Here is a 57,671-nt window from a genome sequence, read left to right on the forward strand (position 1 = left end):
AGTACAAGAGTCGCTTGATGCCATCGGCGAAGCGATTAGCAAAAACGGTAAAGTCATCGTCACAGGTTGCTTGGGTAAAGAAGCAGATAAAATCCGTGAAATGCATCCCGCTGTATTGGCAGTAACTGGCGCTCATGCTTATGATGAAGTCATTAGAGCCGTTTCGCTGCATGTGCCCAAGCCTGACCGCAGTCAGGACGCTGGTTATGATCCAAAGATAGATTTGATTAATGAAGCGGGTATCAAATTGACGCCAAGCCATTATGCTTATCTAAAAATATCAGAAGGTTGCAACCATCGTTGTACTTTCTGCATCATTCCAAGCTTACGTGGAGACTTGGTTTCACGTCCGATTGACAGTGTGATGAATGAAGCGCTGGCACTGAAAAATGCTGGCGTGAAAGAATTGCTTATTATTTCGCAAGATACCTCTGCTTATGGACTGGATTTGAAATATAAGACCAGTTTTTGGAATGGCATGCCGCTGAAGTCGAAGTTTTATGACTTGTGCCAAGCCTTAAATGACTTAGGCATTTGGGTGCGCTTGCATTATGTCTATCCATATCCGCATGTCGATAAAGTCGTTGAGCTAATGGGCGAGAAAAAGCTACTGCCTTATCTCGATATTCCGTTTCAACATGCCAGCCATCGCATCCTAAAAGCGATGAAACGCCCAGCGCATAGCGAAAACACCTTGGCGCGTATCCATGCATGGCGTGAGATTTGCCCTGATATCGTCATTCGCTCAACCTTCGTTGTTGGCTTCCCTGGCGAGACAGAAGAAGATTTCCAATGCTTGCTTGATTGGTTAGTAGAAGCTCGCCTTGATCGTGTTGGCGCATTTACCTATTCAGAAGTCGAAGGCGCAGTGGCTAATGACCTGCCAAATCATGTGCCAGAAGAGATTAAGCAAGAGCGCTATGAGCGTTTGATGACGCTGCAACAAGACATCTCAGCGCAAAAGCTACAAGAGAAAGTCGGCAAAACCTTGATGGTATTGGTCGACGAAATTGATAGTGAAGAGGGCATTGCTATTTGTCGTAGCTATGCTGACGCACCAGAGATTGATGGTCACGTCTACGTTGATGAGATTACCGCTCAAGTTAAAGTCGGACAATTCCTAACGGTTACGATTGACGACGCTAGCGAATATGATTTGTTTGCCAATTATAAAGGCTAAGCAGTCACTGTAGCTGATTAGTCACTACAATATACGAGTGAAAATTGCCCAATCGCGGGCAGTTTTTGCTACAATTAGCGCAATTTAGCCTTTTTACACGTTTGTCATCAGTTGCGGTGCTTCCTATATAGTACCTCGGTGATGACACTTCGAGTAAATTCGAAGGCAAACTCTATTTGTGTTTTACCGCTCATTTTAATTATAATTTAATGCTAACAAGGTGACCTCATGTCTGACAAAAACCCGCGTTACTCTCGTATCTTGCTGAAACTCTCTGGTGAAGCCTTAGCTGGTGGCAAAGAGATGGGAATTGATAGCGAAGTGCTCGATAAGATGAGCTTGTCTATCGCCCATTTGCGTGGTCTTGGTGTTCAAGTCGGTATCGTGGTCGGCGGCGGTAACTTATATCGCGGCGCGCAGTTGCAACAAGAAGGCTTAGTCGGCCGTGTGACTGGTGATCAAATGGGTATGTTAGCAACCGTTATGAACGGTCTGGCGATGCGTGATGCGCTTGAGCGCCGCAATATTAAAACCCGCCTGATGTCAGCCTTGCCAATCGGTGAAGTGACCGAAAGCTATAGCAGCCGTAATGCCATTCGCTATCTCAAAAATGGCGAAGTATGTATCTTTGTTGCTGGTACGGGCAACCCTTTCTTTACCACTGATACTGCTGCTTGCTTACGTGGTATTGAAATTGAAGCGGGCTTAATTCTAAAAGCCACCAAAGTAGATGGCGTTTATGACAAAGACCCAAGCTTACATGACGATGCAGTTAAATATGATGGTTTAACTTTTGATGAAGTATTAGAGCAAAAGCTTGGCGTGATGGATTTAACTGCCATTGCCTTGTGCCGTGAGCACAACGTGCCGCTACAAGTGTTTGATATGACCAAGCCTAATGCGTTATTAAATGTCATTATGGGCGAAAATGAAGGCACACGCGTTTATCACTGATTTGCCTGAATACTCTAAACGCTCTGAACGCTCTAAATATTAATACGAGAATACCAGTTATTAAAATTAGACCAGTCGTTAATAACTACCAGCGCTAATAATTAGTAGTGAACACCCGTATATTTACTAACAAATGAATGATTTATCGACAGCGATAAATAAGGATATCTAATGATCAAAGAGATTAAGCAAGACGGCGAAGCGCGCATGCAAAAAACCTTGGAAGCGCTTGAGAGCACTTTTAGCAAAGTCCGTACAGGGCGCGCACATCCGGGTATGTTGTCAGGCGTGATGGTTAGCTACTACGGGTCGCCTACACCTTTGAATCAAGTAGCGAGTGTCAACGTTGAAGACTCACGTACGCTCATGGTTCAGCCGTTTGACCGTACCATGGTACAAGCAATCGACAAGGCCATTCGCGAAGCAGATTTGGGTCTCAACCCAGTGACCGCCGATGTGATTCGTGTGCCAATGCCTGCATTGACAGAAGAGACACGCCGCGACATGCAAAAGCTTGCGCGTGGAGAAGCAGAAAGTAGCCGTGTTTCTATCCGTAATATTCGCCGTGACATGATGAATGACATCAAAGAATTGGCCAAAGAAAAAGAGATCTCAGAAGACGACGAGCGCCGTGCCAGTGACGATATCCAAAAAATCACTGACAAGTATATCGAAACTATCGATAAACGTTTGAGCAAAAAAGAAACTGACTTGATGGACGTGTAAAGCACTGGTTTTTTGATCATGTAAGACAAAAAATCCGTTACATCATATCCTTATAATAAGCAGCCAATCTGTCAGTACTATTGGCTGCTTATTATTGTGTAGACTGTACCGATAATAGCGCCAATGTTATATCAATCGGATACGGCAATAGGCTTGCTCAGATTTGTAAACTGTATTTTATAAGCGCTATCTTGCAAACTAAATCACGCCCATAGATGGGTTTATGATAAGTTTGCGAATTATGGTTATGCCGCTTTCTAATCGTTATCGCAGCCGTTATTATTATTATTTTACCTTAACAATAAGCACTTTCGCCTATGTCCACTTCAGCCGTTTTGGCTCCTGATCTTCTTCCACGCCATATCGCTATCATCATGGATGGCAATAATCGTTATGGTAAAGCCAATGATTTGGGCAAAGGCCAAGGGCATGTGGCTGGCAAAGATGCACTCGATCCTATCGTCGAGTATTGCGTTAATACGGGTATCGAAGTATTAACGGTATTTGCATTTTCTAGTGAGAATTGGCAACGCCCGCCCAGTGAGGTGGCACTACTCATGCAACTGTTAGCCTCGACCATTCATGAGCAAATACCACGCATGAATGAGTATCGTATTCGTCTGCGTTTTATTGGTGACCGCAGTCAGCTGAGTGATGATTTGCAAGCACTAATGGCGGACGCTGAAGCAAAAACAGCAGACTTTAAAGCCATGACTCTAGTCATCGCTATCAGTTATGGTGGGCAATGGGATATTGCCCATGCGGCAAAACAGCTGGCGCAGCAAGTAGAGGCTGGTCAGTTACGTGCTGATGATATTAACAAAGAATTGCTCGGTAACTATGTGCAATTAGCTGATGCACCAGCAGTAGATATGCTGATACGCACAGGCGGTGAATACCGAATTTCTAACTTTTTATTGTGGCAGTCAGCCTATGCTGAGCTATTCTTTACCCAGACATTATGGCCGAATTTTGCAGCCGATGAGCTGTCAGCAATGGTAAAAGAGTTCGCTCAGCGGCAGCGCCGTTTTGGCAAAACCAGTGAGCAGATAGTGATAGAGCAAGCAAGTCGTTAATGGTGTTAAGCATTTGCCTGTTATTTTGTAAAGGAAAAAGCTCTTACAAAGCCGCTATCGTATAAGTAGTTAATATTGCTTGTTTGTGAAATAATAAACCGCGTCAATAAGCGTCAACTGCTATTAGTGGGCTATTGTAGATTAGCTGCTATAATGCACGTTTTGACCATGCGTTTTTCATTATTATAAGGCTCAATAAGTATGTGGCAACGAATTAAGACGGCAGTTGTTCTCGTTATTATCGTTGGTATTGCAATGTTTGCGAGCCAAACCCCTATTTTATTTGCACCGCTGTTAGCGATTGGCGTTATTATCGCCGCTCACGAATGGACTAAGCTGATGCCCAAGTGGCGTCATCCTGCGCTGTTTGTGCTATTGGTTTTGGTGTTGACCCTAGTATCACTCATGTTTAAAGTGACATGGCTGTTTTGGTGGGTGGCTTCATTGGCTATATGGCTAATGGCGCTGTCTTGGGTGCGAGTGTTCCCGACTCATACCAATTGGTATGGCAAAAAACTGGCATTGATGGGTGCGGTGATATTGACCGCATCGATTACGGCGATGTTTTATTTATGGCAACTGTCAGCATGGTGGTTACTCTATGTGTTCCTCTTAGTCTGGTGTGCAGATAGTGGCGCTTATTTTGTGGGGCGTAAGCTTGGTCGCCGAAAGATGGCACCGAACGTCTCACCCAATAAAAGTATGGAAGGGCTGGCTGGTGGTTTGGTTACCGGTCTGCTCGTGGTCATTGCCATCAGTGTATTTAAGTTGCAATTGACGGGCGCTGCGCTCATTGCCTTTGTGTCATTGTCGGCAATAACAATTTTAGCCTCGGTACTTGGCGATTTATTTGAGTCGATGCTTAAGCGCCGCGCTGATGTCAAAGATTCAGGAACGATTTTACCGGGGCATGGCGGCGTGCTTGACCGTATCGACTCACTGCTATCTGCCACACCGATATTTGCGCTTGGTTTTTGGGCGATACAGCAGTTAGGTTTGATAGTGGTTTAGGACTGAAAAAATAATTCATAGACGATGATACGCCCTAATCATAGTAGTTGAGATGAGTGACTAGTCAATACACTGGATATCGTCTATCTCTTATTTATCAGACGTTTTGTCGATTTCTTATTTAATTTTTTAGAGTATTATTTACAGGCACCGATGGTTATGACGCAACGCATCGCCGTACTAGGCGCGACAGGTTCGATTGGCGATAGCACGTTAGCAATATTAGCGGCGCAACCACAGCTTTACACGGTCTACGCTCTGTCAGGCTATCACCGTTTAGACAAGCTGTTCGCACTTTGCCAGCAGTTTTTGCCAAAGCGCGTTAGCGTACCGACCGCCGCAGTCGATGATTTTGCCCAGCGACTCCGTGCGGCAGGTCTTGACATCGATGTGGTAGGCGGCGAAGCAGGGCTGGTCGACATTGCCACTGATTCGCAGACGGATACCGTTGTCGCTGCGATCGTAGGCGCAGCTGGTCTGCCTTCTACTTTAGCTGCTGCTCGTGCAGGTAAGCGTATTTTACTGGCGAATAAAGAAGCGCTGGTGATGGCAGGGCAAGTGATGATTAATGCGGTCAAAATGCATAACGCTACTTTGCTGCCGCTTGACTCTGAGCACAACGCTATTTTTCAGTGTTTACCACTGGCTATTCAGCAGGACAATACCCAAATCCATCAGCTAAATCACGGCGTGCGCAAGTTATGGTTAACGGCCTCTGGTGGACCGTTTTTGCAAAAATCGTTTGCGCAGATGCAACAAGCGAGCGTCGCCGAAGCGGTCAAACATCCAAATTGGTCAATGGGTCAAAAGATATCTGTCGACTCAGCTACGATGATGAATAAAGGGCTTGAGTTGATCGAAGCCTGCCATTTGTTTGATTTGTCTGAAGATAAAATAAATGTGGTGATTCATCCACAAAGTATCATTCACTCAATGGTAGAATATAGCGATGGTAGCTTTTTGGCGCAGCTCGGCAGTCCCGATATGAAAACGCCCATTGCCCATGCGCTCAGTTACCCTGATCGTATTGAGAGCGGCTCGCAGCCGTTAGACTTATTTGCGCTCAATGGTTTAGAGTTTATTGAGCCTGACTTGCAAAAATTTGCCTGTTTGCGTTTGGCAAGACAGGCGATGCAAGCGGGCACACAAGCGACGATTGTCTTAAATGCAGCGAATGAAATTGCTGTGGCTGCGTTTTTGGCTGGAAAAATTCGCCTGACCGACATTGCTGATATCAATGAGCAGGCTTTGAATGATATACAGCTGCCACCGTTAAATGAAACGGCTGACATAGAAGATATACTAGCAATTGATAAAATAGCACGTCACCTTACAGAAAAACTTGTGGCAAAGTTGGTGTAACTGTATCAATAACTGCGTCGTTAAAAAACGATGTTAATAAAAGATGCTAAGAAAGAATGCTGAGAAACCATACTGAGAAAAGATCATGACGTTTTTATTAACGCTCCTTGCGGCAATATTTGTCTTAGGTCCGCTTATTGCCTTACATGAGTGGGGACACTATATCGTCGCTCGTCTTTGCGGCGTTAAAGTCTTGACCTATTCTATCGGGTTTGGTCCCAAACTCTTTGGCTGGACGAGCAAAAAAAGCGGTATTGATTATCGTATTTCCGCTTTGCCACTTGGTGGTTATGTCAAAATGCTCGATGAGCGCGAAGGCGAGGTAGCAAAAGCTGAGCAACATTTGGCGTTTAATCGTCAGCATCCACTAAAAAAGATTGCGATTGTTGCCGCTGGTCCTATCATGAACTTTATCATTGCTATTGCGCTGTTTTGGGTGTTATTTATGACACCATCAGAGCAGTTAGCGACGAAGATTGGGCAGGTATTACCTGATACGCCTGCTGCTATGGCACAGTTGCCAGTTGGCGACAAAATCGTTGCGATTGATGGGCATGAGGTACAAACGTGGGAAGGCATCAACTATCGGCTTGCCGGACGGATGGGTGAGACGGACAACGTCAGTATTACTCTGCAATCAGAGGCACAAGCTGATAATGCGATCAAAACTTATCAAGCGCCCGTAACTCAGTTTATGCAAGGCAGCGCGCAAGGTAAAGATGCGTTGACCAGCTTTGGCATGCTGCCATGGCAACCAGATATTGCACCGATAGTAGGTGACTTGACCGCTGATGGTGCCGCCAGTCGCCAAGGACTAAAAGTAGGCGATCGTATTATTGCTATCAATGATCAACCAATTAAAGATTGGCTCAGTGCTACTCGTATCATCCGCGACAGTCCTGAAACTTTGCTTAACTTCACAGTATTGCGTGATGGTAAAACCGTACAGCTTCAGATTATGCCGCAAGGTAAAAAAGACAATTTGGGTAACGATTATGGGCAAATTGGTGCTATGGTGGCACAGTCCGAAATTATTATTCCTGACGCTTACAAGACCACTGTAGTCTATGGCCCTGGTGAGTCATTGGTGAAATCATTTGAGAAAACTGAACAGCTTGCAGTGATGACCGTCAGCTCAATGGGGAAAATGCTATCAGGCATGATTGGTTTGGATAATTTGTCAGGTCCGATTACCATCGCTAAAGTGGCCAAACAGAGTTTTGATATCAGTTGGCAGATGGTGTTATCGACGGCGGCTTTGATTAGTTTGAGCCTTGCTGTACTCAATCTTTTGCCCATTCCTGTGTTGGATGGCGGTCATATTGTGTATTATCTTATTGAATTGATTCGCGGTAAGCCACTCTCGGAAGGGGTGCAAATGATTGGACTAAATATCGGCTTACTCTTGCTGGCAGGTTTCATGGTGTTAGCAATTGGTAATGATATCAGTCGGCTGTTTTGACCAGCGAATCGCTAATATGATCGATAAGGCACGAGATACTAATGGTTTTACGCCTATTATGGGATGATTATGACCATGATAGGTAGCATGCTTTGTATCATGGCCTCTGTACTAATCGTAATTTTTAGTTTATTTTGTGATGCATTTTATATAAAGTGTTCTGAGTCTGCTGCGTATGCGCTTAAATTTCATGCGAAATGCGCTAGACAATATGGGCTTTTTAACTTAACTTAAGCAAGTTTTTTATTGACGGATAGTGTTTATGCGTACGCCTTTATTTATGAGCGCGGCAGGGTTGCCGTTAGTTGTAGCGATGATGAGTATGCCAGTACAGGCTGCAGAATTTGTAGTCACTGACATCGGTTTCAATGGTTTGCAACGTTTAACCCCCGATAGCCTCTATCCGGTTCTACCTATTTCGGTAGGGGATACGGTAAATGACAGTAGTTTAGCAGCCAGTATTAAGGCGCTTTATGCGACCGAAAATTTTGCTGATATTCAAAGCCGTATCGAAGGTGGACAGCTACGGTTTGATGTCGTTGAGCGCCCAACGATTGCTGAAGTCAATTTTGAGGGCAATAAGCTCATTCCAAAAGAAGGGCTAGAGCAAGGTCTAGACAATGCTGGTCTGTCTGCCGGTAATGTGCTGAAACAAGCCACGCTACAAGGCGTCGCCAATGAGCTACAGCAGCAATATATCAGCCAAGGCTATTACAACAGCAATATTGAGGTTGATCAAACGTTACTTGATGGCAATCGCGTCAAGCTCGACGTGCGTTTTGTCGAAGGCAAACCTGCCAAAGTGGTCGATATTAATATCATTGGCAATAAACATTTTAGTGATGAAGAAATCAAAGACGTTTTTGCGGTAAAAGAGTCTTCGTGGACACGTCTGCTGTCAAAGTCTGATCGTTATGCCAAAGAAAAGTTGGCTGCCAGTTTAGAGAATCTAAAAGCGCTTTATCAAAATGATGGTTATGTGCGTTTTGCAGTAGATAATGCGGTGCTCAATATCAGTGAAGATAAGAGCAGCGTGTTTATCGAAGTGAGTCTAAGCGAAGGCGAACAATATCAGTTTGGCGAAGTGAATTTCTTAGGTAAGCCGACTTTTGAGAACAATGAACTAACAGAGTTGGTGACTTTTGCACCCAATGAAAAATACTCGCAAGCCAAGCTCGATGAAACCACTGCGGCACTTAAGAGTCGTTACGGTAATGAAGGCTATTATTTGGCGCAGGTGAGACCAGTACCACGTATCAATGACGAGACCAAAGTAGTGGATATCGATTATTTCATCGACCCTGCACGTCCCATTTACGTTCGTCGTATTAATTTTACTGGTAACATCAAAACTCAAGACGAAGTACTGCGCCGTGAAATGCGTCAATTAGAAGGCGCATTGGCAACTAGTGACAAAATCCAGTTGTCACGGACACGTCTAATGCGTACTGGCTTCTTTAAAGCAGTCAACGTTGATGTAAAACCAGTACCGAACCAACCAGACCAAGTAGATATCAATTATACGGTTGAAGAGCAGCCTTCTGGTAGCTCAACGATTGCCGCGGGTTACTCACAAAGCGGCGGTGTGACTTTCCAGTTAGATCTAACACAAAACAACTTTATGGGTACAGGTAACCGTGTGAAAGCGGCACTATCACGCTCAGAAACCCGTGATTCTTATAGCTTGGGTTATACCGATCCGTACTTTACCGAAAACGGCGTCTCACAAGGTCTTAGTGCCTATTATCGTGAAACGAAATACGATGATAGAAACGTCAGTAACTATGTCACCGATTCTTATGGTGCTACGCTGAACTATAGCTATCCTGTTGATGAAACCAAACGCGTTAGTGCCGGTTTGAACGTTGATAACACTTCAGTACGTGGTGGTCGCTTCTTAGGTGTATCAAACGTTCAGCAAATTATTGATGATGGCGGCACGTTTGAGAACTTTGTCAATGATGAAAATGAGGCTTCTGGACGCACAGGCTTCAAAAATGACTACAATACTTATAACCTACTATTTGGCTGGGACTATAGCACCTTAGATCGTCCAGTGTTCCCGACCAAAGGTATGAGCCATACGGTCGATGCCACCATTGGCTTGGGTGATACCAACTATCAAAAACTTGTTTATAGCGGCAACATCTATTATCCCTTCTACAAAGACTGGGTAGCACGCGGTTATACTAAGCTTGGCTATGGTAATGATTTGCCATTTTATGAAAACTTTTATGCTGGGGGTTATGGCTCTGTACGTGGTTATGAAGCCTCAACCCTTGGGCCAAAATCACAAACGTATTATGATGCCATAAATGATGATGTGCGTTACAAAGACGAAGACATCGGTGGTAATGCGCTAGTCAGCTTCGGTAGTGAGCTAATTTTGCCAATGCCGTTTAAGGGCGATTGGGCAGATCAAGTGCGTCCGGTATTGTTCGCTGAAGGTGGTCAAGTATTTGATACGACTGATAAGGAAGATCGCACTTTTATCAATCCTAATGACGGTACTGATACGGGCGTACCACTGTTGACGCAAGACAATAGTATGCGCTTTAGTGCGGGTGCAGGTATAACCTGGTATACGCCAATTGGTCCAATTTCATTAAGTTATGCTGTACCTATTGGTGATAAAGAAGGCGATGAAACTGAAAAAGTTCAGTTCCAGATTGGTAATACGTTCTAACGTAGCATGATTGTTTGCGTTCATGTCGTTAACCATAGCAGTTACTTAAATGAACGCAGCATCTGTTAGATATTAGTAGATCGCCAAGGTGATTGTTCAGCTTGGCGATTGTCTTATTCATAATAATATTTATATTAATAGTCACTATGATAACGATTGAGCAACTTATCACTCGGATTGAGCAGCGTCAGCCCATCACCAATAAGGCTGAAATCAGCGCTGAACAGCTACGTCAAAAATTCAGCAGTATTGGTAGTTTGACCACGGCTGGTCATAATCAGTTAAGCTTTTTGGCCGATCCTCATTATATTTCTAGTCTGGCTATCAGCGAGGCAGGGGCTGTATTGGTTACTGCAGAATATCGCGACCAAGTGCCCGCCACAGCGATAGCGTTAGTCGTCGCAAGCCCATACTTAGCTTATGCTGGTGCTAGCCAGTTGTTTGCTCGTGAGTCACTGTCTGGTGGTATTCATCCTAGCGCTGTGATTGCTGATAGTGCGGTCATTGGTGAGCAGGTGAATATCGGACCTTTTTGTGTGATTGCCGATTATGTGCAAATTGGTGCGCGTAGCTCACTTGCGTCGCATGTGGTGATCGAAGAAAATACGACTATTGGTACTGATGGTGTTATTAAATCACAAGTGGTGATTGGGCATGATTGTGTCATTGGTGATCATGTGAGGTTACACGCGGGTGTCAGTGTGGGTGCAGAAGGTTTTGGTTTTGCACCAACCAAAGATCCTAGTACCACTGGCTGGGAGCGTATTGCTCAGTTAGGACGGGTCGTAATTGGCAACCATGTACGAATTGGTAGTCAAACTTGCATTGACCGAGGTGCCATTGATGATACAGTCATTGGCAATCACGTTATTATTGATAATTTGGTACAAGTTGCTCATAACGTGCGTATCGGTGATGGCACAGCCATCGCGGCTCAAACGGGTATCGCAGGCAGCACTAGTATCGGCAAGCGCTGTATTATTGGCGGTGCCGTCGGTATCACAGGTCATATCGAGATTACAGATGATGTCACTTTATCTGGGATGACCATGGTAACCAAATCTATCAAAACCGCTGGTTCATACTCCTCTGGAACGGCTGCTATGCCGACAGCTAACTGGCGACGGGCAGCTGTACGCTTCCGTCAGCTTGGGCGTGATTAGCGCAAATATCAATGCATATATACAAACACAGTAAAGTCATAGCGATTTAAAACATAGCAAGGAAGCACCATTATGAGCAGCACCGATATCGATATTTTAAATGATAAAGAAATGAAAAGCTTAGCTGAGCAAGGTCTTACGCTGCCATTAACTTATCATACGTTAAAGCATTATTTGCCACACCGTTATCCTTTTCTTTTAGTAGATAAGATTATTGATTGCACACCTGGTGAGTGCATTACAGGTATTAAGAATGTGACTATCAATGAAGAGTTTTTCAATGGTCATTTTCCTGATGAGCCGATTATGCCAGGGGTACTTATGGTTGAGTGCATGGCTCAGGTCTCAGGCGTGCTCGGATTTATCAGTGCTGGTCTAACCGCAGAAGATGGTTATTTATATCTATTTGCAGGTGTTGATAAAGTCCGTTTTAAGCGTCGAGTGATTCCTGGTGATCAGCTGACTATTCGTGCTAAAACAGTGATGCAGAAGCGCGGTATTTATAAATTTGACTGTACTGTACATGTTGACGATGAGTTAGCTGCCAGTGCGCAAATAATGATTGCTCGCCAAGAACAATAACGTTTACCAATAGCCATTGTGCCTCGTAGCCGACCTAATTCTTTAAACAAAGCATCTAAAAAATTAGGTCAAAGCGGGTTACAAGCATTATAATTGACACTCGCATTTAACAGCAGAGCCATGCTTAGGTTTTCTCATAAAACTAAATTGGCTGTATTTGTTTTACCATTTACTCGCATCAGATCATACAAAGGCCCACATTATGAGTCAGATCCATCCAACAGCACTCATCTCACCGTCCGCCCAAATTGATGAGACTGCTATCATTGGTCCGTATTGTATCGTCGGTGATGAGGTCACTATTGGTGCTCACACGGTTCTGCATCGCCATGTAGTTGTTACCAAATTGACTCGTATTGGTCAACACAATGAGTTTTATCAATTTGCGAGCATTGGCGAAGATCCTCAGGATTTGAAGTATGCTGGTGAGCGTACTTGGCTTGAGATTGGCGATTATAATACCATTCGAGAAGCCTGTAGTTTACACCGCGGTACCGCACAAGATAGTGAGCTAACTAAAATAGGCAGCCATAATCTACTGATGGTGAACACTCATGTGGCTCATGATTGTGTGATTGGCGATCATAATGTATTGGCCAACAATGTTGGCGTTGCAGGGCATGTGACTATTGGTAATCACACGATCATTGGCGGTAATTCAGGTATTCATCAGTTTTGTACGGTTGATGACTATAGCTTGATTGGGGGCGCAAGTCTGATTCTAAAAGATGTAGCCGCCTTTACCATGGTATCTGGTAATCCAGCAACGACTCATGGTCTCAATGTGGAAGGCATGCGTCGTAAAGGATGGTCAAAAGAGACAATTGAGGTATTGCGTCAAGCTTACCGTATGATTTTTAGATCGGGTCTTACGACCGTGCAAGCGCTTGAGGTTTTGAATAATGAGCTGCTACCAAAAGAGCCGAAAATCCAGTTGCTCATTGATTCACTACAAAAAAGTCGTCGTGGTGTGGTGCGCTAGAACGGCGATTGGCTTTTACTGAAAATCATATATAGTATGCATTCATTAATCAGCCAAACTCTTGTCAGTTATAGATAAAATTACCAGAAGCCATAACCAATTGTTATGGCTTTTTATGTTTATGAGCGCTTGACTTTTTTGGTGGCTTAGCAGAAACTGAGCCTTTACGATATTGTAAACAATTCTTTCTTAATGTTGCTGGACGCCTCACATTGAGGTGTTTATTGAATAGCCTGATATTTCTCATGGCTATTTATGATAATCAAGGAAGATTATCAGTGATGTTAATTGAAGCACGAGGACGGAAAAAATGGCTATTAATAAACAAGAACATGCACAGTGGAGCTCAAGTTTTGGCTTCGTATTGGCAGCGGTTGGTTCAGCAGTTGGTTTGGGAAACATATGGAAGTTTCCTTATATGGTCGGTGAAAGCGGTGGTTCAGCTTTCGTTATCGCTTATTTATTCTGTATCGCGCTGGTAGGTTTTCCGATTCTAGTCGCTGAATGGCTGATTGGTCGCCGTGGACAAAAGAACCCAGTCAACACTTTTGCGGATGTTGCAGCAAGTGAAGGTAAGTCGCGCAGTTGGGGCATCATTGGCGCGTCAGGTATTTTAGGTGGTTTCTTAATTCTATCGTTTTATAGTGTGATTGGTGGTTGGGCACTCAACTATATTACTAAAGCAGGTACAGGCAGTTTTATTGGTCAAGACAGTGATTCTATTGCTGCGACCTTTGATGCTATGTTGGCTTCAGCAGGTACATTGACGATTTGGCATACCGTGTTTATGGCTATTACTGCTTTGATTGTTGGTATTGGTGTGACCAAAGGTATCGAAACTACGGCTAAAGTCTTAATGCCACTACTAGGCGTGATTTTGTTCGTCATCGTTGGTTATAACGTGATAAACGGTGGTTTTGGTGAAGCAGTGGCTTATTTATTCACACCAGATCTTAGCAAGTTGACTGGCGATGTGATGCTTGCAGCATTGGGTCATGCCTTCTTCACTCTATCTATTGGTATGGGTATTATGATTGCTTATGGCTCATATTTGGGTCGTGAAGTGAACTTACTAAAAACCGCCCGTACTGTTGTGATTTTAGATACGGTTATTGCTTTGGCTGCTGGTCTAGCAATCTTCCCAATCATCTTTAGCAATGGTTTAGACCCTGCTTCAGGTCCTGGTCTTATCTTTGTCAGCCTACCGATCGCTTTTGGTAGCATGGGCGCAGGGACGATCATTGGTACGTTGTTCTTCTTACTTATTACTTTTGCTGCTATTACCTCATCAATCTCATTGCTTGAGCCAACCGTTGAGTTTTTAGAAGAACGTACACCGATGAGTCGTACGGTATCAACCATCGTTGCCAGTACAGTGATTTGGCTATTAGGCGTTGCGGCATTACTATCATTTAACCTATGGTCTGACTTCACTATCATGGGGAACGGTATCTTTGATGCATTGGATAAAATTACCAGTAAATTCCTTCTCCCGCTAACTGGTCTTGCTGCAATTATTTTCGTTGGTTGGCAAATGGATCAACGCAGTATTCAACAAGAGCTTGGTCTGTCTAATAGTGCATGGCAATTATGGCAAATCGTTGCTAAGTTTGTAGCACCGATTGCCGTGATCGTGGTATTTGTAACCTCGTTAATGGGCTAGTACTGATTAACTAGAAATAATAAAAGCAACACACTAAAAAGGGCTTAAGATAATTCTTAAGCCCTTTTTATAGCTATGACAATGGCAAAAGTATGATTAGCGTAGATTTAACTCAGGTACTGTTTGTCCACGTTTGTTATAAAATTCGCTGACAAACTCATCAAATTTGTCTTGTTCAATGGCATCACGAATACCTTGCATCAAACGCTGATAATAGCGCAAGTTATGGATAGTCGCTAATTGAGCACCCAGCATCTCTTTACACTTATTAAGATGGTAGAGATAAGCACGGCTAAAATTTTGGCAAGTATAGCAGTCGCACTCAGGATCTAGTGGACCTTCGTCATTGCGATATTGGCTGTTACGGATACGTACCACACCAGCATTGTCTGCATCGCCTGTGACGAAGTAGTGACCATTACGCGCGTTACGCGTCGGCATCACACAGTCGAACATATCGACACCGCGACGTACGCCTTCAACTAAATCCTCAGGCTTACCAACGCCCATCAGATAGCGTGGCTTATCTGCTGGCATATCATCAGGGAGGTAATCTAGGACATCTATCATTTCATCTTTTGGTTCACCAACTGACAGACCACCAATGGCATAACCATCAAAGCCGATATCGAGCAGGCCTTCAAGTGATTGCTGACGCAAATCAGGATACATACTGCCTTGAATAATGCCAAATAATGCGTTGGTGCTGCCCAGTCTGTTGTGCTCATCAACACAGCGCTGTCCCCAACGTAAGGACAACTCTAACGATTTTTTTGCTTCGTCATGAGTTGCAGGATAGGGCGTACACTCATCAAATTGCATGACGATGTCTGAGTTCAAGCTGTACTGAATCTGCATCGATTTTTCTGGAGACAGAAAAACTTTCGCACCATCGATAGGAGACTTAAAGTCGACCCCTTCTTCGGTGATTTTACGCATGGCACCCAGACTGAATACTTGGAAGCCACCTGAATCGGTCAGGATAGGCTTATCCCAGTGCATGAACTTATGTAAGCCGCCAAACTTATCAATCACCTCGGTACCTGGACGTAACCATAGATGAAAGGTATTGCCCAAAATAATATCCGCACCAATGGCTTCAATATCACGTGGCAGCATGCCCTTGACTGTACCATAAGTGCCAACAGGCATAAACGCTGGCGTTTGTACGTCGCCATGATTGAGATGAACCGTACCACGGCGCGCACGCGTGTCACCGCTGGCCGTTTTATGTAAGACAAATTGCATATGATTATCGCTATTTACGCTATGAAAATGGTGATAATTATAGCATTGTTAGCAGTTTTTTTGGACATGGATGTTTATGAGGTATTGATATATCTGATAAATGTGTCTTTTGGTTAATAGTATTTTGTCATAACCAAAAGACACAGACAGTACTTATGAGTAGTTGGTAAAGTAGAAATCATAATGGCGAGACAGTAACCATTGCTAACCGATGTTTTAACTGCTGGAGACATACTATGAAAAAGGTAACCTACTTATTATTAAGTGGTTCATTATTAACCTCAGGAGCAGCTATGGCGACCGAAGAGCCGAATTATACAGTGTTGTCGCAAATGGATGACTTTGAGCTGCGTCGTTACGATAAGCAGCTAGTGGCACAAACGTTGGTAAGTGGTGACCAAGACTCAGCGAGTCGCGAAGGGTTTAAAGTGTTAGCCGACTATATATTTGGCAATAATACAGCGCCAACTGGCGGCAGTAGTAAAATTAGCATGACTGCGCCCGTTACAATGCAGCCTAATAACAAAAAGAGTGATAGCGAATCACAGAAAATTGCGATGACAGCACCAGTAAGCATGCAGCAAGACGATGGTAAGTGGCGTGTACAATTTACTATGCCCAGTCAATATACGATGCAAACACTGCCAAAGCCTAATAATCCAAACATCACGATTACCGAGGTGCCAGCACAGACGTACGGTGTGATTAAGTTTTCAGGGTTGGCAGGCAGTAAAAAAGTAGCGACTAAAACGGAAGAGCTACAATCTTGGATGCAAACCCAAAATTTGACTATAACGGGCGAGCCTGAACTGGCGCGTTATAATCCGCCTTGGACACTGCCTTTTTTGCGCCGTAATGAAGTGATGATTGCTTACAAGACAAAGTAATACTAGCCTCAAAGTATAAGATGAGCGTTGTCACATTTGCTGAGCTTGTTATAAGTAGGACTTGCATTTGTTTGCCGTGCTATTCAAATTTTTGGAAGTGGTACGCCCATAAAAAAAGACAGCATTTGCTGTCTTTTTTGTACTGACTTTTTAAGAAAATAAACTTAGTCTTTTTGCTCACGGATGATATTCAGCATACGACGTAGCGGCTCGGCTGCGCCCCATAATAATTGATCACCAACGGTAAATGCGCCTAGATACTCAGGGCCCATATTGAGCTTACGCAAGCGACCTAGTGCAACTGTCAATGTACCAGTCACTGCCACTGGCGTTAAACGATTCATAGTCGCTTCTTTGTCGTCTTCGACCAAGTCCAGCCATTCATTGCCGCTGTTTTTAAGTGCTGCTTCGATTTCTTCTAGCGGAATGTCTTTTTTGAGCTTGATGGTAAGGCCTTGCGCATGACAGCGCATCGCGCCAACGCGCACACACATGCCGTCGATAGCAATCTTATCGGCTTCAGAATTACCAAGGATTTTATTGGTCTCGACACCGCCTTTCCATTCTTCTTTTGACTGTTTGTTTTCTAACTGAACATCGATATAGGGGATCAAGCTACCTGCTAGTGGCACACCAAAGTATCGCTTAGGAAAATCATCTGAGCGCTGAGTCTGAGCGATTTTTTTATCAATCTCAAGGATGGCGCTGGCAGGATCAGCCAACTCGTCTTTGACCGCATTGTGTAGCACGCCCATGCCAGCGATTAATTCGCGCATGTTGTTAGCACCAGAGCCACTAGCGGCCTGATAAGTCATGGCGCTGACCCATTCTACCCAGCCTTTATTAAACAGCTCACCAATCGCCATGAGCATCAATGACACGGTACAGTTACCACCGATAAAGTCTTTTTTGCCATTGGCTAGGGCGCTGTCAATAACGGCGCGATTGACTGGATCGAGAATGATGATGCTGTCATCTTCCATTCGCAAGGTGCTTGCCGCATCAATCCAGTAGCCATTCCAGCCACTATCACGTAGCGGTTGATGGACTTGCGAGGTATAGTCGCCGCCTTGGCAGGTAATGATGACATCACAAGCTGCTAGCGCGTCAATATCATGAGCATCTTTTAATTGGCCGGTATGAATACCATCAAGGCTTGGGGCATCACCACCTGCGTTGCTGGTTGAGAAAAACACGGGTGTAATACCGTCAAAGTCTTTTTCCTCAGTCATACGTTGTATTAATACTGAACCGACCATGCCGCGCCAGCCTACCAAGCCTACTGTTAAATTACTCATGAAACTCAATCCTTTTTACCATAAATTGTTGCATTGTCAGCCGATAACAATGCCGTGAATAGCCATAAAAAGCAAGGCGTTTTGGCCGTTTTTAGTGGTTTTTCATACACTATTAATGATGTTCAGTATAACTTTAAGTTATTAACCTAATGGCGATAGTGGCGATGCCTCACTCGCCACAAGTAGATAGCCCTAAAAATAAGTTCGTCCGTAGTATTCGTTATGGTGGGCGAATTAAAAGTGTAATGTTTTATAGCGGTTAACGAATAATCCATGCTCATCAGTAGGCGATAACCTTCTGAAATGCTAAAGTAAACAGCTAACGTCAGTTCAGTTAAAACCATGGCGATATTCATCATTTAATAGACGGCTAATACATACTATGGATCTCTCACTATTATATTACAGCATACAGTGGCTAGCAGGATTCATCGCATTTGTGACGATTTGGGGCTGGATACCACTGGATAATTGGTGGGTGCGCGGTGTTGAATTTCCGCGTATTCAGATCATGGTGTTGGGTGTCATCGCTTGGATTGGTATGCTGATTTTTTGGTCAGAGTGGCAGCTGGGACAGTGGCTGTTATTTACCGTCTTAAGCATTACATTAGCCTTTCAGCTTAGGATGGTATTGCCTTATACCAAGCTATGGAAAAAAGAAGTTCAAAAGGCAAAAGACAAGCCAGAAGGGCAGGCGCATCAACTAAAAATAATGGTATCAAACGTACTAACGCCCAATGATGACACCCAAAAATTGGTGGATTTGGTGAAGCAAAGACAGCCTGATATTTTAATTACGCTAGAGAGTGATGAAAAATGGGAAAAAGCGCTGCATCAAATCGAGGCTGATTATCCTTACACCGTAAAAGTGCCACTAGACAATCTGTATGGGATGCATCTTTATTCTAAGCTTGAGTTGATTGATCCTGAAGTTAAGTACTTGATGATTGATGACATACCTTCTATTCATGCCCAACTGCGCCTGCAAAGTGGTCGCGTGATTTGGTTGTATTGCTTGCATCCCATGCCGCCGAGTCCGACGGAAGCGGATAAGTCTACTACCCGCGATGCTGAGCTATTGATGGTTGGCAAGCACATCAAAGAAAACAAGCAAACGGCGATATTGGCAGGCGACCTCAATGATGTAGCATGGTCAAAGACCACGCGACGCTTTCAACGTATCTCGGGATTGTTGGATCCGCGTATTGGTCGACATTTTATCAATACGTTTCATGTCAGCTATCCATTTTTACGTTGGGCGCTGGATCATATTTTCCATAGTGCTTGCTTTACGGTGGTAGATATTCGGCGTATGCCGTCGATAGGTTCGGATCACTTTCCTGTTATGACGACTTTACAATACGAACCAGAAGAGGAGAGCAATCAAGCGCAAAATGCCCCTACTGCAGAAGCGGAAGATATAAAAGAGACTGATAATAAAATAGTAGAAGGTAAAAAAGAAGGTGAAAAAGTCTCAAAGGAACATGCAGAAGAGCAGAGAAGTTAGGGTTGATAGCCTGCCAATACTATAGCCATCGTATGATGCAATGTTAAAAGAGGCTGTAAGCATATGCTTACGTTAAATAAGGTCTTTAGCCTCTAGTCGCATTAAACTGATTACCCTACAATACCTGCATCAACACAAGGATACGCATGGATGCAGTGTTGAGACAGTATCAATAAAACACAGGTCAGCCCGCTGTCTTATAGGATACTGTTTATGACTTAGGATGAGTCAGCATGGAAGAAATAATAACAACAATATGAAGCGCCATAGCCCCGAACCAATCGCCCTAGGTTCGGGGCTTTTCTTTGTGTGCGTAATGCTTACATTTATTTTATTCGATATTCTTGTGTTTGGATATGCTGCAATATATTTAAGATGACCTTCTGATTATTTTTAGCGCATAAATAAATGTCAATAAAGAAAGGGTACATGCATTAGCATATACCCTTTTTGACAAAGCATTATTAGATTTGACTTATCGATGCCTATATCAGTTAGCCAAGTACTTGGATGTAAGCACCTGCGCGTAGCTCTTGTAGCCAGTCTTCTTTGGCTTGCGGTGCTAAGCGCTGATAAAGCGCTTGACGTGCCATGTTGCGACGATATTGATCGCTAATATCTTGTTGGCGTTTGCCGTCTATTTTCAATATATGCCAGCCAAACTGGGTTTTGAAAGGAGCAGAGTAGTCACCAACCGCCGTATTTTTCATCATGGCTTCGAATGGACCAATCATATCTTCTTCGCTCACCCAATCAAGATCGCCACCGCGGCCAGCGGAACCGGGATCATCTGAATAGGTCGATGCTAAACCAGCAAAATCAGCGCCGCTGCGTAGCTGTTCATACAAATCATTAATCTTTTGCTCAGCAAGCGCGTCTGTCTGTAGCTCATCAACTTTTACCAATATGTGACGAGTACGCCACTGTGGTATCAGCATAGTGTCGCTGGCTTTTTTGTCAGCAAGTTTGATGATGTCGATGCCTTCAGGCGTTATTAGTGGTGCGCTGACCGCACCAACCTCAAGTTTGGTAATCTCACTTGATAGCTCTGTAGGTAGAGAAGCGGCTTTATGAAAGCCCATATCGCCACCTTGTAGCGGAATAGGATAGTTGCCTTGGCTGGCAGCGACCGCTTCAGCGACATCAACGTTTGGTGCAAGCAGGCGAGTACGCAGAGCTTCTGCTACCTTTAAAGCCTCATTGCGTTGGGCTTCTGAGAGTCGGCTGTAGTCATCCATGTAAGGCACTCGTACATGAATCGTTTGATACTCACTCTGGTTTAAGCGCTTGGCTTCAGGCGAGGCCAAAAATGCATCAATATCTTGTTCGCTAATGCGCACGCGGTTACCGATTTGGCGCTGTTGCAAGGCTTGAATGGCTGCGTCTTCGATTAATTGCGCACGTAGCGCCGCATAGCTACCAGGTTTTGCTGCGTCCAAACGCTGTTGCAAAGCTGAGATGCTCGTCAGCCCTTCTGCTTGCGCGATTTGACCAAGGCGTTGATTAATAGCCGCTTCATCAGGGTTTAAACCGACGCGCTTAACCATGGACAGTTGTAACTCACGCAATATGAGCGCATTTAACACCTCAGACTGTAGTTGTGCTGAGTTTGCTATTGGTTCACCAGCCGCTTGTGCACGTGCTTGTGCTTGGGTAGTAGCATCGATCAAATCGCTCTTTAAGATAGCATTTTCATTGACTAAAGCAATAATGCCATCGGTGCTATTGGCTGGCGTCAAACGATTGACGTTATTCTGCGCGGTCACGGCATTTGCTTGAGTCGCTTGTGATTTTGCAGGTTTAACGGTGGCAGCTTGGGCGCTCAATGTAAGCGCAAGGCTGGCACTCATAGCTAGCAATACAGCACGGCTGGTTTGACGTAAAGAAAAAAATCTCATGATGCTCCTCATCAATGTCATCGCATCGGATGGTAGTTGGTCAACGCTGTTTAATACTTTTAACAGTCAAATATCAGACAGGGTTGACCATAATAGGGTTACAAACTGGGTTATGAAATATATAGTAAAAATATTTATACAAGCACGGTCTTAATCTTTCCAAGCAGTCTGGACAGGTTCAAAGCCCAAGATTTTATCAGAGAGTAAGCGAGTCAGGCGGCTGCTACCACTACCCAAACCATTCAATCTAATCTCTGCCATAATGGCTTGCGTTGGTTTGTCTTTGACATTTAAGTCATTATAGTAACGACGACCATAAACTGCAAAACCAAAGCAGCAATCTTCGTAATCAACGCCGACCAACGAATCAAGGACTTTATCACGATTGTAATCGTATTGACCTTGAGCCAAGATTCGCCAACTGTTATTGATTGGAAAGACAGCCGATGCGGTAAAAGCAGAGAGTGGCAGCTGATCGGTGTTTTCATCACGTTGACGTTTGACAAATCCAACATTAAACAAGCTGTTGTCAGACGGCTGATAACGCAGCTCAGTCGTAATATAATTTAAATCATAATCATTGGTCAGTGCGCCACTAACATCAACCCAAAAGTTGTTGTAAGGCTGCGTGCTGGTATCCCAAACCATCCCTGAAGATGAAGAGGTGAAGACAGGTTGCTGATCATCAAGCGTAACACGTCCATTATCGATATAAAACTGCTCTGCAATGCTACCATCAAAACGTGTCACACCCGTTGCGTCGATGTAACGATAATTGATACCAGGAGTAAGCGAATGCAAATCTTGCAAGCGGTCATGCCCTAAGAACCAACTGTCAGAAAACAGCTGTTCATAGTTAATAGAGGCAATACGCGTATTAAAGTTCGGAATATCGTTTTGGTCTTCATATGGCGAGTAGGTGTATTTCAATCGCGGGCTAAGCAAGCGATAGCCACCCATGGTGTCGTCGAATGCGCCAAAAGGCGAGCCTGCTTGATAGAAATTCAGACCTGCATCGATACTGGCTTGCGGTACAAATACCGACTGGCTACCATCTTTATCACTCAACTGGTTGTCGGCTAAGCTGTCCTCGTCATAAGAGGTATAGAGATGTTGTAAGCTCAGTTTGGGTTTGATATAACCCCAAGATTTTTCCATTGGATAAACGGCGCTGAGTTTATTATAAATTCGCCCGCCACTTTTTTCATTCTCAGAGCCATCGTCGATGGATTTTTTGAAATAAGCAGAATCGTGTACACCAGTGATATCGAAGCTCTTCGCCCAAGGCAGTCGATAATCGAGCTTGAGCTGCGGCAATCTTGAGTAAGGCTTATCTTTGTCTTCTAAGGGTTTGCCATTACTGGTAAAAGCGTCTAGAGTTTGAAAGGTTTCTACCTTCAATTCACCATCAACATAGTCATTATAATAATTGACACGCGCACGGCGTGGTAAGTTTATGGTGCTGTCTGATAGACCCAGCGTATCAAAATCATTGAGGTAGTCGGAATCTGACACATAGCTGTATTTTGCATCACCGCTTAAGCGTGGAATGCTCTTAGATGACCAATAATGATCATAAAAGAAGCTAGAGCGGTCTTCGTCATTGTACTCTTTGTCATTAGGTAAATATGAACCATTAAAAATACCTTCGCCATAACTTTCGGTCAGATAGCGAAACTCGCCTGACACCATAGGATTACGATCGGTATAAATATGGGTATTGAGCGTGGCATCATAATTGGGTGCCAAATTGAAATAGTAGGGTATATCAACCTCAAGACCGCTTTCACTACTGATACTGGCATTCGGCAATAAAAAACCACTGGTGCGACGATTATCAATCGGGAAGTTGAAATAAGGCAAATAGAACACAGGCACGTCAGCGATACGGAAAGTAGTGTTATAGGCTTCGCCGCGACCTGTATCGGTATCCAAATCAATGCTTTTGGCATCAAACTGCCATTTACGATTGGTTGGTGGACAGGTACTAAACATGACATCATCTAGCTCATACTGACTGTCATTTGGTCTGTTCAAGCGCTTGGCATAACCATGAGCTTGCAGTTCTACACTAGCAAAAGCCACATCATTGGCTGTCGACTGCCCAGTTTCAGTATTATAATTTAAACTATCGGCAACCCCAATAAGCCCGCCTTTTGATGCTTTTTCAGTGAAATTGGCTTGGGGGTTATTCGATGAGCGGTTTGGCGCATTGCTATCTAGTGCGTTGCTAGGTGATACTTGCTGACCTGTCGCTTGGTCAGTAAACATGACTTTACCTTGAGCTGCGGCAATGCCATTGCTCAAATCTAACAAGACTTTTTCTGCTTCTATCTGCTGGGTACCTTGATTGATGATGACATTGCCCGACAGCTCTGCATAGTCGACATTGTCATAATAACCATAATCTGATTCTGAAAACAGCGGCGCTTGATTATTCGGGAGACCATTTAAGTTTGGCGCAGGCTGTCCATTGGTTGCTCCCGCCTCATTGACCGCGCGTTGATAGTTGGGGTTGCTCTTTGGATAAACCCATTGACCTTCGCAGCGTTGGGCGCTATCTACGGCATTCGGTAATAACTGTAAGTTTTTACCCACTTTTGGAATGGTTTGCGGGATAGGTGTTAGCTCGTTTTGAATGACATCTTGGTTAGCATTATCGCTATTGTTTAACGTTGAGGCGTCTGTATCAGGTGTCAGCTCATAAAATTCTGCTAAACGCATCAGACTATCTTGAATACTTTCATCACTCACATCAACTTTACCAGTCTTCTGTGCGGCTTTAGCTTTAGGGGCAGTGGTTTCAGTAAGCTGAGCCTTGCTATTGTTTTGAGTGGTCGCAATCGTATCTGATGCTGGTAAAAAACCTTGATCATCACTCTCGTTGATGGCGGTAATTTCTAGAGGGCGGTTGTCTAAGGCGCTTTCATTAATAGCACGCTCATTAGAGATGCTGTCGTTAAAGGTGCTTTCACTAAAGGTGCTTTCACTAAAGGTGCTTTCATTAAAAGTATTGTCAAAACTACTATCTGACGCATTGTTATCAGTAGCAGCCTCTTGAGACGTATTACGCTGAAAGTCAGTCTTTTGATTATTGCTATTTTGATAGCGGATATCATTATAGTCGCTGTCTTTTTGGACGCTACTGCGATTGGCATCAGGTGTAACATCAGAGATATAGCGGGTGCTACTGTCAGTGATTAGCGACTCAGTTTGCTGTGTATCAGCATTGCTGGGCGCAGCACTAACGGCTAGGCTGGACAAGCCTAAGGCACCAAATAAGATCAAACGGATGCTTTGGTAAAGCGGAGAATATAACAAGGGCACACCTATGATTGCAGAGCCTATTGGATTGCGATACTGAATTTAGTAACCATATTATTAAGCATGTATGGCGGTTAATAAACGACTAAAAAATCACTGATTGATAATGCTATCTTAAGAATTTGGCTGTTTTACATATAATGACGACTAATCATAGTCAAAAAAAACCAAATCAGCTACACTATTTACCAAAATTTATAATATAGCCAAGCTGTTTTTTGAATGGTTGCTGAGGTTATGCTCAGCGCTAGATGTCGAATGATATTCCAATACGCCTGCTATCGCAGTTTTTTTGGCTCAAGACGTTGCTATTTTAACAAGGTTTTGCCTGACTTATCACTACTTTAATTGTTTATGACTTATATTTAACCTGCGATGCCCATTATGACTGATAAAATACTTTTAGAGCCTAATATGATCGATAACAAACTCAATAGCCGTCTACAACAATTAGAGAGCTGGTTGCAGCAAGTATTTGCTGGTCAAACGTTCCAACTCGATAGTCTACCCGGTGACGCAAGTGCTCGCCAATACCATAGAATCCAGCTGTCAGACAGTAATGACACGACAGTCGCACATTATATTGTTATGGATTCAGCGGACGAACAAGACGCCATGCGCCAGTTTATCAATGTGACTAAGCTGATGGCACCGGCGATCAATGTGCCGACGCTCATCGCGCAAGACGTGACGAAAGGATTTTTGGTGTTACAGGATTTTGGTGCGGTAGAGTTCGCCCATCTGCTCGTTGATGCGACGCCTGCGCAGATAGATGAGCATTATCAGTTGGCAATGCAGACGTTGGTCGCGCTACAGACTGTGCCAGTTGAAACAGCCAAGTCGCAACATCAATTGCCAGATTATGATACCGCGTTATTAGATCGTGAGATGGATTTATTTAGCGATTGGTTTATACCTTATATCGGTGTCGAGTTTGATAAAGCATTATGGAATACTTTAAAAGAAGCCTTAATAAAAGAGATTTTGCAGCAACCACAAGTCATCGTCCATCGTGATTATCACAGTCGCAATTTGATGCAAGACCAAGCGGATCGCTCGCGCTTAGGCGCGATTGACTTTCAAGACGCCGTCATCGGCTCTTATACCTATGATTTGGTGTCATTGCTGCGAGATGCTTATGTAGAATGGCCAGAGAGCCAAGTCTCTGCATGGATTAATGATTTTTGGCAGTTGCAAAAGCAGGCAGGCTTGACTACGGCAGATAGCATAGAGCAGCTCGAAAACGATATGAATGTCATGGGCGTGCAGCGACATTTAAAAGTGTTGGGGATTTTTATTCGCTTGTCTGAGCGAGATGGCAAAGACCGCTATTTGGCGGATATACCTAAGGTGATGCGTGATTTAATGTTCGAGTTAGAATGGTTAGAGGCGCACGGTAGACCGCATATGCAACAAGCAGTAGCGCCGTTTAATGAGAGTCTTAGGGATAATATACTGCCAGCTTATCAAAGTAAGTTCGTACAGCAATATATTTAGGGTGAATCACTTGCGAGCTTCACTTGACGCGAATGCTCATTTGATAAGTTACGTTAAAAAATTAGCAAGTTTTAATCTGAATGTATAATCCCATAAAATAAAAAAGGAGCGCACATGTCTGAGATTGACCGAGCAGTGATTACCCAAGCAATGATTTTGGCTGCTGGTAAGGGCACGCGTCTGCGTCCGTTAACACTGGATACGCCCAAACCTCTGGTAGAGGTGGGTGGGCAACCGCTTATCGTCTGGCACATTAAAGCGCTACAAGCAGCTGGTATCACTGATATCACCATTAATGCGTCATGGCTGGCTGATAAGCTGATGGATACACTGGGTGATGGCAGTCAATACGGTGTTAAATTACATTGGTCAGTAGAGGATGATGAGCCTCTAGAGACCGCAGGCGGTATTTTTCAAGCGTTACAAACTGGCAAGCTGCGCGACGAGCCATTTATCTTAGTGAACTCAGATGTATGGACGACCTATGATTTTGCGCAGTTGCGAGATTATAAGCTTGGCGCTGATCAGCGCGCACATCTGTTATTGATTGACAATCCAGAGCATAATAACGGCGGTGATTTTGCCATCAATAATGGTTTAGCCAGCGAGCAGCCGATTGGTGATGCAGACAAATACACCTTTGCTGGCATTAGTGTGATGTCACCACGATTGGTCGATGGGCTGGTATCAGGTCAGCCAGCGGCGTTGGCACCATTGCTCAAGCAAGCGATGATAAAGTTCCAAATCACGGCTGAAATCATTTCTGATAATTGGATAGATGTGGGCACGCCTGAACGCTTGGCGCAGGTAAATGAATTTATCAAAAGCAACGGTGTTGATCACCATAAAGGCGCTTAGATTAAGATGCCTAATTCTTATTAATCTTATATAAGTAATCACATAAAAAAGCAGCGTCGATGAATCGGCGCTGCTTTTTTATGTGATATAGCCATGGCTAAGTGGGCTGCAAATGATTGCTAGATGCCCATAGCCAACTTGATCAATTGAGCAATCGTAAAAATAACTGCAAACCCTGCTATATATAGCCCAATGAACCATGCCCATTGTGACTGTTTCTTACTGAGCTTCTTCATGCTCGCCTCCTACTACGTGTTAATGCGCTTTAAAAAGTGTAGCCACTGCTAATATTTGCAGTCGCCACATTTTTATATCCTTTGTTTACCCTTAGTACATATGCTCATGTCCAGTTTTACCCTTAAAGGTGTAATAGGCAAAAGCGGTATAACTCAGGATAATTGGTAGCATTATGACGGCACCAACTAACATAAAGGATAGTGAGGTGTCAGCTGCGGCTGCCTCATAAATCGTCATCTGATACGGTACGATGTATGGGAACATGGCAAAACAAACCCCGATATAGCCCATCAAAAACAGTGCCACAGTCAACAAGAAAGGACGATATTCGCGCTCGCCACCTAAGTCTTTACGCATCAAGAAAAATAATAGTAAAACTATAATTGGCATAGGTGCTAGATATAATAGACCTGGGAAACCAAACCAGCCTTCGAGAGCATTAATGTCTGAAAAATACATAAACGCTGTGACGACGATCATTGCCACTACCAAAGCAGACAGCATCCAGCCAGACACTTTGCGTGCCCAGACTTGTAAGGTATGCTCAGTTTTGATAATGAGCCATGTAGAGCCAAGCAAGGCGTAACCGATAATCATGGCAAAGCCGCAGACAATCGAGAAAGGTGTGAGCCAGTCAAATGGCCCACCAGTATAGAGACGGTTGCTTGCCTCAAGACCTTGTACAAGCGCCCCAAGCATAATACCTTGAGAGAATGTAGCAACGACTGAACCAACAAAAAGAAAGTGTCCCATACGTGACGACGTGACGATGCTTTGAAGCGAAATTCAAATGCCACACCGCGCATTATTAGACCGAATAGCATAAAAGTAACAGGCAGATAAAGCCCCGTCATAATGATGCCATAAGCCACTGGGAAAGCAGCGAACAAGCCGCCACCGCCCAATACTAGCCAAGTCTCGTTACCATCCCAAAACGGGGCAATAGAGTTCATAATGCGGCTACGGTTTTTATCTGAGCCAGCAAAGGGAAACAAAATGCCGCAGCCCAAATCAAAGCCATCAAGCAATACATAGATAAAGACGGATAGAGCGATCAGTCCGCCCCAAATTAAAGGTAAGTCTAATACATCACCGTAGTTAAACATTAGCGTAACCCTCCATCATCGACGTCGTTTGCAGGAGTATCTATATCTTCTTCAGTACTCTTAGCAGGATTGCTATCGCCACTGAGCGCACGACCTTGGCTTTCGGTCACTGAGTGCTCATAGAAGTTATCATCGGCAGGATCTTCGTACGGTTTTGGCCCTTGAGCGATCAAGCGTAGAATATAAAAACTGCCTGCACCGAAGACAAATATATAGAGGACAATAAAACCAATCAACGTGGTTGCTACTTGCTGTGCTGCGAGCGGTGACATGCTTTCTGCGGTGCGTATCACACCATATACAGTCCACGGTTGACGTCCTGTCTCGGTCACAAACCAGCCCGCCAGTAATGCGATAAAGCCAAGTGGCGTCATCATCATCCAAGCACGGTGGAACCAGACACTTTCGGGATTATACTGCTGCTTTTTAAAGTATTTATAGAGACTAAATAAGCCGACCAGCACCATTAACATGCCAATACCAACCATGATGCGAAATGCCCAGAATACAATCATGACCGGTGGTTGGTCTTCAGGTGCCCAGTTTTTTAGACCTTTTACTTCGCCATCTAACGAATGGGTAAGAATCAAACCTGAGACATAGGGAATGCTCACTTCATATTTATTGGTCTGGTTTTCTTGGTCAGGAATAGCGAATAAGCGTAACGCTGCGCCGCGCTCATCCTCCCAAATACCTTCCATCGCTGCGACTTTGGCTGGCTGATGCTCTAAAGTGTTTAGACCATGCTCATCGCCAATCAATACTTGAGCGGGTGCGACAAATATCGCCATAATCATGGCCATACCTAGCATAACGCGACCGTGCTGGCGATGTTCAGTATGCTTTTTAGATTGAATATAATAAGCACCAACCCCGCCAATGACAAAGGCAGTCGTCAAGAATGCCGCTGTCATCATATGAGCATAGCGGTAAGGGAATGAAGGGCTAAAGATGATCTCAAGCCAGTTGGTAGGATATAACAGTCCATCTGCGCCCATCATAAAGCCTTGCGGCGTCTGCATAAAGCTGTTGGCGGCTAAAATCCAAAAGCCTGAAATCAGTGTGCCAATGGCGACAATGGCAGTGGAAGCAAAGTGCATACGCTTGCTCACGCGCCCCCAACCAAATAGCATAATACCTAAAAAGGATGCTTCTAAGAAAAACGCGGTCAATACTTCGTAGGCGAGTAGTGGCCCCAAGACGTTACCGGCTTTGTCAGAAAAGACCGCCCAGTTAGTACCGAACTGGTAGGACATTACTACACCAGATACCACGCCTAAGCCGAAAACAACGGCAAATATCTTGACCCAATGCTTGTAGACTTCAGCATAGATAGGCTCGCCTGTTTTGAGCCAACGGAATTCAAGTACCGTCAACCAACTGGCAAGTCCGATAGAAAAGGCGGGAAAGACAATATGAAACGAGATAACAAAAGCGAATTGGATACGCGCGAGCATCAGCGCATCGAGCTGGTCAATCATAAACGTAGCGAACATAAACGGTTACCCTTATCTGTTAGCTGAATAGCGCTGGCTTCCATAAAACGCTCAAGTAACTGCCCGCAATCGTCTATAGATTAAGGTAAAAAATAGTACGGGCAATGGCTCAGTGTTGATTAGCGAGCAATCTTAGGGATAGAGTGCGGCTAAGCTAACGACTGTTTAGCTGAATTAAGTAATTTATATCCCTATAAATTAATACATTACTGTCAGGTGCTGTCAATATATTATGCGCTTCCCTCGATACACACGCAAGCTGCGCAACAGATTGGTCGCATACCTGAGAGTCATTAAAAACTGCTGAGATAAACCCAGATATATCAGACTAATCGCTTGGGAAAACAAGGTGTTATCAATTTTACCTTAATAACAGTAATGTTTTATTTTTGTACTAGTATAGGCACAAATATCCAACACAGTACAAAGTTGCAAAGCCATCTGCTTTACTCTTAATTTTAAAGCGCAAAGACCAGTGCAGCGCTATATGACACAAGCAATGATTATTCCTGCAATTGTTTATGTAAAATCTGGCGTAATGTCAAAATAGTTTGCGGGTTAGTTTGAATGCTATGACCACCGCTGATAATCGTCTCAGAAGCTGCGCCATCGAGATGAGCGCTGGTATAAGGAACAATACCATCTGATAAACGTTCAGTTAGTGCCTGGCTGATATCTTCATTGACAGTGACGGCTGCAACCAGTGGTTGGGCAGAGAGCTTTGAGCTATCAGAAGGGCTACTGGTACCGACTGTTTCATTTTCAATGTCTTCTTCTACTGCTTGTGACAAATCAACCTTTGCACCAGCTGGCTGCATTTGCGCCAGTCCTTTGGTAATGTCGGCATCATTATTGGCAATGATAGAGTGATAGGTCACACGATCATTGATGGTGATGTCTTTCGTCAGCTGTATAAAAGAGGATTTGTCGCTCAGTTGACTTGCGCCATTTTGTAAATATAATGCACCCAAAGGATTTTGTGCCAAATCACCCTGCGTGGCAATAGTTGCTAAATTGTCCGTGACAGTTTTTACCAAACCGACTGGCAAATAGACAATACGGCGCAGTGCCCGAGTGAACCAGCGATCTGCATAGTCAGTTCCGCGAAAAGGCGCTGATAAAAAGACAGCCGTATCTACTTGTGGTAAGGCTTTTAGCTCAAAGCGTTCTTTTAGCTGATCTTCGCCAAATGATGCTTTAAGTGCGTCACGAATCTTACGTTTTTCACTATCAGACAGCACATTTTGATCGTCTAATCGATCTAGGTCATCGACCAAGTTTTCATCAGATAGCATCATGCGGGCGATAATGGCACCCATACTATGACTGATAATCACGCTGTTTTTGCTGGCACGATTTTGTCCTTTAGGATCAGTTTGCTGGTAGGTGCTGTTGATTAACTGTTGTATTTGATAACGGTTTTCTAAAATGGGCAAATTGGTTGGATAGAATATCTGCCACACTTGATAGTTATCACGCAACTTATCGTCGTTGAGAATATCGTTGGTTAAATTGACCCAAGTGGCAGGGCTAGAAGCCAAACCATGCAGCATAATCAGGACGCGCTTATTGGGATCATAAGGCTCAAGCATGAATAATTTGGGCAGTCTGGCCTCTGGCTGGCGAGTGATTAAATTGAGATAACCGACGCCATCCAGTTGGTTCTCTGACAGCCACAAGCCATAACCTGCAGAAAAGTTAGCCGCCAGTGGATAGTCACTATTAAGGATATTGACGCTTTCGCTTTGGTATGGGTTGTATAAATGAATATCGAGCTTGCGACTGCTTAGTACATCCAATACGCTATCGCCGCTTGGTTCAATCAATCCTGTTAATAGCAAATGTCCAGTAGGGTAGATACGCGAACTTGGCTTGCTCTCATCTGTGTCTCCATCTTTCTCATTGGCCAATCGACCTGACAATGATGACACTAATAATTGGCGAATCGTGGTGGTATAACGGTCATCTAGTGAGGCCACCAAGCTGATACCTAAGCCTGGACGTTTGCTAATTGAGTTAAGCCCAGAGAGGCGTAATTCGTAAGTGGAAACCAAGTCTGCTAGTGCAGAGGTCTGCTTATGTGCATTTTGCAAATAGTTATTTTCATTAGGCAAATAAACACCAAGATCATAATCATCAATTTGTATTTTCATGACGTTGACTTGATCAGTAGGTTTACCTTTGAGCGGTGAGTAATTGGCAATCGCGGCTTGGCTACTGTCATTAAGATTACTAGCGGATGTGGGCAAATAATCTACTTTGGTGCCGCCCATCAATTTATTTGAGCCGTTGGTTGATCTATAAAGCTGGGTTATCACATCATTACTGGCGGCATTATAGATGTCTTGGGTTTGAATATCGGTGTCATTTGGAATACGGTTCTGTGCCTGAGAGGGACTTTTATCTTGATCTGCGCCCTCAAAATCATGCGTCAAACTGTCATAAAATAAATAGGTATAACTGGATTTGATAGCATCGAATAGCCGCTCTTGATAACCTGTTAGACAGCGATTGGTGTTTTCTTGCTGGACTTTAGCTTCTGTATCTTCTAAAGGTGCGTTGGCATAATAAGGATCAAGTGGCGGGCGAGCCAGCGCATTGCGGCAGTCTTGAGAGGCAGAAAGCTGTCGCGCTTTTGCGTAGTGTAACTCTGCAAAAACTGCCAAAGCAGGACGGTAGTGTTCATTCAAAATACTGTCAGTAAGCTGAGTGAGGCATAAATCAAACTGCTGCATACAGGCTTGCTCATTGAGCCCTGCCGATAAGAGCGCTGATGCCGTGTCACTGCTGAGTTTTTTGGTGGTGACGATATTACCGCGCTGCGCAGTAATCGTCTTCGCTGACGCTTGCTTATTCACTGATACCGTACTGCACGCAGGTAGTAATGCTACCGCGGCTATCAAGGCGACTGATGTGATCGAAAATGGGGTTTTCTTAGCATGCGTCACCATATTTTTGATAGGGCTAGCGAAAGTCATAGGTGAGTCCAGTTAGTCGTAAAAGCATGATTGAGTCAGTAATTTATAAGAAGAAGTGTAGCGTAACTTTTCGCATTAAACTATTTTATTTAAATTTCAAAAATACGGTTTAAACTTGGATAATCGAATCGAACACGCATTTAATTAAGGTAGACAGCAAGTTGGGTTCAATGGAGTTTTGCTAGACATAAAAAAGCCCCTGACTCTATATTGAAGTAATTTCCATATAAAGTCAGGGGCTTAGTCGAGTCAATCTAGCTTATGGAGCAATCATAGTATTTGGTGAACTTACTTAATGACATTTAAACACCTAATCAATGTTAAGCACTAGGCTTAACATTGATGTCAGGCGCAGGTATATCCCAAATGTAGAATTTACCCTCTTCAATAAGTTTGATTTGCTGACGAATGATGTCATTGTTAGGGTTTTTCTGTTCAAGACGACGTAAGCGCTCTAGTGCGTTATCGCGGCGATCACTTAACAAGTCTGACTGTGCCAAGCTTTGCTCTGCTTCGGTATAGCCAAGAGACACTGCGCGGTCTAGGTATTTTTGACCTTCTTTGAAGCCGCCGCCTTCTGACAACATCATGCCATATAAGAAGTTGGCTTCGCCGCTATCAGGTTGCAGTTTAATGGCACGGTCAACATATTTTCCACCACGTATCGTATAGTCTGACCCCAAATCTAAGTTACGTCCCATGCCATTAAGTTTAGCAGCACGAATCAGTACATCATAAGAGGCATTTGGTGATTCAGCATAAGGCTGTATCCATTCAGCCAATACTTTGATTTTTTCACGCGTATAATGGCGCTGTGAGCGGTTAGGGAAGTTTGGTGGGTAATGACGGGCATTAGGTGAGACGTCTTCGATGAAATCATCAAGCAAGCTCACATCTAGCTGATCGTTGTTATTACCGTTTTGCTGAGGAATCAACACGGTCGGTACAAAGCTTACGTCTGACAATTGCACTTGCGGCGTTGGTATATTGGCAAGCTGACCACTACGCAGGTCGACACCAGTAGCGGTCAAAGGACCAGGCTCATAAACTCGAGTGGTGCCAGTGAACTCAGGTATTTTTGGTGCTGGTACAACATCTTGTGGTTGCAATGTACTCATTGGCGCACGATACGGCTGAGCATTATTTGGTAAAGGAGCACTTTGTGGAACGCTAGTGCTTTGAAGGTCAGTTGGTTGAGTATTGGCTGTCACCGCCGCAGTCGGTAAAGTACCCTCTTGTGCTGTACTAGCCGCAGTCGGTCGAGCAAGGCGAATCACACGTTTGCTAGAATCCATGGCACTAGGCACCGATGTGGCAGTAGTATCGGTCTTTGCAGCATCTGTTGCCGCATTGGTTTCAGCCGCATTGACAGGCGCTGATAATAGCATGGCACAAGCTGTTGCCAGTGCTGTCAGAGTTGCCAGTTTAGGCGACTTGCTAGACGAACGGGCAGAGAGAGTCGATTGGTTGATGGCTTTCATAAAAATCGTTACCTTAATTTATTTAGTTGTTATTTAGCAATTGAATGGTTATTAGCTCATGTCTTTGCGGCAAAATCATACAAATTTTTAATACCCTAACAAATTCAACTGAGCGCTATCAGTAGTAGGATTGTTAATAGTAACGCGATAGCGTGTACGTCATGCCAGCGACAGCAGGGTAAATGAAAGCAATATCAATAATAAAGCGCACTGTAATTACCCTCACAACGAACTTACCATCACAACCTATCGCTCAAAATCTGCTATCAAAGATGGCAATTACAAGTGATATGCCGTGGCTTTCATGCGATTGGCCATCCAGCGCATAGTATGACGTACAGGTGGTGATAACGCTGCGCCGCCATTTGCTAATGCTAGCTCACGATGATGCAACTCTTCAATATCCATTTGTGCCAGTATCTCTTTTGAGCGTTTATCGTGCTCTGGTAATTGGGTGATATGGTCTTGTAAATGTTCGCTGACTTGAGCTTCTGTCTCTGCGACGAATCCCAAACTAAATTCATTAGAGATGGCACCCGCGACTGCGCCAAGACCGAAAGACATGCCATACCATAATGGCGTAAAGACACTGGCATGACTGCCAAGCTCGTTTAATCGCGTCTCGCACCAGACCAAATGATCGACCTCTTCTTCGGCTGATTGCTGCATGGCTTGCTTGACGCCACTGTCTTTGGCGGCAAATGCTTGACCATGATACAGACCTTGCGCGCATACTTCACCAGTATGATTGATACGCATCAATCCTGCGACATGTCGCGCCTCGGTGATAGTGAGCTCAGGAATCTCGTCACTGCTGACTGGTAGTGGACGAGTGCTAGGGTTTGAATGTGGTACGACAGCTCGTAATGCCTTATCGACCCCAAGTAATAATTGGTCGACTTTGGATAAGGGACGCAGGGCCATGATTCACTCCTGATGGCTTAAATACGATCAAAAAATTAAACTTATCTGTTCTTCTAAAAACATTGTCTGTTTTTCTAAAATAATGATAGTGATTAACGCATAGACATTACTATAGCAAACAATCTAAATTATCAGCACCAATATTATCCATTTGATAACACACCGATTGCTATAGCAGCATGTCAATCTTACTTATGGAGCCACTTCATCATGCGTTTGGATGACCGCATTTTTAATATGTTTATTGAGTTTACTGTATAAAAAGGCACCGAAGGCAATGTTTATGAGTCCTGTCACCAAAAATAACTGAGGTAAATTGAATCCCAAAGCGTTCAAGATCACGATAGAGAAAATCGCTGAGGTGACCATAAATATCGCGTTAAAGATATTGTTGGCACCAACGACGCGCGCGCGGTGGCTCTTGGGTGCATAGGCTTGCATAGAGGCATACAACGGTACGATGTATAAACCGCCGCTAAAGCCCAAAAAGAATAAATCAGCAAACACGCGCCAGCTGCCACTCATCCCAAATAAATCGCTAATACCAAGTAACGCCTCACTAGTAACGTTAATATTCAATCCTGACAGCGAAAAGTATAAGTCAATCGCAAAAATACTTAAGCCGGCGATACCAAAGGGCAAAAGACGTAAGCTGACTTGGTTTTTGGTTAGTGATTTGCATAATAATGAGCCAATCGACACACCAACAGAAAACAAGGTTAATAGGAAAATAACCACTGATTCATCACCATGTAAGATGACCTTGCTGAATTCTGGCGTTTGGGTCAAAAACGTCGCGCCATAAAACCAAAACCAGCTATTACCAAGGATGACAAAGAACAAAAAAGGCAATGAATATAAGTAGCGCACCGTCGCCACACTAGTGGTCACAATGTTCCAGTTGATTTTTAGGTTTGGCTGCATCGCTGGCATGTGGGGTATCAATCGTGCGACAAAATAACCCAATACGGCGATGACCAATACGGTCACACTTATCCAATAGAGCGGCTGCGCTATCTGAGTTAAAACACCCGCGATAATCATACCGAGCAAGATCGCTAACGATGTTCCCATTTGAAACAAACCATTAGCACCAACCAATTCATCTTCTTTCATCGCTTGTGGTAAGTAGGCGTATTTAATAGGCCCGAAAAAAGTAGATTGAGTACCCATGAGAAACAACGCAACAAATAACAATGCATACCATTCAAACACGAACCCTACTGCCGCAATCACCATAATTACGAACTCAAGCAGCTTAATCAATCGTGTGAGTTTTGATTTTTCGAATTTATCCGCGATTTGTCCTGCCAGCGCAGAAAACAAAAAATAAGGCAAAATAAACAACATCGCGGCCAAGTTATTCAAAATACTGACTTCCATGCCCAACTGACTCGCAGCGGTGTAAGTCAAAACCAGTATGAGCGCTTGCTTAAAAATATTGTCATTAAACGCGCCCAAAAACTGGGTAAAAAACATGGCGCTAAAACGGCGGTGCTTAAATAATTGAAACTGATTGGCCATGAACATTCCTACAGACGGGTCGCGGTTGCTAGATCAAAGAAAAGCGCTGAATACCGCTTTTAAAGTGAAAGTAATTATCGATATAATTATTAACAGTATCAAAAACTTATCGAAATATAGCATAGGTTTTATCAATATTAAGCCGTATAATAGCAAGGCTTTGGTAAAAATACATGCGCTCGACGCTATGATTTCATAATTATCTAAGTTATGATTTGTAAATTTTGCATGGTTGCGTCGCGAGGTGTGAGTAATGGCAAAGGCTTGCTACCACTTATGCATGTCTATTTTTTGATAAAAACATGGTGCTAATCTGACACCAAGGTTTGCGTTATAAATGGTCATTATCCAAAGCAAGACAGTAAACCATAATTCAGCCAACTGCTATAAGTTTATTCACCGGTAAGACTAGGCGATTGTTATCGTTCATAATATTGTGCCGCGTGAGGTGATAGGAAATACACATGAAACACCAGCCTTCAACGCTCGCGCGCAATGTATCGATGATGCAGTGTGATACAGATAATGTTCAAGAGGATATTGAAATTCAAGATTTTCAGAGTGACCGTTTTCAAAAAACACGTCGTACAGCAGCTATGGCAACTCATGGCAATACGCCGCGCATTCATTTTACGCGTTCAGCACTTTTCACTGCGCTAGCGACCAGCCTGGTGGGTTTCGGTCTGGCACCTGCTGCATTGGCTGATACCACAAATAATATCAGTTCTCCTAAACAACCTACGAGCAATCAAATAGCTGTCGATCAATCAAATATTCAACCAACCAGTACTCAATCAACAAACACTCAATCGACCACACTGTCAGATGATGATACTCAGCTCGATATCGCTTTGGATGCATTGCGCCTAAAAAAGGCAGTAGAGCAGGGCATTATCGATCAGTCAGTATTGGATGAGTACAGCGAACAAAGCCTAGGCATTAAGAAGTCTGATGCGCAAGATAAAAGCGCTAAAAAACCAGCTGCTCAGCCTCAGGGTATGGCTAATGCTCAGGCAAATGCCATGGATAATATGGCTGGCGCAAATGATGCTCAGCTCGATCTTTCCGATAGCGCCAGTGATGACTTGTTGCAACAAGCCGCAGCCATACAGCAGCAGGGTTATCAGATGATGACGCCTGAGGAGATTGATCGTGAGCTGGCTGCGATGGACATGCAGAATGCCAAAGATATTGATGACATCAATAATAGTACGGACGTTAATAGCAGTACTGACGTTAATAGTACCAACGTTAATAACGATCGCGATTTTGATGCGCCAATTGCTACATTAGATGATGCAACCCCGCCTATTGGTTTAGATGTGGATTTGGATGCGACCAATCTGCCAGCTCCTAACAATCTTGAGACATTAGGTAGGAATGAGAGCGCTGCTGAAAGTGCACAGACGGCTGAAGTTATGTCGCGTCCGATCGATGTTAGCGACTCTGTCAGTAGTGGACGCGTGGATGGAACCGGTACTTTCGATAATGAGATTGTTGCCAATGCCAGTGATGAGACCAATGAAGATGGTACAACGTCAGATATCATCAATCCTGATGACTACTTGCCAGACTATCAAGCGGACTCTCAGGGAATAAACCAGAGTATCGAACAAGCCAGTAAGCCCAAGCCAATGGCGCGTAATAAAGGCAATATCGTGAAACGCCTTTATAACCGTTTATTCAATGCAGGTGTGATGGCATTACCACATGTAGATACCACAATTTATCTACGGCAGGCGACCGCTGAAGGTACTGTCAATGGTAAGCCAAAGCTCACCAAAGCGGATAATGACGTTCAGCCCATGAAAAACATCAAGGCTGCCCTTGATGATACGACGGTTCAGTCAGTTACCGACTTTACGGCCGCCTTGCCACGCCTACGCCAAACAGCATTAGAGGCAGCCCAAGCAGTGGGTTACTATGATATTACGTTACGCCTACGTCAGCGCAATGCTGATACGATCGATGTCATTATTGAAGAGCTGGGCGAGCCGGTACGTGTGGATAGCCGTATTGTTGAGATTCGCGGTGAAGGCGGTGAACAACCAGAATATATAGCACTTGAAAAAGACTTGCCGCCACAAGTCGGTGATATCTTCAATCACCGTGTTTATAAAGATAGCAAGGCGGCCCTTGAGTCGCTGAGTAATACTTATGGCTATTTTGATCAATATTGGCTCAACAAATCCGTTGATATTATCTTGCCAGATAATACAGCGGATGTGTCGCTGGTCTACAACACTGGTGATCGTTATGAGTTTGATGACGTTGTGTTTTTTACATACGATGAAGAAACCAACACCTTAACCCAAGATCCTGACAAGCTACCTGTTGAGTTGTCACTATTACAACAGTTGTTCGACTTTAAGTCCGGCGATCCTTTTTATCGTCCAGCGGTGACCGAGTTTAGCAATGACTTATCAGCGACTCGTTATTTTAATACGGTCAACGTTGAGTCGATATTGCCGCCAGATGAACGCAGTGAAGCCAGTACTTTGGCTTTTGATAACACGCCTACCAATAATAGCGGCACACTCGACGACGATATTAATAGTGATGGCGCCTTAGACATTGCGGGCAATAATGGTGCTGAAAGCTCAGCTGCTTCTAATAGTAGCCGTGTTAATCAAGACAATAACGCTGATGACGGTAATGAAAATAACGCAGAGAGTGAGGGTAATACGACTGCCAATAGCGGTGAAACAGTCAATCCCGCCGACATTGCGGCGATCGATTTTGAAGCTGATGCAGCAACACTTGATAAACTACAAGCTATCAAACAAAAAGCAGAGCGTTTGAGCCGCTTACCAAATGACCGTGTATTGGATGAAAAAGACCAAGAGGCGGACAATCTTTTGGGTAAAATAAGCGACGGCATCAGTAATATTGCGCAAAAAATATTCCCTGATGAAGAAAGCTTAATCACTGATGAAAACTTTGTACCACCAACGCTGGCTGGTCGAAAAACCCCGCAACAAGTGGCAGAAAGTAAAAAAGTACCGTTGTATGTTTTTGTCTCTTCAAGTAAGCCGCGCGATGCCCAAGTAGGTCTTGGTTACGGCACAGATACGGGCGTGCGAGCGACGGCAAAAATAGATTATAATTTGCTCAATCGTAAAGGCTATCAAGCTGGTGCAGAGACCGAAGTTTCCAGAATTACTAAAAACGTCGCTGTTTATGCCAGTCGACCTTGGAAACATCCACTTAACGATAAATTAGATGCGCGTCTTACCTATGAAGAAGAGGTCATCGACCAAGGTGAAGGCAACTTCGACTTATCTACTACGACGCTAAAAGCGGCATTGGCGCGTAATATTCGCCGTGACAGTGGCTGGAATCGCAGCTACTCTGTGAATTACCGTTTAGATGAGCTAGAGACTGGAGTTGATGAGACAGAGTTGGACGATCTACCTATTCGCTTTACTTCCTCTAAGCCTAAGCAGCAAGCGCTGCTATTTGGTTATGGTATGAACAAAACCGATGTAGACAGTGTGACCAATCCGACTCGCGGTATGCGTCAGTATTACTCGCTTGAAGCAGGGGCTGATAAAGCCCTTAGCGACACTAATATGGCAATCATTCGCGCGGGTGTCAGCGGCATTTATAGTTTTGGCGATGAGCAAAAGCATCAAGTGCTGGGCAGTCTGAATACAGGCTACATCTGGGCAGATGATTTTTATGATGTGCCTTATAAATTACGCTTCTTTGCGGGTGGCGATCAAAGTATTCGTGGTTATGACTATGAGAGCTTGTCACCGCTCGACAAGGGCTATTTGACTGGTGGGCAAGTGCTTGCGGTTGGTAGTGCAGAGTATAACTATGAATTTAAACCAGGATTCCGCGGGGCATTCTTCACTGATGTGGGTAATGCTTACGACAAAAACTTCGATACTGAGACAAAGGTCGGCGTCGGTGTTGGTATCCGCTGGGCATCGCCAGTCGGTGTGGTAAGAGTTGATGTGGCTGCTGGCGTGACAGAAGAAAGCATACCCGTTAGACTGCACTTCTTTATTGGCTCGCCTTTATAGCCATTCAATCCAGTAGTGACATCATTTAGCGCGTATTGAACATTCTTAAGTCGTCTCAGTTAGTGACATAGAGACAGGTTCAACACGCGCTATTAGCAATATCCGTTGTATTTCTTATTTATCGTGCCGATTGCCGGTGACCATTCTTTAACGTAGTTGAGTGTCATGCTGACAAAAAATACCCCGCCTAATAACGCCCCAGATGAAGATCCAGCACAGCGAGACGCTCGTGCCGTCAGACGTTGGTATCCGCTGTCATTTTTGCTCAAATTACTGGTGCTTATTTTAATTGTGCTGGCCATCATGTTTGCCGTGTTTTTTTACGCAATGGGCACAGAGTCGGGTACGAAGTTTATATTAGAGAAAGTCAGTGCTGAGACGGGCATTGATTTTAAATATGGTCGCGGTAATTTACGTGATGGTATCTGGGTCACTGATATCGATATCAAGGCGACTGAAGACCTTGAAGTATTGGTTGATAAAGCTTACGTCAAGATAGGCTGGCGTGCCATATTTGCCAAAGAAGTGCATCTGCGTGATGCAGACATACAAACCATTGAGATTATCAATAACAAGCCACCAACGGGTGAGCCGTTCGATTATAAAACGTTACAGCTACCAGTGAACTTACGCTTTGATCACGCTAAAATAAAAAATATTACTTATAAACAAGTGACCAAAGAGCCCATCGTTGTGCAGGATATTGTTGCCCGTGATTTGACATGGGTCGGTAGCACGGTAACGGTTGGTCGCGGCGATTTACAATATGCTGATATCGTCAAAATCAGTGCCTTACAAGGTGAAATTGATTTACAAGGCGACTATCCGCTAGATTTAAGCGCGATTGCAGAAGTCAGTGCGCTAGAAAAAGCCTATGTTGACCCATTGAATATCACAGCAACAGGGACGCTAAAACGTACGGTTGGTAAGGTTCGTAGTCGTTACAATGACAGCGATGTGAGCGGTGATTTTGTTGTACAAGGTTTAGATCAGGATTCGCCATTTCAGGCAAAATTGCAATGGGATGATATTTTGATCCCTTATGCTGACAGTCAAAAAATTCGTTTAAAAAGTGGTACTGCTACCGCGACAGGGGTGATCTCTGAAATACGTCTGCGTATCAATACTGAGCTGACGGCTAAAGACATTCCGTCTGGTCACTATCAAGGTCGCGCCGTTATTGCAAACAGTCAGATGCGTATTGATCGCTTAGATGCTCAGGTGCCAGCTGGAAATTTAATTCTGCAAGGTATTTTAGATTGGCAAGACAGTTTTGATGCAAAAGTACGAGCGACAGGTAGCAATTTTGATATTCGCCGCGTTATTCCTAATGACTATGTTGATTTCAAAGCATATGCACCGCAAAAGCTGAATGGTCGATTGTCACTACATTATCAGCAGAAAAACAGCACTGGTAACATAGAGCTTGATGCAGATTTGCGTCAACGTGATGGCGAGCATGTGAATGCTAATATCGTTCAAGGCAAAACGTCAGCGAAGTCGACACAGGTAGCGCCTTGGTATATCGATGCTAAATGGCAAAACCTAATCCGCCGCGATGTGCCCAATATCGGTAATATTGATAGTCCGCGTGGACAGGCGGATGTCATCATTCGTGGCTCACGGTTATCAGTAGATGCCAATGCGGTCATTAATGAATTGAATGCCGCTCCTAAAGGCAACTATGACGTGAGCGTGCGCAAAGCTGGGGATGTCATTGACATCAATCGCCTGAATTATAAAGGAGTCGTGGGCGACTTATCAGGTACTGGGCAGATTCAATTGGCAAATAAAAAGCGTCCGCTCACATGGCAGATAGATGCGCGTACCAATGGATTATTACCCAAACAGTATCGCAGTGATTTGCCGATTGAGCGCCTAACCGGTAGTGTCAGCGCGCGTGGTCGTTTATTGACTATTACTAAAGGTGGCGTTAGTGGTCAGCGTCATATTATCACCTTAAACAAGACCGACTTGCAGGCGCAACTTGATGCGACTCAAGATGGCCGTGCTATTGGTATAACGGGTGCGGGTGATGCCAAAATCGATATCGTTGGTGGCGAGCTATCTATGTTCGATGCGCGCTTCAATGGACAAGTCGATACTGCAGATGTACCAAAAGGACGCCTATCTATTGATGCGGCTGGCACGCCAAAGTTTATCAGTATTCGTAAGCTCAATTACAACGGTGAAGCGGGCGCAGTGAATGCCAAGGGCGTCATCGATTTGCGTAAAAATATCGGCTGGACGATAGATGGTCGCTTTGATAAATTTAATTTGGGTTATTTCTTGCCCAATAATCCAGCGATTATCACAGGTGATCTAAAAACCAGTGGCGAGTGGCAAACTGCGCCTAAGAATAGTAAAAATGCCGCAGGCAAACTGCAACGTTTTGCGGTGAATTTCGATGGAGTGCTAGATGCTGAGCAACTGCCAGCGGGCAAGCTAACCATTGATGCCAGTGGCGATGACCAGCTGATTCGTATCAAGCGTTTCCGTCATGTGGGCGCGGCAGGCAGTATTGATGCTAAAGGGACGGTTGATGTGCGTCAAGGCATTGCGTGGGATATTGACGCAGTGATGGATCGTTTTAATATTGGTTATTTCCTCAAAGATACTCCAAGCCTTATCACCGGCACTATCGATACGGATGGGCGCTGGAGTGACTCGCAGCAAATCATTAATATCAAAAAAATTGATTTAAGAGGTATGCTAAAGGGTCAACCGCTTAGTGCCAAAGGTAGCTTAGCAGCGAAGATGCGTCTGCCAAAAGATTTGGCAAGCTATTTCAAGCGTCTACAAACGCAAGATGCACAGGCGCAATATAAGCAAGTAAATGCCTTGATAGACAGCTTAAACGCGGATAATTTAGTGCTACGTTGGGGTGATAATTATGTCACTGCTAATGGCAATGCTAAGCAATTACAAACCAAAATTAATATTACCAGTCTGGATCAGTTGTCAGATAAATTGGCTGGCAAAGTCACTGGCGGTGCGACCTTATCACAGCCAGTAGGACAAGCGCTGCCAACTATTTATATCGATTTGGTTGGTGAGCGGATTGCACTGCCGGGCTTTATTTTGCGCCAAGGTCGCGTGCGCGGTAAGCTGGTCAATTTAGCAAACAGCCCAAGTCAGCTTATTATCACCGCTGAAGGCTTAGATGCAGCTGGACAGAGTTTTAAAAGCGTTAAAGCAACATTTAATGGTACTGAGCAGGCGCATGTGGTCAATCTTGACGTTGCCAATGAGCAGCTCACGATTGGCGCAAGGCTTAAAGGCGGCTTCAATCGGGATAAATTAAGCTGGTCTGGCGTCATCGGTAAAGGCCGTGTTCAATCCAAATATGCGACCTTAAATCAGTTACAGCCAGCGCAGTTGATTGTTGATTTACCCAACAATCAAAATGGCAATAATAACGATTTAAAAGTACAGTTGGCAGCGCACTGCTGGCAAGCCACCGATCAAACGGGCAAGGTGTGCTTACGTGAAAACTTAATCGCGTCACCTGATAAAGGTGAGGTGAATATCGCCTTGCAAAATCTAGATACGTCATTACTCTCGGTCTTTTTACCTAAAGATATCGACTGGCATGGCAAAATTAATGGTAAGGCGATTGTTGGCTGGCAACGTGGTCGTCCACCGACGATTAATACCACACTGTATTCGGACAACGGCAAAATTGGCTTGATTCAAGATGGTGATAGTTTACCCGTCACTCTGCCTTATAAGCGGGTCTCACTAATTGCATTGTCCGTCCCTGAGGGCATCAAACTACGTACCGATATTAACACTGGTGGCGGTGCGCGTGGCTATGCTGAAGTGGTCGTTGATCCTTATAAGACGCCTAAGCCAATTTCGGGCGCTTTGGTATTGAATGAGCTTAACCTTGCGATATTCAAGCCTTTCTTCCCAGGTATGCGAGTGCTAGAGGGCAATGTCACGATGGCAGGAGGATTGGGCGGTACATTAGATAAGCCGCAATTCTATGGCGATGTGAAACTTGCTAATGGCCGTATTGCGATGCTTGATTTGCCCATTAATTTAACCAATGTAAATACTGACGCCAAAATTCGTGGCACGCAAGCGACTATTGATGGAACCTTTAGCAGTGGTACGGGTAAAGGGGTTTTGACTGGGACCGTTAATTGGCAACAAAAACTCCAAGCGAAGCTTAGCGTCAGCGGCGAGCGTTTGGTAATTACTCAGCCACCATTGTTAGTGGCAGAAATCAATCCTGATATTGATATCATCGTGCGTCCAGGCGATCGTTATGTTGATATTAAAGGAGCGGTCAGCGTACCGTCAGCGACCATTCGTCCGCCAGAAGCCAGCGAAGATATCATTACTCAAACTGAAGATGCAGTGGTTCTTGATCGTCGTCTCATTGGCAATATTGACGAGGTATTGGCAATATCGAAACCTTGGTCAATCAATGCGGATATCGGTGTCGACTTGGGTGATGATATCAACTTCCGTGGTTTTGGTGCCGTTATTCCTTTAGCTGGTGCGATTAATATCACTCAAACTGGCACGGGTGTCATGCGTGCAAAAGGGGTGGTGCAAGTATCACGTCGTACCAATATCAACGCTTTTGGTCAGAACCTAGAGCTTAACTACGGACAAGTGCGCTTCAACGGTGATGTGATGAAACCTAACCTCAGTATTGAGGCGGTTAAAACGATCAGTGGCAAAACGGTAGGTGTGCGTGTCAAAGGCAATACAGAAAGCCCCAATATTATTGTCTTTAATAATGCAGGTTTGACCCAACAGCAGGCGATGAATGCTCTGGTGACAGGTCGAATTAATAACAAGGGCGCCACCCAAATCAGTGAGCAAGGCTTTAAATCGCAAGTGACGAATAACCTAGCCGCCGCGGGCTTAAGCTTTGGACTGAGTGGCACGCGCAATCTAACCAATCAAATTGGTCAGATTTTTGGTTTTCAGAGTTTGACCGTTGATGCCTCAGGCAGTAGTGAAGACACCAACGTCAACGTCACCGGTTACGTGACGCCTGACTTGTATATACGCTACGGAGTAGGGGTGTTTAATGCTCAAAATAGCTTATCTATTCGTTATCAGTTAACTCGACGTATTTATGTAGAGGCAACCTCAGCGGCAGAAAACGCGGTGGATGTGGTTTACAGCTGGCAGTTCTAAATCGCATTGTTTTATCCAATAAAAAACGCCTTTGAATGAAGGCGTTTTTTTATAGGTAGGTTAGGAGGTGTCCTCAATTCAATTGATAGTCATCTAAATGGGTTAAAAATGGCCAAATCTTGCCAAACGGCGTCAAATAGCTGACTAATATCTCGATATTATCGGCGCTATTTTCCTTGTTTGACGGCAATTTATCTCATTTTTATCACCATTTTTAAAATGAGGACACGCCCTAATATTGATGATGAATGATATTAATCTATTTGGTCAGGATTAAGCGATTATTACGTGTCAAACGTAGTCGATACTCTTCACCCTCATGCTCAATACGCACTTCTTTAGTGAGTGCAAATAAGTGTTGTGATTGCAAAGTTGGTAAACGGTTTTCGCGGCAATTCAAGTAACGAGAGATAACCATGCTCATAGTAAATTCCTTTTGATAATAAATGGCTGAATAGTAATGGCGATACAGTAACTATCTTTAACGATAATAATTATCATTTACATTGAAAGATTTTGCAAGGTAATTGATAAAATAAAATGCAGTCATTGTGTAAACTTATCTAAAGCAATTTTCGTAAATGAGATTTAAATAAATAAAAATTAGCTAATTATTATTATAAATCAATAGGTTGGCTATAAATTGACTTGGTTTTTTGAAAATATAAACCAATCAAATCACACTTTAAAAAAACAGTAATAAAGGAGACGCCGATGCCAAATGAAGCAGATAACCACACTGATAGCTCATTTAACAGCGAAAAAGTACTTATCGTAAACGTGGCAGTTGCGGTCATTCATCATAAAGCCCAATATTTACTTGGATTTAGAAACGCCGCCCAGCATCAAGGCAATCGCTATGAATTTGTAGGTGGCAAAATAGAAACCAATGAAAACGCCGAGCAGGCATTGATTCGGGAAGTCGCTGAAGAAACAGGCATTGAGATTTGTGACAATACGATGGTCAAGCTTGGACGTCTGCATCATGATTATGGTGCTAAGCAGGTCAATTTACAGATTTACAAAGTTGAGCTGACTGCGCAGCAGTATGAGCAGCATAAGCATCGCCAATATGGGCTAGAAGGTCAGGCGCTAACGTGGGTAGATAAGGCAGATTTATTAGCAGGAAAGTATCATTTACCCGCTGCTAACCAGACAATTCTCGAATGGCTGAGTGTGCCAACAACGATAGCAATTACCTATCCATTGACGCATTTTGATGCCACTCCTGATCCAATGGCCGCATGGCTGACTTTTCATCAAAACAAACTAACAGCCAATGCTTGGGTATATATTCGAATAAAGGCAGCTGGCTCAGCAAGTATAGCAGCGCAGTTGATGCACATGCGTCCAGATATTAAGGCGATTGTCCCTTGTGATGTCAATGGACAGACCCTAACCACTGAAGCGCCGCTAGCAATGAAAGATATAACTACTGCCAATTCAATCGTTGCCAATCAGCTGTCTCATACCGCATTGTTGCAATGGTCGGAGGATACACAAGATAGAGTGCTGTCTAAAAATTATCCGTTAATAGTCAGTTGTCATGATGCCGCCAGTATTGATGCTGCCAATAAACTGGCTCATGCTCGGTTACAACAGCAATTATCACCCGTCATTGGCGCCTTTTTGTCTCCTGTACTAGTCACCCATACACATCCTGATACTGTGCCACTTGGTTGGGAATCATGGTCAGCATTGGCACAATTGGCTGACATGCCGATTATCGGTTTGGGTGGTTTATCACCTGTGTTGATTCATCAAGTATCAGAGCATGGTGGTATCAGTGTTGCTGGTATTCGACAGTTCTTTGAATAGTAAAAAACTAATAGAAGGAGTGTTGGCACCAATGCTGATCAGTTCTGAACCAGAATTGCCATTAATTGGCATCTATCAGGGCAAATAATTGATTTTTAATATATTTATCCAATCAGTAACTATGTGTTTATTCGGTATTTATTCTACTGCATAAACGCATAGTTACTTACAAACCGTTGCTTTTTCCTACATTGCAACACTGTTTTAATAGTCGAGCTGCCATTAATATATATCACCTAAACAAAGAGTATTTACTCTATATTCTTATAAGCGAATTGATTATCAATATATCTCTTAACTGCTCTCATAATATTTGGTTTTTGCAGCGCCAGCTTTTACATTCAATATATTTTTAAAAGTTGAAGACGCACAGAAGATGAGAGTACATATAGGGCATATAAGAAGAATAGTTAACAGTCACTATCAATAATGGTACCTCTATGAAAACCAATAAGTTACCTCAATCAGCATGGTCTGATACAAAGGAAGCTGGTTCTCAATCTAAGCAGACTACCCAGTCGCGCCACTATCATCTGAATGAGGATAGTACACGGCAGACAGGTCACGCCAGCAACGATGCTAGCTACAACCATGATAATCTAAATGACCAATATTCTACCCATTTGGCAAAAAAAACGTCTTCGCAAGATCACTATTTTGGATATAAAAGCGCCGATAAGAGCCCACTACAGGCAAAAGAGTCTGCTATGATTAACAGCAACAATAACAAAGACGGCGATTCAAAACATAGCGAAAGCAGTGATTTCGTTAGTGATTACTGTACCAAGGATAGTGGTCACTGCACTAACGATTATAAATGGTCACAAGAGTTGAGCGAAAAAGAATCTGGACAGAATCATCATTCAACGCAAAATGCTGATTCATCATCAACCTCTACTTACTCATCATACAAAGAAATACCGGAGCGTATATTTATGAATGGACTTATCAAGCATACGGGTATAGCCCTAGCTATTATCATACCATTAGCTGCATTTTCAGCGTATGCGGCGACGCCACCAGTCAATGCTAACGCTGACATGACTGCTAACGCCACTACTGATAGAACCACTACAGAGACATTGTCAATCAAGCCAAGCGCCATCATTCATAAGTCTGCAAGTACACCGACCACAGTCGATAGCGTTGATCTAAAAAAGTATGCAGGAACATGGTATGAGATAGGTCGTTTGCCCATGTATTTTCAGCGCAATTGTGCCAGTGATGTCACCGCCAATTATACGGAAAAAACCGACGGTTCAGGTATCATAGTCACTAATAAATGCGTACAGAAAGACGGTTCTGGTATTACTTCTGAGGGTATCGCTAAGCCTGTTGATGAGTCAGGCAGTAAGTTAAAGGTCACATTTTTACCATCGTGGATTCGTTGGTTGCCAGTTGGTCGTGCCGATTATTGGGTACTAGCACGTGATGCTGATTACAAGACTGCTTTAGTAGGAACACCTGATAAAAAATATTTATGGTTATTGGCGCGTTCGCCAAACGTCACTCAAGAAACCTATGCCAAATATCGTCAAATCGCTCAACAGCAAGGCTATGACTTAAAGGAATTTAAGTTAACCTCGCAGACCAATCAAACGGTTAGTCTCGTTCCATAACGAGCATCACTTACTAGATACTGGGTTAAATAGTAGTGTTACTTCATCATCCACTATTTGATACTGGCAATAATAAACAATAAGGCAGCATAATTGGCTGCCTTTATTTTTATAATAACCTGCATAACTCAATAAAATGCTTTATAAGCGCTAGCAGATCGGTTATCACTGGCAAAATAGGCCGTTTTAGGCTAAAATCTAGGCGATCTCAATACTCTATATCAATAACTGACACCGATATCGTGCGGTTGCCATACTAGAGTGATTGCGTAGACCACACATAATCTATCTAATCTGTATTCTCTATCATTTACTGATCACACATTACTGACCATAAGGATGTTTCTCGTGAGCAACGCTGATACCTTACGCCAATTACATCAAGACCACTTAAGCAACTACAACAATCAAGAGCAACAAGCGATTGAGCTGATGGGGCTATTGAATAAGCTCTATAATGAGCAAGACGTACAAGTAACCTTGTTCGGTGACACGTTAAATACGACGTCAGTTGGTCAAATATTGGCATTGCATCAAAAAGTAGCCTTGCGTAACCAAGAGGCTAAATCTATTGATATCGCTGACACTTTAGCCATGGTTAAAGCGCTAGCGGCTAATGATAAGCTTCAGTCTGCACAGGTTGATGTTGGTCAATTAATCGCTAATGACAGTGATTTACAAGCAGCACTTCAAGCCGTTAATAGTGATGACACTACGGTTAATCCTGCGACTGATGTTGTGCTATACGGTTTTGGTCGTATCGGTCGTATTTTAACTCGCCTGCTATTATCACAAGCGTCAAGTGCTAAAGGTATGCAGTTAAAAGCCATAGTTGTACGTCCTGCGGCATCTGGCGATTTGGCCAAGCGCGCCTCATTGCTAGAGCGTGATTCGATTCATGGTAGCTTTGCTGGTGGCGTGGTGGTTGATGATGAAAACAACGGCTTGATTATCAATGGCCGCTTTGTTCAGGTCATCTACGCCAAAGATCCAAGCGAGATCGATTATACGGCTTACGGTATTAATGATGCGTTAGTGATTGACAATACGGGCATTTGGAAAGATGAAGCGGGTCTTGGTAAGCACTTGCAATCGACTGGTGTGAAAAAAGTCCTATTAACAGCCCCAGCTGGCGGTGAGATTAAAAACGTTGTTTATGGTGTAAATAACGATACAGTCGGTGAAGATACAATCGTCAGTGCGGCGAGCTGTACCACCAACGCAATCACCCCAACGTTAAAAGTATTGAACGATGAATACGGTATCGAAAACGGTCACGTTGAAACGATTCACTCATTCACTAACGATCAGAACTTGATTGATAATTATCATAAAGCGGATCGCCGTGGTCGTAGTGCTGTATTGAATATGGTTATTACCAGTACGGGTGCTGCTAAAGCGGTTGGTAAAGCACTGCCAGAGCTTAGTGGTAAACTAACGGGTAATGCCATCCGTGTACCAACGCCAAACGTCAGCTTAGCGATTTTAAACTTGAATCTTAAAACAGCACCAGAAAATGCTGATGCGTTAAATGAATTCATGCGTAAAATCTCTAATAGCAGTCAGTGGCAAACACAGATTGCTTATACAGATTCTACTGAAGCGGTATCGACGGATTTTGTTGGTGATACCCATGTAGGTATTGTCGATGCCCAAGCGACTATTTTGACCGACAATCATGCCATTGTTTATATCTGGTATGACAATGAAGTTGGCTATAGTACGCAAGTATTACGTTTAGCCACACAAATGGCAGGCATCAGTTATACACAGATTCCAGCTTAATACATTTGTACAGCAGTAGTGAGTTTTTAATATTGAGGTACTCTTTATAAGAAAGTATTTTAATAGTCACTTTTAGCATGGACAAATAGATGTGATTTTTTAAGTTAATATATACCGCACCCGATAGTCCAATTGGTTATCGGGTGTTATTGTCATAAATAAAGCAATGATATATAGCAACATAGACGTAAGTCTCCTATTTTTTAAAAGATACCTATAGGCAAAAGAAGCAGTATATGACTGCTATTGAGTCTATAAACTAGAGTGTAAATAAAGGAACGTAAGATGCGATTTATTGATGAAGCCGTCGTAACGGTAAAAGCAGGTGACGGTGGTAACGGAATCGCCAGTTTTCGCCGAGAAAAGTATGTCCCACGTGGTGGACCTGATGGTGGAGATGGTGGCAAGGGCGGAGATATTTACGTCATTGCAGAGGATAACACCAACACCCTAGTGGACTATCGTTATACCCGTCGTCATGATGCTATGCGAGCAGAGAATGGCCACAGTAGAAACTGTTCAGGCAAGGGCTCTGATGATTTGTTTTTACCAGTACCTATCGGTACCACGGTAGTTGATACCGAAACTGACGAAGTGTTGGGTGACTTGATTGAACTTGGTCAGACGCTACTGATTGCCAAAGGTGGTGATGGTGGTTTGGGCAATACCCATTTTAAGAGCTCTACCAACCAAGCACCGCGTAAATCGACGTCTGGTTTTGAAGGTGAGTTAAAAGTTCTTAAGTTTGAGCTAAAAGTTGTGGCTGATGTTGGCTTGATTGGTTTGCCTAATGCTGGTAAATCTACCTTTATTCGTCAAGTCTCTGCTGCTAGACCAAAAGTTGCTGACTATCCGTTTACCACCCTCGTTCCGAATCTAGGTGTGGTTGATATCGGTCGTCATCGCTCATTTGTGATGGCAGATATTCCAGGTTTGATCGAAGGTGCTTCAGAAGGTGCTGGACTTGGCATTCGTTTCTTAAAACATGTGGCTCGTACTCGTCGTCTGTTACATGTAGTTGATGTAAAGCCAATTGATGGCAGCGATCCGGTAGCCAACGCTCGTGTTATTTTGAATGAACTTGAGCGTTTTTCGCCTGAGTTATCCAACTTGCCCCAGATTTTGATATTAAACAAAATTGATCAGGTGCCTGACGAAGAGTTAGATGAGCTTTGTACTCATATTGTCGCCGAGCTTGATTGGACAGGCGATGTATTTCGCACGTCAACCTTAATGGGTGAAGGGACTGATGCAGTTAAATATCATTTAATGAATGAGATTGAACTAGAGCGTGAGCGTGAACTAGAAGATCCTATCTTCGCTGAAGCACAAAGAACCCGTTTTGAGCGCTTAGAAGTAGAAGTCCGTCTAAACACTGAGGCGCAGCGTGAAGCCTATCGTGCGGCTCGTAAAGCGGCTCGCGAAGGTGTAGATTTAAGCGACGACGATGCTGATTTTGACGATGACGACGAAGATGGTGTTGAGGTCATTTATGTTCCTTAAGCTAACAGGCTTGAGCTGATATACTTGAATTTTTTAGATCAATCCCCGTAATCAATTCACATGAGAGACAGGAGTTTATATGGCAGGTGACATAGAAAACACGACCGAAGAAGCAAGGTTTATTAAACAAACTCGCAACTTTGATATTCAACGCGTTATTGTCAAGATTGGCTCATCGTTGTTAACCAATAACGGTCGAGGGCTGGATCGAACTGCCATATACGAGTGGGCAAAGCAGATCGCTAAATTGCACAAGCAAGGCGTCGAAGTACTGCTAGTATCGTCAGGTGCTGTTGCCGAAGGTGTGGTACGAATGAACCTTGAGGAGCGCCCGAAGAAACTAGCAGCACTACAGGCCTGTGCTTCTATTGGTCAAATGGGTTTGATTGAAACGTGGTGGTCAGCATTAATTCAGCATGGTATTCAAAGCTCGCAGCTACTACTAACACATGATGATTTGTCTAATCGTAGCCGTTACTTGAATACGACGGGTGCGTTGACACAATTACTAGAGTGGCGCGTGCTACCAGTCATCAATGAAAATGATACCATTACCATTGATGAAATTAAATTTGGTGATAACGATACTTTGGGCGCGATGGCAGCGGCGATGGTCAATGCCGATTTATATATCATTTTAACTGATCAAGATGGGGTGTTTACGGACAATCCGCGCGACAATCCTAATGCAAAAATGATTCGCCAAGAGCGTGCGATGGCGGATTACTTATTTGATATTGCAGGGGATGGTGGCAAGCTTGGTCGCGGCGGTATGCTGACCAAAATTCGTGCTGGTCGTCTTGCAGCGATGGGTGGTTGTCCAACCGTTATCGTGAGCGGTGCTATCGATGATGTTATTACTCGTGTGGTATCAGGCGAAGCGGTTGGTACTTTATTGACCACCAATGATCAAGACAAAATCATTGCACGCAAACAATGGCTTGCCGCGCATTTACGTATGTCAGGCACTCTAATAGTCGATGCAGGCGCAGCAAAAGCAGTAGTTGAGCATCACAAGAGCTTACTACCAGTCGGTGTGGTAGAAGTACGCGGTGATTTCGACGAAGGCGACGTGGTTGAGGTGGTGCATCAAGATACGGGCGAGCGTTTAGCGGTTGGACAAGTGAATTTTTCATCTCGTGATGCTTGCCGAGTGGCTCGTGAGCGTACTGAGCAGTTTGATAGAATTCTTGGTAATAATGAAGAGCGTGTGGTCATGGTACACCGTGATAATTTAGCGCTGACCATGTAGACCATTCATGGTATTCATCCAATTTCAAATATGAGCACGATATTATTGATTAAAGACTAACGGCAAATGACGCTCTAAAAAATACAAATACTTTTAATGATTATTATTCTTATGATTGTTAACACGAGAGATATTAACCAATAAATTGTTATTAACTAATATCTCATTATTTGTGGTTTTTTAGAATAGATTGTCGCTATCTAAACGTTTTAATATTCTTTTATTCAACTTATTTTATCCAGCACCGTATTCATTGATGATCATGAATGCGGTGTTGTTTTGGAGATTTGTACATGAGTGCTTCAGACAATAGTAACTCGATCCAGCAAGAATTTGCGCCTTTAAAGAACGACAGATTGTTACGGGCATTACGCTTTGAATCAATAGACACCACGCCAGTCTGGATGATGCGTCAAGCTGGTCGTTATTTACCAGAATATAAAGCTACTCGTGCAGAAGCGGGCGACTTTATGAGCCTGTGCAAAGATACGGACCGCGCTACTGAAGTTACTTTACAGCCACTACGCCGTTATGATTTAGATGCTGCTATCTTATTTAGTGATATTTTGACCATACCTGACGCTATGGGTCTAGGTTTATACTTTGAGGCGGGCGAAGGTCCTAAGTTTAAACATCCTATTCGTACGCAAGCAGACTTAGATCGATTGCCAGTACTTGAACCCAATGATTCTCTTGATTATGTCATGCGTGCGGTGACGAGCATCCGCAAAGCATTAAATGGTCAAGTGCCGTTATTTGGTTTCTCTGGTAGTCCATGGACATTGGCCACTTACATGATCGAAGGCGGTAGCTCAAAAGACTATCGTTATACTAAAGGCTTTTTGTATAGCAACCCTGATTTTTTGCATCAATTATTAGATAAATTAGCTACTTCTGTCATTGATTATCTAGATGCACAAGTGGTCGCTGGTGCTCAAATTCTACAGATTTTTGATAGTTGGGGCGGGGCGCTTGGCCATCGTCAGTTTATCGATTTTTCTCATGCTTATAATAAGCGTATCGTCGCTGAATTAAAAGTACGCCATCCGCAGATACCAGTGGTATTATTTACCAAAGGTGGTGGGTTATGGTTGGATGTGCAAGCAGATAGTCAAGCCGATGTTTTAGGATTAGATTGGACGATGCCCATTGATCGTGCACGCCAAGTATTGGCTGAAAGTCAGCGTCAATTGACCAAACAGCATAAAAAACTACAGAGTAGTAAAGCCATTCAAGGCAATTTGGATCCAGCAACATTGTATGGTTCACCTGCGACGATTCGTGCTGAAGTAAATGCAATGCTTGATAGTGCTTATGCAAGCGGCGAAAAAACGGGTTATATAGCAAACTTAGGTCATGGTATTACGCAGTGGGTCAATCCTGACAATGCCAAAGTATTCATCGATGCGGTGCACGATTATAAAATCTAAAGCCGCTAGAATCTAAAAATGACAAAGTTCAGGTATATAATCGAGCTTTCTATCTAAGATTTGTTTAACAAACACTGATATTTACCAAGTAAAATAAAAAGGAATATCTTATGATTTCAGCAGCGATTGTTGGTGGCACAGGTTATACGGGTATTGAGCTGATTCGCTTGTTATCTGCGCATCCTGAAGTATCTATTGATTTGCTAACTTCACGTAGCGAAGCTGGTACACGTGCCGATGAGATATTTCCAAGCTTACGCGGTATATCAGATATTGTTTTTAGTGACTTGGGCGACGAGACGCTTGCAACGCTGCAAAAGTGTGATGTGGTCTTTTTTGCGACCCCACATGGCGTAGCGATGAAGCAAGCAGAGGCGCTAACGCAAGCTGGTGTGAAAGTCATTGATTTGGCTGCTGATTTTCGTTTGCAGTCACTGTCCGATTTTGAGCACTGGTATCAGCAGTCGCATGCCTGTCCTGAGCTGCTAAAGACAGCTGTCTATGGTTTACCTGAAGTGAATCGAGATAAACTTGCCACTGCTTTAGTCGTCGGTAATCCTGGTTGTTATCCGACTACCGCTATTTTGGGTTTGAAACCGATCATTGAAGCACAAAACAAACAAGCAGAACGTTTGATTGAATCACGCATCGTTATCGATGCAAAGTCTGGTGTTTCTGGTGCTGGTCGCCAAGCTTCACTTGCGCTTAATTATGCTGAAACTACTGATAACTTTAAAGCTTATAGCGTTGAAGGACATCGTCACCTGCCCGAGATTGAGCAAGGCGTGGCGCAGTTATTAGACAGCCAGTTCACCCATCGCATTCGTTTTTTACCGCATCTTGTGCCGATGATACGTGGCATGCTGAGCTCTATTCATCTTGAGCTGACGGATGCGGGTGCTGCTATTGATTGGCAGCAGATATTTGAAACATGCTATGAATCAGAAGCGTTTATTGATGTCATGCCAAAAGGTATTTATCCAGATACCCGTAGTGTCCGCGCCAGCAACCGTTTACGCATTGCTGTGCATCAAGACAATGAACGTGCAGAATTGACAGTGATTGTCGTACAAGACAATTTGGTAAAAGGCGCTGCAGGACAAGCGGTACAAACATGAATGTTGTTCGATTCGATGAAACAATGGGTCTAAACTTTGCACCTATTGTTCCGTAGCAGATGTTTAGCTGTGGTCAAATCATTCACATTTATGGTGCTAGGTATGATTATAAATTCCGCTATAATATTGCCATTACTGTTAAGAGATATTGTCTAAATGCGTGTCAAGCTTGTACGACGCTTTTGCTCACAGCCCGCACTTTCATCGTGCAAAGACTCTGATTTGTATCATTTAGAGCGTAGTCCGCATTCTCTTAAAACCAATGCTAGTTCAGTAACTAAGGTAGGTGGTACCCAACAAGGGGCATCCACATTGGTGTTGGCTCTCTTTGTCGTTGTCATATTGGTGACTGCCATTGTTGGATTGATATTCGGTCATAAATTAGGATATCAGCGTGGCTTTCATTCTATGCAAACTGAAACCAAGCAAGCGATGATCAATAGCACTGAGGCAACAGAAGCGCTTGAAGATTTGCGTCTTAGTCATAAAATAGCGGCCAATCAAGCGGCTACTGCTAAGCAGGAGCTGGCGATTAGCTTGGCTAACATCAAAGAGTTGCGTGAAAACCAGCAAGAATTAACGGTTGAGAATAGACAAGTCTCTCAACTGAATGAATTATATGCTGATGTCCTTCGTGACAAAGGCGGCATGCCTTTACAGGTAATAGCGGCAAAGATTGAGCCGTTACCTGAAAATGCCTTCGAATATGGTTTCGATATAGGCATGCTTGCTAGCGATGGCAAAGCCAAACGCCTAAAGCCAACGTTGACGTTGCTCAATGACGATGATTTTGTAGAGGTGCCGCTAGATCCTCCAGTTTATACTATTGAAGGTATCGTTCGTAT

36 protein-coding genes and 2 pseudogenes (2 of these 38 cut by a window edge) are annotated in these 57,671 nt (G+C 43.7%); 26 read left to right on the forward strand and 12 right to left on the reverse strand.

Features of this window, described 5'->3' with window-relative positions; all coding sequences use genetic code 11:
- The 12 genes from rimO to G7Y90_RS08440 all read left to right on the forward strand — a co-directional run.
- Window positions 1-1,180, forward strand: partial view of a 30S ribosomal protein S12 methylthiotransferase RimO gene (rimO, locus tag G7Y90_RS08385; RefSeq protein ID WP_250163895.1) — the 3' portion only. It extends 443 nt beyond the left edge of the window; the window shows 1,180 of its 1,623 coding nt (coding positions 444-1,623); its start codon lies beyond the left edge, outside the window; its stop codon occupies window positions 1,178-1,180.
- A gap of 228 nt (window positions 1,181-1,408) precedes the next feature.
- Window positions 1,409-2,134, forward strand: coding sequence for a UMP kinase (pyrH, locus tag G7Y90_RS08390; protein WP_045444979.1), 726 nt, complete (start codon window positions 1,409-1,411; stop codon window positions 2,132-2,134).
- 171 nt (window positions 2,135-2,305) lie between these two features.
- The gene (gene frr / locus G7Y90_RS08395) at window positions 2,306-2,860 is read left to right on the forward strand and encodes a ribosome recycling factor (RefSeq protein WP_045451790.1); all 555 of its coding nucleotides are present in this window, start codon (window positions 2,306-2,308) and stop codon (window positions 2,858-2,860) included.
- Window positions 2,861-3,177: 317 nt separating this feature from the next.
- Entirely contained in the window at window positions 3,178-3,936 is a 759-nt protein-coding gene (gene uppS / locus G7Y90_RS08400; protein WP_250163896.1) for a polyprenyl diphosphate synthase, read from the forward strand.
- 201 nt (window positions 3,937-4,137) lie between these two features.
- The gene (locus G7Y90_RS08405; RefSeq protein WP_201559876.1) at window positions 4,138-4,947 is read left to right on the forward strand and encodes a phosphatidate cytidylyltransferase; all 810 of its coding nucleotides are present in this window, start codon (window positions 4,138-4,140) and stop codon (window positions 4,945-4,947) included.
- A gap of 153 nt (window positions 4,948-5,100) precedes the next feature.
- Window positions 5,101-6,309 (forward strand): 1-deoxy-D-xylulose-5-phosphate reductoisomerase, encoded by a 1,209-nt coding sequence (gene ispC / locus G7Y90_RS08410; protein WP_250163897.1) that lies wholly within the window; start codon window positions 5,101-5,103, stop codon window positions 6,307-6,309.
- A gap of 85 nt (window positions 6,310-6,394) precedes the next feature.
- Complete coding sequence (gene rseP / locus G7Y90_RS08415; RefSeq protein WP_250163898.1) at window positions 6,395-7,771, forward strand: RIP metalloprotease RseP; 1,377 nt, start codon at window positions 6,395-6,397, stop codon at window positions 7,769-7,771.
- 262 nt (window positions 7,772-8,033) lie between these two features.
- On the forward strand, window positions 8,034-10,457 hold the full coding sequence (gene bamA, locus G7Y90_RS08420) for an outer membrane protein assembly factor BamA (RefSeq protein ID WP_193216919.1): 2,424 nt from the start codon (window positions 8,034-8,036) through the stop codon (window positions 10,455-10,457).
- A 146-nt stretch (window positions 10,458-10,603) separates the two neighbouring features.
- Window positions 10,604-11,620, forward strand: coding sequence for a UDP-3-O-(3-hydroxymyristoyl)glucosamine N-acyltransferase (lpxD, locus tag G7Y90_RS08425; RefSeq protein WP_250163899.1), 1,017 nt, complete (start codon window positions 10,604-10,606; stop codon window positions 11,618-11,620).
- Window positions 11,621-11,692: 72 nt separating this feature from the next.
- Window positions 11,693-12,202: a 3-hydroxyacyl-ACP dehydratase FabZ gene (gene fabZ, locus G7Y90_RS08430; protein ID WP_045444990.1), complete on the forward strand. Its 510-nt coding sequence runs from the start codon at window positions 11,693-11,695 to the stop codon at window positions 12,200-12,202.
- A 202-nt stretch (window positions 12,203-12,404) separates the two neighbouring features.
- Window positions 12,405-13,184 carry an acyl-ACP--UDP-N-acetylglucosamine O-acyltransferase gene (lpxA, locus tag G7Y90_RS08435; RefSeq protein ID WP_250163900.1) on the forward strand — a complete coding sequence of 260 codons (780 nt, stop codon included), beginning with the start codon at window positions 12,405-12,407 and terminating at the stop codon, window positions 13,182-13,184.
- A 310-nt stretch (window positions 13,185-13,494) separates the two neighbouring features.
- Window positions 13,495-14,847 (forward strand): sodium-dependent transporter, encoded by a 1,353-nt coding sequence (locus tag G7Y90_RS08440; RefSeq protein WP_201559871.1) that lies wholly within the window; start codon window positions 13,495-13,497, stop codon window positions 14,845-14,847.
- Between the two features lie 96 nt (window positions 14,848-14,943).
- Here G7Y90_RS08440 and tgt read toward each other — a convergent pair whose 3' ends face one another.
- Window positions 14,944-16,095, reverse strand: a complete 1,152-nt coding sequence (gene tgt, locus G7Y90_RS08445; protein WP_193009500.1) for a tRNA guanosine(34) transglycosylase Tgt — start codon at window positions 16,093-16,095, stop codon at window positions 14,944-14,946.
- Between the two features lie 236 nt (window positions 16,096-16,331).
- Between tgt and G7Y90_RS08450 the strand changes: the two genes are divergently transcribed.
- Entirely contained in the window at window positions 16,332-16,982 is a 651-nt protein-coding gene (locus tag G7Y90_RS08450) for an SOUL family heme-binding protein (RefSeq protein ID WP_201559869.1), read from the forward strand.
- Window positions 16,983-17,146: 164 nt separating this feature from the next.
- Here G7Y90_RS08450 and asd read toward each other — a convergent pair whose 3' ends face one another.
- Window positions 17,147-18,280 (reverse strand): aspartate-semialdehyde dehydrogenase, encoded by a 1,134-nt coding sequence (asd, locus tag G7Y90_RS08455; RefSeq protein ID WP_201559868.1) that lies wholly within the window; start codon window positions 18,278-18,280, stop codon window positions 17,147-17,149.
- Between the two features lie 382 nt (window positions 18,281-18,662).
- On the opposite strand from asd, the gene G7Y90_RS08460 reads away from it, so the two are divergent.
- Window positions 18,663-19,787, forward strand: a complete 1,125-nt coding sequence (locus tag G7Y90_RS08460) for an endonuclease/exonuclease/phosphatase family protein (RefSeq protein WP_193009498.1) — start codon at window positions 18,663-18,665, stop codon at window positions 19,785-19,787.
- Between the two features lie 494 nt (window positions 19,788-20,281).
- On the opposite strand, the gene G7Y90_RS08465 is transcribed toward G7Y90_RS08460, so the two are convergent.
- The gene (locus G7Y90_RS08465; RefSeq protein WP_250163901.1) at window positions 20,282-21,685 is read right to left on the reverse strand and encodes a peptidylprolyl isomerase; all 1,404 of its coding nucleotides are present in this window, start codon (window positions 21,683-21,685) and stop codon (window positions 20,282-20,284) included.
- A 150-nt stretch (window positions 21,686-21,835) separates the two neighbouring features.
- Window positions 21,836-25,006: an LPS-assembly protein LptD gene (locus G7Y90_RS08470; protein WP_250163902.1), complete on the reverse strand. Its 3,171-nt coding sequence runs from the start codon at window positions 25,004-25,006 to the stop codon at window positions 21,836-21,838.
- A 417-nt stretch (window positions 25,007-25,423) separates the two neighbouring features.
- On the opposite strand from G7Y90_RS08470, the gene G7Y90_RS08475 reads away from it, so the two are divergent.
- Both G7Y90_RS08475 and murU read left to right on the forward strand, forming a co-directional pair.
- On the forward strand, window positions 25,424-26,506 hold the full coding sequence (locus tag G7Y90_RS08475) for an aminoglycoside phosphotransferase family protein (RefSeq protein WP_250163903.1): 1,083 nt from the start codon (window positions 25,424-25,426) through the stop codon (window positions 26,504-26,506).
- 114 nt (window positions 26,507-26,620) lie between these two features.
- Complete coding sequence (murU, locus tag G7Y90_RS08480; protein ID WP_250163904.1) at window positions 26,621-27,364, forward strand: N-acetylmuramate alpha-1-phosphate uridylyltransferase MurU; 744 nt, start codon at window positions 26,621-26,623, stop codon at window positions 27,362-27,364.
- A 119-nt stretch (window positions 27,365-27,483) separates the two neighbouring features.
- On the opposite strand, the gene G7Y90_RS18945 is transcribed toward murU, so the two are convergent.
- From G7Y90_RS18945 to G7Y90_RS08515, 7 genes and pseudogenes are all read right to left on the reverse strand, one after another.
- Window positions 27,484-27,600 carry a DUF2474 domain-containing protein gene (locus G7Y90_RS18945; protein ID WP_372815413.1) on the reverse strand — a complete coding sequence of 39 codons (117 nt, stop codon included), beginning with the start codon at window positions 27,598-27,600 and terminating at the stop codon, window positions 27,484-27,486.
- Between the two features lie 91 nt (window positions 27,601-27,691).
- Window positions 27,692-28,707: pseudogene (gene cydB / locus G7Y90_RS18950) on the reverse strand (cytochrome d ubiquinol oxidase subunit II).
- Window positions 28,707-30,203, reverse strand: a complete 1,497-nt coding sequence (locus G7Y90_RS08495) for a cytochrome ubiquinol oxidase subunit I (protein ID WP_502937410.1) — start codon at window positions 30,201-30,203, stop codon at window positions 28,707-28,709. Before G7Y90_RS08495 ends, cydB begins: the two are co-directional and overlap by 1 nt.
- Window positions 30,204-30,706: 503 nt before the next feature.
- Window positions 30,707-33,181 carry an esterase/lipase family protein gene (locus tag G7Y90_RS08500; protein WP_250163907.1) on the reverse strand — a complete coding sequence of 825 codons (2,475 nt, stop codon included), beginning with the start codon at window positions 33,179-33,181 and terminating at the stop codon, window positions 30,707-30,709.
- Window positions 33,182-33,501: 320 nt separating this feature from the next.
- Entirely contained in the window at window positions 33,502-34,662 is a 1,161-nt protein-coding gene (locus tag G7Y90_RS08505; protein WP_201559861.1) for a tetratricopeptide repeat protein, read from the reverse strand.
- A gap of 279 nt (window positions 34,663-34,941) precedes the next feature.
- Entirely contained in the window at window positions 34,942-35,580 is a 639-nt protein-coding gene (gene coq7, locus G7Y90_RS08510) for a 2-polyprenyl-3-methyl-6-methoxy-1,4-benzoquinone monooxygenase (protein WP_201559974.1), read from the reverse strand.
- Window positions 35,581-35,778: 198 nt separating this feature from the next.
- Window positions 35,779-37,110, reverse strand: a complete 1,332-nt coding sequence (locus G7Y90_RS08515) for an MFS transporter (protein WP_201559860.1) — start codon at window positions 37,108-37,110, stop codon at window positions 35,779-35,781.
- A gap of 464 nt (window positions 37,111-37,574) precedes the next feature.
- Between G7Y90_RS08515 and G7Y90_RS08520 the strand changes: the two genes are divergently transcribed.
- Both G7Y90_RS08520 and G7Y90_RS08525 read left to right on the forward strand, forming a co-directional pair.
- The gene (locus tag G7Y90_RS08520) at window positions 37,575-41,141 is read left to right on the forward strand and encodes an autotransporter assembly complex protein TamA (RefSeq protein ID WP_250163908.1); all 3,567 of its coding nucleotides are present in this window, start codon (window positions 37,575-37,577) and stop codon (window positions 41,139-41,141) included.
- Between the two features lie 165 nt (window positions 41,142-41,306).
- Entirely contained in the window at window positions 41,307-46,301 is a 4,995-nt protein-coding gene (locus G7Y90_RS08525) for a translocation/assembly module TamB domain-containing protein (protein ID WP_250163909.1), read from the forward strand.
- A 259-nt stretch (window positions 46,302-46,560) separates the two neighbouring features.
- Here the strand turns inward: G7Y90_RS08525 and hemP are convergent, their stop codons facing one another.
- Window positions 46,561-46,719, reverse strand: coding sequence for a hemin uptake protein HemP (gene hemP, locus G7Y90_RS08530; protein ID WP_227672156.1), 159 nt, complete (start codon window positions 46,717-46,719; stop codon window positions 46,561-46,563).
- A 296-nt stretch (window positions 46,720-47,015) separates the two neighbouring features.
- On the opposite strand from hemP, the gene G7Y90_RS08535 reads away from it, so the two are divergent.
- The 8 genes and pseudogenes from G7Y90_RS08535 to G7Y90_RS08570 all read left to right on the forward strand — a co-directional run.
- Entirely contained in the window at window positions 47,016-48,119 is a 1,104-nt protein-coding gene (locus tag G7Y90_RS08535) for an NUDIX domain-containing protein (protein WP_250163910.1), read from the forward strand.
- A 440-nt stretch (window positions 48,120-48,559) separates the two neighbouring features.
- Complete coding sequence (locus G7Y90_RS08540; protein WP_250163911.1) at window positions 48,560-49,738, forward strand: lipocalin family protein; 1,179 nt, start codon at window positions 48,560-48,562, stop codon at window positions 49,736-49,738.
- A gap of 339 nt (window positions 49,739-50,077) precedes the next feature.
- Window positions 50,078-51,523: a glyceraldehyde-3-phosphate dehydrogenase gene (locus G7Y90_RS08545; protein ID WP_201559855.1), complete on the forward strand. Its 1,446-nt coding sequence runs from the start codon at window positions 50,078-50,080 to the stop codon at window positions 51,521-51,523.
- Between the two features lie 285 nt (window positions 51,524-51,808).
- The gene (gene cgtA, locus G7Y90_RS08550) at window positions 51,809-53,026 is read left to right on the forward strand and encodes an Obg family GTPase CgtA (protein ID WP_055124422.1); all 1,218 of its coding nucleotides are present in this window, start codon (window positions 51,809-51,811) and stop codon (window positions 53,024-53,026) included.
- Window positions 53,027-53,105: 79 nt separating this feature from the next.
- The gene (gene proB / locus G7Y90_RS08555; protein ID WP_045445028.1) at window positions 53,106-54,278 is read left to right on the forward strand and encodes a glutamate 5-kinase; all 1,173 of its coding nucleotides are present in this window, start codon (window positions 53,106-53,108) and stop codon (window positions 54,276-54,278) included.
- 293 nt (window positions 54,279-54,571) lie between these two features.
- On the forward strand, window positions 54,572-55,708 hold the full coding sequence (hemE, locus tag G7Y90_RS08560; protein WP_045445031.1) for a uroporphyrinogen decarboxylase: 1,137 nt from the start codon (window positions 54,572-54,574) through the stop codon (window positions 55,706-55,708).
- 110 nt (window positions 55,709-55,818) lie between these two features.
- Window positions 55,819-56,882 (forward strand): annotated as a pseudogene (argC, locus tag G7Y90_RS08565) (N-acetyl-gamma-glutamyl-phosphate reductase).
- Window positions 56,883-57,048: 166 nt separating this feature from the next.
- Window positions 57,049-57,671 carry the 5' portion of a hypothetical protein gene (locus G7Y90_RS08570; protein WP_250162158.1) on the forward strand. The gene runs 178 nt beyond the window's last position, so 623 of the gene's 801 nt are visible here — the first part of the coding sequence; the start codon lies at window positions 57,049-57,051; its stop codon lies beyond the right edge, outside the window.

Origin of the sequence: Psychrobacter sp. WY6, from assembly GCF_018448495.1 — a bacterium.
Taxonomy (GTDB): Bacteria; Pseudomonadota; Gammaproteobacteria; order Pseudomonadales; family Moraxellaceae; genus Psychrobacter.

Coding starts and splice junctions, on each gene's coding strand:
- pyrH (WP_045444979.1), top strand. CDS start 1,409: ATGTCTGACAAAAACCCGCGTTACTCTCGTATCTTGCTGAAACTCTCT.
- frr (WP_045451790.1), top strand. CDS start 2,306: ATGATCAAAGAGATTAAGCAAGACGGCGAAGCGCGCATGCAAAAAACC.
- uppS (WP_250163896.1), top strand. CDS start 3,178: ATGTCCACTTCAGCCGTTTTGGCTCCTGATCTTCTTCCACGCCATATC.
- G7Y90_RS08405 (WP_201559876.1), top strand. CDS start 4,138: ATGTGGCAACGAATTAAGACGGCAGTTGTTCTCGTTATTATCGTTGGT.
- ispC (WP_250163897.1), top strand. CDS start 5,101: ATGGTTATGACGCAACGCATCGCCGTACTAGGCGCGACAGGTTCGATT.
- rseP (WP_250163898.1), top strand. CDS start 6,395: ATGACGTTTTTATTAACGCTCCTTGCGGCAATATTTGTCTTAGGTCCG.
- bamA (WP_193216919.1), top strand. CDS start 8,034: ATGCGTACGCCTTTATTTATGAGCGCGGCAGGGTTGCCGTTAGTTGTA.
- lpxD (WP_250163899.1), top strand. CDS start 10,604: ATGATAACGATTGAGCAACTTATCACTCGGATTGAGCAGCGTCAGCCC.
- fabZ (WP_045444990.1), top strand. CDS start 11,693: ATGAGCAGCACCGATATCGATATTTTAAATGATAAAGAAATGAAAAGC.
- lpxA (WP_250163900.1), top strand. CDS start 12,405: ATGAGTCAGATCCATCCAACAGCACTCATCTCACCGTCCGCCCAAATT.
- G7Y90_RS08440 (WP_201559871.1), top strand. CDS start 13,495: ATGGCTATTAATAAACAAGAACATGCACAGTGGAGCTCAAGTTTTGGC.
- tgt (WP_193009500.1), bottom strand. CDS start 16,095: ATGCAATTTGTCTTACATAAAACGGCCAGCGGTGACACGCGTGCGCGC.
- G7Y90_RS08450 (WP_201559869.1), top strand. CDS start 16,332: ATGAAAAAGGTAACCTACTTATTATTAAGTGGTTCATTATTAACCTCA.
- asd (WP_201559868.1), bottom strand. CDS start 18,280: ATGAGTAATTTAACAGTAGGCTTGGTAGGCTGGCGCGGCATGGTCGGT.
- G7Y90_RS08460 (WP_193009498.1), top strand. CDS start 18,663: ATGGATCTCTCACTATTATATTACAGCATACAGTGGCTAGCAGGATTC.
- G7Y90_RS08465 (WP_250163901.1), bottom strand. CDS start 21,685: ATGAGATTTTTTTCTTTACGTCAAACCAGCCGTGCTGTATTGCTAGCT.
- G7Y90_RS08475 (WP_250163903.1), top strand. CDS start 25,424: ATGATCGATAACAAACTCAATAGCCGTCTACAACAATTAGAGAGCTGG.
- murU (WP_250163904.1), top strand. CDS start 26,621: ATGTCTGAGATTGACCGAGCAGTGATTACCCAAGCAATGATTTTGGCT.
- G7Y90_RS18945 (WP_372815413.1), bottom strand. CDS start 27,600: ATGAAGAAGCTCAGTAAGAAACAGTCACAATGGGCATGGTTCATTGGG.
- G7Y90_RS08495 (WP_502937410.1), bottom strand. CDS start 30,203: ATGTTCGCTACGTTTATGATTGACCAGCTCGATGCGCTGATGCTCGCG.
- G7Y90_RS08500 (WP_250163907.1), bottom strand. CDS start 33,181: ATGACTTTCGCTAGCCCTATCAAAAATATGGTGACGCATGCTAAGAAA.
- G7Y90_RS08505 (WP_201559861.1), bottom strand. CDS start 34,662: ATGAAAGCCATCAACCAATCGACTCTCTCTGCCCGTTCGTCTAGCAAG.
- G7Y90_RS08515 (WP_201559860.1), bottom strand. CDS start 37,110: ATGGCCAATCAGTTTCAATTATTTAAGCACCGCCGTTTTAGCGCCATG.
- G7Y90_RS08520 (WP_250163908.1), top strand. CDS start 37,575: ATGAAACACCAGCCTTCAACGCTCGCGCGCAATGTATCGATGATGCAG.
- G7Y90_RS08525 (WP_250163909.1), top strand. CDS start 41,307: ATGCTGACAAAAAATACCCCGCCTAATAACGCCCCAGATGAAGATCCA.
- hemP (WP_227672156.1), bottom strand. CDS start 46,719: ATGGTTATCTCTCGTTACTTGAATTGCCGCGAAAACCGTTTACCAACT.
- G7Y90_RS08535 (WP_250163910.1), top strand. CDS start 47,016: ATGCCAAATGAAGCAGATAACCACACTGATAGCTCATTTAACAGCGAA.
- G7Y90_RS08540 (WP_250163911.1), top strand. CDS start 48,560: ATGAAAACCAATAAGTTACCTCAATCAGCATGGTCTGATACAAAGGAA.
- G7Y90_RS08545 (WP_201559855.1), top strand. CDS start 50,078: ATGTTTCTCGTGAGCAACGCTGATACCTTACGCCAATTACATCAAGAC.
- cgtA (WP_055124422.1), top strand. CDS start 51,809: ATGCGATTTATTGATGAAGCCGTCGTAACGGTAAAAGCAGGTGACGGT.
- proB (WP_045445028.1), top strand. CDS start 53,106: ATGGCAGGTGACATAGAAAACACGACCGAAGAAGCAAGGTTTATTAAA.
- hemE (WP_045445031.1), top strand. CDS start 54,572: ATGAGTGCTTCAGACAATAGTAACTCGATCCAGCAAGAATTTGCGCCT.